The following is a 54,795-nucleotide window of genomic DNA, read 5'->3' on the forward strand; positions in this document are numbered from 1 at the left end:
CCACCGCCCAGGCCGCCGCTCCCGCGAAGAAGCGCGGATCCGGCCTGTTCCAGGGCCTGCAGAAGGTCGGTCGCAGCCTGCAGCTGCCGATCGCCGTTCTGCCGGCCGCGGGTATCTTGCTCCGTCTCGGCCAGCCCGATGTCTTCGGTGCCGAAGGTCTCGGCTGGGACAAGGTCGCCTCCGTGTTCGCCACGGCCGGTGACGCGGTCTTCGCCAACATGCCGCTGCTGTTCTGCGTCGGCATCGCGATCGGTTTCGCGAAGAAGGCGGACGGCTCGACCGCACTCGCCGCGCTCGTCGGCTTCCTGGTCTACAAGAACGTCCTGACGGCGTTCCCGACCTCCGAGGCCGTCATCAACACGACCGCGAACAAGGGTGTCGACGTCGCCGCGACGTACAACGACCCCAAGGTCTTCGGCGGCATCATCATGGGCCTGCTCGGCGCCGTCGTCTGGCAGCGGTACCACCGCACCAAGCTGGTCGACTGGCTCGGCTTCTTCAACGGCCGTCGGCTCGTCCCGATCCTCATGGCCTTCGTCGGCACCATCATGGGTGTTCTCTTCGGTCTCCTCTGGGAGCCCATCGGTGGCGTGATCACCGACTTCGGCAACTGGATGACCGGCCTCGGTGCCCTGGGTTCGGGCATCTTCGGCGCCATCAACCGCGGCCTCCTCCCCGTGGGCATGCACCAGTTCGTGAACACCGTCGCCTGGCAGGAGATCGGCACCTTCACCGACTCCACCGGCGCCGTCTGGCACGGCGACCTGCCGCGCTTCTTCCACGGCGACCCGTCCGCCGGTCAGTTCATGTCGGGCTTCTTCCCGATCATGATGTTCGCGCTGCCGGCCGTCGCCCTGGCGATCACCCACACCGCTCGCCCCGAGCGCCGCAAGGTCGTCGGCGGCATGATGTTCTCGCTCGCCCTGACCTCGTTCGTCACGGGCATCACCGAGCCCATCGAGTTCGCGTTCATGTTCCTGGCGCCCCTGCTGTACGTGATCCACGCGGTGCTCACCGCCGCGTCGATGGTGATCACCTCGGCCCTCGGCGTGCACCACGGCTTCACCTTCTCCGCCGGCGCCCTGGACTACTTCCTGAACTGGACGTACGCCTCCAAGCCGTGGCTGATCATTCCGATCGGTCTCGTCTTCGCGGCGATCTACTACGTGGTCTTCCGCTTCGCGATCACCAAGTTCAACCTCGCCACCCCGGGCCGCGAGCCCGAGGAGGAGATCGAGGACCTCACCAAGGCGTGAGCCTCGCCCGAACGGCGGAAGGCCCCGGAACCAGGACGGTTCCGGGGCCTTCCCCGTCTTCGCGTACGCGGCCTCAGATCTCGTAGACCGCGCCCGGTCGCGCCAGCTCCGACGGTCCCGCGTACACCTCGCGCGCGTCCCGCAGGTTCAGCTCACCGTCCGTCCACGGCGGGATGTGCGTGAGGACGAGGCGCCCCACCCCCGCCCGGGTCGCCTGCGCGCCGGCCTCCCGGCCGTTGAGGTGGAGGTCCGGGACGTCCTCCTTGCCGTGGGTGAAGGAGGCCTCGCAGAGGAAGAGGTCGGTGCCCTCGGCGAGGTCGTTCAGCGCGTCGCAGACCCCGGTGTCCCCCGAGTACGTCAGCGCGCGGCCCCCGTGCTCGACCCGGATGCCGAACGCCTCGACCGGATGGCACACCTTCTCCGTACGGACCGAGAACGGGCCGATCTCGAAGCTGCCCGACGTCAGCGTGCGGAAGTCGAAGACCTCGCTCATCGAGGAGGGCGAGGGCGTGTCGGCGTACGCCGTGGTCAGCCGCTGCTCGGCACCCTCCGGCGCGTAGACCGGGATCGCGTCGCAGCGCCCGCCCTCGTGCCGGTAGTAGCGGGCGACGAAGTACCCGCACATGTCGATGCAGTGGTCCGCGTGCAGATGGCTGAGGAAGATCGCGTCGAGGTCGTACAGACCGATGTGGCGCTGCAGCTCGCCCAGGGCGCCGTTGCCCATGTCGAGGAGCAGCCGGAAGCCGTCGGCCTCGACGAGGTAGCTCGAACAGGCCGATTCCGCGGACGGGAACGACCCCGAGCAGCCGACGACGGTGAGCTTCATGGAGCGAGAACCTCCGTGGACGGGTGCGGGAAGCGCGCTGAGGGAGGGGAGGCTGTGCGGTCTGTCGAGCGTAAGGCGCACCCGGGCCCGCCGCTCCTTCGTGGTGGCCCGTTGTGGGCGAACTCACGGGCTCTGTCACCGGTTCGGATGGATGGTGGGGCGCGGCGGCGGGGTGGGGCGCGCACCGGTACCTTCTTGGGGTATGGACACGTCGTGGTGGCCCGCGCTGGCCGCGGTCGTGGTGATCGCGCTGGTGGTGGCGGTCGCCGACGGGCGGAAGCGGTCGGGGCGGCGGCCTTCGGGCCGGACGCGGCCGCCGGCGCGGCCGACGAGGCCGGGGCGTGGGCCTGCGGCGCCGGGGCGTGCGCCCGCGCGAGGGGGGCGTGCGCCGAGGGCGGCCGAGATCTGGTGGGCGGAGGTGCCCTTCGAGGACGGGCCGGGGTCGAAGGACCGGCCCTGTCTGGTGCTTCTCGTACGGGGGGACAGCGCGCTCGTCGCCAAGATCACCAGCAAGTACCACGACGAGCGGCCGGGGGTCATCGCGCTGCCGCCGGGTTCGGTGGGGGACGCGCAGGGCCGGCCGAGCTTCCTGGAGACGGACGAGCTGCGGGAGGTGCCGGTGTCGGACTTCCGGCGGAGAGTGGGAGAGGCGGACCCGGTCCTGTGGGACCAGGTCCGCCATCTGGCGCGGTAGCGCGGAGGGGGCGAGTCGCCTCGGGGCCCTAGGCCCAGAGCTGGCCCTGGACCGCCGCGATCGCTTCCTCGGTGGTCTTGGCCGTGTAGAGGCCGGTCGAGAGGTACTTCCAGCCGCCGTCGGCGACGACGAAGGCGATGTCGGCGGTTTCGCCCGCCTTGACCGCCTTGTTGCCGACGCCGATGGCCGCGTGCAGGGCGGCGCCGGTGGAGACGCCCGCGAAGATGCCCTCCTGCTGGAGGAGTTCGCGGGTGCGGGTGACCGCGTCGGCGGAGCCGACCGAGAAGCGGGTGGTGAGGACGGAGGCGTCGTACAGCTCGGGGACGAAGCCCTCGTCGAGGTTGCGCAGGCCGTAGACGAGGTCGTCGTAGCGCGGCTCGGCGGCGACGATCTTGACGTCGGGCTTGTGCTCGCGCAGGTAGCGGCCGACGCCCATGAGGGTCCCGGTGGTGCCGAGGCCGGCCACGAAGTGGGTGATGGAGGGGAGGTCGGCGAGGATCTCCGGGCCGGTGGTGGCGTAGTGCGCGCCGGCGTTGTCGGGGTTGCCGTACTGGTAGAGCATCACCCAGGAGGGGTTCTCCGCGGAGAGCTCCTTGGCGACGCGTACGGCGGTGTTCGAGCCGCCCGCCGCGGGGGACGAGATGATCTCGGCTCCCCACATGGCGAGCAGCTGGCGGCGCTCCTCGCTGGTGTTCTCGGGCATGACGCAGACGATGCGGTAGCCCTTGAGCTTGGCGGCCATGGCCAGCGAGATGCCGGTGTTGCCGCTGGTCGGCTCCAGGATGGTGCAGCCGGGGGTGAGGCGGCCGTCCTTCTCCGCCTGCTCGATCATGTGGAGCGCGGGGCGGTCCTTGACCGAGCCGGTGGGGTTGCGGTCCTCCAGCTTCGCCCAGATGCGGACGTCGTCCGAGGGCGAGAGCCGGGGGAGGCGGACCAGCGGCGTGTTGCCGACCGCGGCCAGCGAGGAGTCGTAACGCATGTGGATCAGACCATGCCGCCGGCGACGGCCGGCAGGATCGTGACGTTGTCGCCGTCGGTGAGCTTGGTGTCGATGCCGTCCAGGAAGCGGACGTCCTCGTCGTTGAGGTAGACGTTGACGAAGCGGCGGAGCTTGCCGCCGTCGACGATGCGGGCCTCGATCCCGGTGTGGCGCGTCTCCAGGTCGGCGAAGAGCTCGGAGAGGGTGGCACCGCTGCCCTGGACGGCCTTCTCGCCGTCGGTGTAGGTGCGGAGGATGGTCGGGATGCGGACCTCGATGGCCATGGCGTGGGCTCCTGTCGGAAGTGGCGTGTTGGGCGCGCTTCTGTGGCCCCGCGCGGAGGGGGTCGTGCGGTGAGGGCGCTCGGCCGGTCGCTCAGAGCGCAGCGCGTGAGGTACAGATCGCGCTGGCGAGGCGGCACAGGTCGACGTGCAGGCGTGCCACGAGCAGGGTGGTGCTCGGAGTCTCTTCGCTCACGTCGTGGGAAACCATGAGCTCATCGTATCGATTCCCGGTCCGGGTTTCGGAATGTGATCTCACATGGTGGATGATTTCTGACCGCCTGCCGGAACGGACTGGAAGAGGACGGTGGGGCTCCCCGTCCTCGGATGCGGGATGACCTCGGCGTCCACCCCGTAGACCGCCTCCAGGAGCGCGGGCGTGAGGACCTCGGCCGGTGTGCCGCCGGTGACGAGCCGTCCGCGCTCCAGCACGTAGAGGCGGTCGCAGTACGCCCCCGCGAGGTTGAGGTCGTGGAGGGCGAGCAGGTTGGTGGTGCCTAGGGTGCGGACGAGGGCCAGGACGTCGAGCTGGTGCCGGATGTCGAGATGGTTGGTCGGCTCGTCGAGGACGAGGAGGTCCGGATCCTGGACGAGGGCGCGGGCGACGAGGGCGCGTTGGCGTTCGCCGCCGGAGAGGGTGGGGTACGGGCGGTCGGCGAGGTCCGCGAGGCCGACGCGGGCGAGGGCGGCGGCCACGCGCGCGTGGTCGTCGCCGGTGTCGCCCTCCCAGAACCGCTTGTGCGGGGAGCGGCCGAGGGCGACGAGTTCACGGACGGTGAGTTCGAACTCGGTGGCGCTGTCCTGGGGGACGGTGGCGACGCGGCGGGCGCGGGCCTTGGGGCCGAGGGCGTGGAGGTCGTCGCCGTCGAGCGCGGCGTGGCCCGCGGTGGGGGTGAGGGTGCCGTAGACGCAGCGCAGGAGGGTGGTCTTGCCGCTGCCGTTGGGCCCGATGAGGCCGACGGTCTCGCCGGGCCGGACGGTGAGGTCGACGGAGCGCAGGCGCTCCCCGTAGGAGAGTCCGCACAGCCGGAGCTCGGTCACGGGGCTGCTCCTTCGGGGCGGCGGCGCATCAGCCAGAGGAAGAACGGGCCGCCGGTGAGGGCGGTGAGGACGCCGACGGGGATGTCCTGGGGGGCGGCGACGGTCCGGGCGCCGAGGTCGGCGAGGACGAGGGCGAGCGCCCCGCCGAGCGCGGCGACCGGGAGGAGCCGGCGGTGCGGGGCGCCGACGGCGAGCCGGGCGGCGTGCGGGGCCATGAGGCCGACGAAGCCGACGGCTCCGCTTGCCGCGACCATGACGGCCGTGACGAGGGAGGCGAGGACGAAGACCCCGGCGCGGAAGCGGGCGGTGTCGAGGCCGAGGACGGTGGCGCCCTCCTCGCCGGTGAGGAGCAGGTCGAGGGGGCGGGCGAGGGCGAGGAGGAGGCCGGTGCCGAGGACGAGGACGGTGGCGGGGAGCGCGAGGGTGTCCCAGCGGGCGCTGCCGAGGCCGCCGAGCGACCAGTACAGCGCCTCCTGGAACTGCTCGGGCCGTCCGGCGACGACGAGGAGCAGGGTGGCGAGGGCGGAGAGGATGTACGAGACGGCGACTCCGGCGAGGACGAGCCGGGCGCCGGTCATGGTCCCGCCGCGGCGCGCGAGCCCGTAGACGAGGACGAGGGCGAGCAGGGCGCCGGCGAAGGCTCCGGTGGGCAGGGCGACGGTGGTGGTCACCCCTCCCCCGATGCCGACGACGAGGACCAGGACGGCTCCGGCGGAGGCTCCGGAGGAGATCCCGAGGAGGAAGGGGTCGGCGAGCCGGTTGCGCACGAGGGCCTGGAGGACGGCGCCGACGACGGCGAGCCCGGCGCCGACGACGAGGCCGAGGAGGACCCGGGGCAGCCGGACATCGAGCACGATCGTCCGGTACGGCGAGGGGCCGGCCCGCCCGGTCAGGACGTCGAATACCTGGCCGGGCGGGATGCGGACGGAGCCGAGGGCGAGCGCGGCGAGGCAGGCGCCTGCGAGGGCGAGGAGCAGCCCGGTGACGACGAGGGCGTAGCGGACGGGGCGCGCGGGGGCCCGGTCCCGTCCGTCCGGCCCGGAAGGGGTCGGGGCCGGACGGACGGTGGTGGCGGGGGTGGTCATCGTGCGGCGGGGTGGAGCTGGGCGGCGAGCTTGTCGACGGCGGCGGGGACGCGGACGCCGAGGACGGTGTCGGAGAGGGGGAGGACGGCGAAGCGGCGGTTCCTGATCGCGGGGACGTCCTTGAGGGCGGGGTCGTCGAGGAGCCGCTTCTTCTTCTGGGCGACGGTGGTGGTGCCGTAGTCGTAGATGACGATCACGTCGGGGCGCCGGTCGAGGACCTGTTCCCAGGTGGCGTCGCCGAAGGTCTTGTCGAGGTCGGCGAAGACGTTGCGGCCGCCGGCGCGGGTGATGAGCTCGTTGCCGATGCCCTTGCCGCCGGCGGTGAAGGCGGTCTTGTCGCCGCTGTCGTAGACGAAGACGGAGACCGGGGTGACGCCCTTGAGGCGCTTCTCGGTGGCGGCGACGGTGGTCTTCGCGCCGCGGATCCAGGTCTCGGCGCGGTCGGGGACGCCGAAGGTGCGGCCGGTCTCGCGGACTTCGCGGTAGAGGTCGTCGAGGGAGGTCGAACCGGAGGGGCAGTACTCGGTGTTGAGGCGGGTGGCGATGCCGGAGCGCTTCAGGTCGTCCCGGCCGCGGCCGGCCTTCGCGTCGAAGGCGGAGGCGTAACCGCCGTACACGAAGTCGGGGTTCGCGGCGAGGAGGGCCTCCTTGGAGGGGTACTCCTTCGCGAGGACGGGGACGGTGTCGTAGGCCTTCTTGTACGCGGGGAGGATCGCGTCGTCGAGGTAGGCGGTGCCGGCCAGCGACTTCTCCAGGCCGAGGGCCAGCATGACCTCGGTGACGTGCTGGTTCATGGTGACGGCGCGCCGGGGCGGGGCCTGGTAGGTGGTCGTCACACCGCAGTTGGTGACGGTGTACGGGAATCCCGGCGCGGGCTTCGCGTCCGGGGCGCCCGCCTCGGGGGCGGCGCAGCCGGCGAGCAGGGTGACGAGGGCGGCGGCGGGCAGCAGGGCACGGCGGGGCCGGGTCATGACGGGGTGCCTCCTCCGGGGATTTCCACGTCCCCGATCGGTGGTGGGAGGCGGCAGGTCAGTTCCTGGCTTCCGCCTCCCCGGTGGGGAGGCGGTCACAGTGGCGGGACCGTGCCGGATTCGCACCGGCTTCCTGGGTCCTGCCGCCCTTGGGTCCGGGCCAGTGTCTCACTCGGGCCAGGACGACTCGCGGATGGTGGTCACGAAGTCGCCGGGGACGAAGCCGGGCACGAAGTGGCGCAGGACGTCGGCCTTGACGTTGCCGAAGGTGGTGTCGGGCCTGGGGGCGATGCCCTCGGCGAAGGCGGCGAGGATCTGCCGCTTGAAGTCGGGGCGGGGGTGGGCGGCGACGATCGCGGCGCGGTCCTCGGGGGTGACGGCGGCGGGGTCGTCGTGGCCGATGCCGAGGACGTCGTACTCGACCCCGGCGGTGACGAGGGCGACCTCGGGCTCCATGAACGCGGGGATGCCGGGGGTGGTGTGGAGGGCGATCGCGGTCCAGACGCGGCGGACGGCGTCCTCGTCGGCCTGGGCGCGGAGGAAGGCGGCGGGGCGGGTGGCGTCGGTGTGCACGGGGGCGTTCGCGCTGGCGGCAGGGGGGTTCGCGCGGTCCTCGCCCCGCGGGGCGGCGCTCACCCGCTGCCCGTGTGGGCAATCGTCCCGCTGGGGCGGGACGCCTGCCCACGACGCGGCCGACCCGGCGGCGGATCACAGCGCCCCCACGCTGGCGCGGCGGGCGGGGATGAGCGCCCGGCATCTGGCGCGGCTGTTCCGGGAGCAGGTCGGGGCGACGCCGGCGGGGTACGTGGAGCGGGTGCTGCTGGAGGGCGGGGCGAGCGTGACGGGGGCGGCGGCGCGGAGCGGGCTCGGGAGCGACGAGAGCCTGCGGAGGGCGTTCGCCCGGCACTTCGGGGTGACGCCCTCCGCCTCTCTGGCCAGGTTCCGGACGACGTCCGCCTCGTAGGCGACGCGCCGCCGGCCGGTCCGTCCTACGCGTAGGCCTCGACGACCTCGACCTCTTCCTCCGTCACGACGCCCTCGACGATGGAGTAGGAGCGGAACTGGAAGGGGCCCGCGTCGTCGGTGTCGGCGGTGGAGACCAGGACGTAGTGGGCCTGGGGCTCGTTCGCGTAGGTGATGTCGGTGCGGGACGGGTAGGCCTCGGTCGCGGTGTGCGAGTGGTAGACGATGACGGGCTCCTCGTCCCGGTCGTCCATCTCGCGGTAGAGCTTGAGCAGGTCCGCGGAGTCGAACTCGTAGAACGTGGGCGAGCGGGCGGCGTTCAGCATCGGGATGAACCGCTCGGGGCGCCCGCTGCCGACCGGTCCCGCGACCACGCCGCAGGCCTCGTCGGGGTGGTCCGCTCGGGAGTGCTCCACGATCTGGTCGTACAGGGCCCGGGTGATGGTCAGCATGCCGACAGGATAAGCAGACGGGCCGTTCCGTACCGAGAAGTGGTACGGAACGGCCCGGATGCTGAGACGTCGCAGGTCGGAGCGTCAGGCGCGCTTCACGAAGGCCGCGCCCTGGGGGTTGCGGGCCTTGAGGACCAGGTACGAGACGGCGAGGATCAGGCCCCAGACCGGCGCGCCGTAGAGCGCGACCCGGTTGTCCTTGTCCATGCCCATGGTCACGATGACCATGCCGATGAAGGCGAGCGAGAGGACGCTGAACCAGATGCCGCCCGGCGCCTTGAAGGAGGAGTGGGGCAGCTCGCCGCGGTCGGCCTTGAGGCGGTAGCGGATCTGGCAGATCAGGATGACGATCCAGGCCCACATGCCGGAGATGGTGGCGAAGGAGACGACGTAGTTGAACGCCTCGCCGGGCCACTGGTAGTTGATCCAGACGCCGACCATCATCAGCGCGGCCGAGACGGTGGTGCCGACCAGCGGGGTGCCGGACCGGGTGAGCCGGGTGAAGACCTTCGGGCCCTGGCCGTTGAGCGCGAGGTCGCGCAGCATGCGGCCGGTGGAGTACATGCCCGAGTTGCAGGAGGACAGGGCCGCGGTCAGGACGACGAAGTTGACGATGGCGGCGCCGACGCCGAGGCCCATCTTCTCGAAGGCCGCGACGAACGGGGAGACGCCGGGCTTGAACTCGGTCCACGGGACGACCGAGAGGATCATGATCAGCGCGCCGACGTAGAAGACGGCGATGCGCCACGGCACGGTGTTGATCGCCTTCGGCAGGACCGTCTTCGGGTCCTTCGACTCGCCCGCGGTGACGCCGACCAGCTCGACGGCGAGGAACGCGAACATGACCATCTGGAGGGTCATCAGGGTGGAGAAGATGCCGTCCTTGCCGGCGAAGAAGCCGCCGAGGTCCCACAGGTGGGTGACGGAGGCGGTGTCGCCGGCGTCGGAGAAGCCGAGGGTGAGGATGCCGGCGCAGATCAGGATCATGCCGACGATCGCGGTGACCTTGACCATGGAGAACCAGAACTCCAGCTCACCGAAGAGCTTCACGGAGATCAGGTTGGCGCCGTAGAGGATCACGGTGAAGACGAGGGCGGACAGCCACTGCGGGATGTCCCACCAGTACGTCATGTAGGTGGCCGCGGCGGTGACCTCGGTGATGCCGGTGACGACCCAGAAGAGCCAGTACGTCCAGCCGGTCACGAAGCCCGCGAACGGGCCGATGAACTCACGCGCGTACTCCGAGAAGGAGCCCGACACCGGGCGGTACATGAGGAGCTCGCCGAGCGCCCGCATGATGAAGAAGATGACGAGGCCCGCGAGGGCGTACGCGAGGATCAGACTGGGTCCCGCGATGGAGATGCCCTTGCCCGCCCCCAGGAAGAGCCCGGTGCCGATGGCACCGCCGATCGCGATCATCTGGATCTGCCGGGCGCCGAGTGCCCGGTGGTAACCCTCGCCCGAGGCGGAGTCCGCGGCCTCATTGCCGTCGTGCTGCTTGTCGACCTGCACTGAGGTCATGGTGGTGCGCCTTTCTCCATGCTGATCCGCGCGACTGCGAGTGCGTCTGCTGCGGATCAGATCCTGATCCCCCCGGATGTGGATGGAGTGCTACCGGCGGTCAGCCGGCCCCAGCGCCCTCGGGAACAGGGGTGGCGTGCCCGAGTGGTCGTGAAGATTTATCACGGGGTGGGGGGTGATCTACGGAGTTGCGTGTGGCGCGCACCACAAAAAAATACGGACAAAGGACACACAAGATGGCCGAGCGGACGCTCTGATAACGCATTCGTTATCCGGATTTGAGCGTCCGCTGAGCGAACAGGCCTTCGGTCAGGCCATCAGGGTCGCGACGAGGGACTCCTGGAGCGCCCCCAGCCAGAGGTACGCCATCACCATCGGCTTGCGCGGATCGGAGTCGGGCAGCCGGTACAGCTGCTCGCTGTCCTCGTCGTCCGTGACCTCCAGGCGCGTCCCGATCGTCAGCCGGAGGTCGTTGAGCGCGCCGAGCCAGGCCCGGGACTCGTCCGGGGTGAGCTTCAGGACCGCGCCGCCCTCCCCCGCCGCCTCGGCGGAGAGGGAGTCCAGGGCGCGGACGACCACGAGGGCGTCCTCGCGCTTGCGGGCCCGCAGGTCGTTCTCGGTGTAGCGGCGGAAGTCGGAGGCGGCCGCCCGCAGCTCCTCGCTGTCGTCCCCGTACGCGTCGGGGAAGAGGCGCCGCAGGGCGGGGTCGGACGGCGGCTCGCTCGGCCCCTCGGCGAAGAGCGCGGCCAGCGGGTCCGCGTCGGCGGCGGGCTCGTCGCCCGGGCCGATCAGCTCCATGAGCTGGACGGCGAGCGAGCGGAGGATGGAGATCTCGACGTCGTCGAGCGCGACGGCCGCGCCGCCGCCGGGGAGCGGCTCGAAGTGGCCGGCCATCAGAAGCGGTCCTGGGAGAGCGTCGCCCACAGGCCGTAGCCGTGCATCGCCTGCACGTCCCGTTCCATCTCCTCGCGGGTGCCGGCGGAGACCACCGCGCGGCCCTTGTGGTGAACGTCGAGCATCAGCTTGTGCGCCTTGTCCTTGGAGTATCCGAAGTACATCTGGAAGACGTACTCGACATAGCTCATCAGGTTGACCGGATCGTTGTGCACGAGGGTCACCCAGGGCACGTCGGGTTCGACGACCGCGGAGACCTCCTCGGCCGATTCCGTACGTTCGATCTCAATAGGCGCGACGCTCACTCACACCATGTTGTCACCCCTGGGGGCCTGTCGCGCAAACGGGCACACCCGCCCCACCCGCCGACCCCCCTATTCGTCACTTTGACGATTTCTGCGCTAGCATCGCTGACATGAACGCTGCGGACCTTGGGCTGCCGGTGGACGTGCCGTCGACCGCGCTCTTCACCGATCAGTACGAGCTGACCATGCTCCAGGCGGCCCTCGCGGCCGGCACCGCCGACCGGCGCTCCGTCTTCGAGGTCTTCACCCGGCGGCTGCCCGAGGGACGGCGCTACGGCGTCCTCGCGGGCGTCGGCCGGGTCCTCGACGCCGTCGAGAACTTCCGGTTCGACCCCGCCGTCCTGGGCTTCCTGCGGGAGCGGGCCATCGTCGACGAGCCCACCCTGGAGTGGCTCGCCCGCTACCGCTTCTCCGGCGACATCTGGGGCTACCCCGAGGGCGAGGTGTACTTCCCCGGCTCGCCCGTGCTGCGCGTCGAGGGCTCCTTCGCCGAGTGCGTGCTCCTGGAGACGGTGATCCTCTCCATCCTCAACCACGACTCGGCCATCGCGGCCGCGGCCTCCCGCATGTCGGCCGCGGCCGGCGGACGGCGCCTCATCGAGATGGGCGCCCGCCGCACCCACGAGCTCGCGGCCGTCGCCGCCTCCCGCGCCGCCTACGTCGGCGGCTTCGACTCCACCTCGGACCTCGCGGCCGGCTTCCGCTACGGCATCCCGACCGTCGGCACCTCCGCCCACGCCTTCACCCTGCTCCACGACAGCGAGCGGGACGCCTTCCGGGCCCAGGTGGAGACCCTGGGCCGGGGCACGACCCTGCTCGTCGACACGTACGACGTGGCCGAGGCCGTCCGGACCGCCGTCGAGGTCGCCGGACCCGAGCTGGGAGCCGTACGGATCGACTCCGGCGACCTGCTGCTGGTCGCGCACCGGGTGCGGGCGCAGCTCGACGAGCTGGGTGCCCGGGACACCAGGATCGTGGTCACCTCGGACCTCGACGAGTACGCCATCGCCTCGCTCGCCGCGGCCCCGGTCGACGCGTACGGGGTGGGCACGCAGCTGGTCACCGGCAGCGGCCACCCGACCTGCTCGATGGTCTACAAGCTGGTCGCCCGGGCCGCCTCGGCCGATCCGAAGGCGCCGCTGGTGCCGGTGGCCAAGAAGTCGGTGGGCGGCAAGGCCTCCGTCGGCGGGCGCAAGTGGGCGGCCCGCAGGCCCGACGCGGACGGGGTCGCCGAGGCGGAGGTCGTCGGCACCGGCCCGGTCCCGCCGGAGCTCGCCGACCACCAGCTGCTCGTCGAGCTGGTCAAGGGCGGCGACGTGGTGGCCCGGGAACCGCTGGAGGCCGGCAGGGCCCGGCACATCGCGGCCCGGGCGGGGCTGCCGATGTCGGCGATCCAGCTGTCGCGGGGCGAGCCCGTGCTGCCGACCGAGTACGTGTAGGAGTCCTCGGGGACGCCCCCTCCCGAACGGAGGGGGAAGTCTCTAGGCTCGAGCATCTCCCTTCCGACGCGCTAAGGACACCCGCCATGCACCGCGCATTGATCGTTGTGGACGTTCAGAACGACTTCTGCGAGGGCGGCAGCCTCGCGGTGACCGGGGGCGCGGACGTCGCCGCCGCGATCACCGACCTGGTCGGCCAGACGGCGGGCAGCTCCTACCGGCACGTCGTCGCCACCCGCGACCACCACGTCGACCCGGGCGGGCACTTCGCCCCGGCGGGCGAGGAGCCGGACTACGTGTCCTCCTGGCCGGTGCACTGCGTGGCCGGCACGGAGGGCGTCGGCTTCCACCCGAACTTCGCGCCCGCCGTCGCCAGCGGGGCGATCGACGCCGTCTTCGACAAGGGCGCGTACTCCGCGGCGTACAGCGGCTTCGAGGGGTTCGACGAGAACGGGCTGACCCTCGCGGACTGGCTGCGCTCGCGGGACGTCACCGAGGTCGACGTGGTCGGCATCGCCACCGACCACTGCGTCCGGGCCACGGCCCTGGACGCGGCCCGCGAGGGCTTCCGGACCCACGTCCTGCTCGACCTGACGGCCGGCGTGGCCGAGGCGACCACCGACCGGGCCCTGGAGGAGCTCCGGGCGGCGGGCGTGACGCTGACGGGCAAGCCGGTCGTGGCCTAGGCGCGGGTCCCCGGACGGCCTCCCTACGCCGCCGGCTCCTTCGGGAGGGACCGCACGGGGTGCCAGAGCTCCTGGGCGGCGCCCGGTGTGGATCTCCACAGCAGGCCGTCCGGGTGGTGCAGGACGGCCGTGATCTCGTCCGGGGTGGGCGGCTCGCTGTTGCCGCGGAGGTACACCGCGCGCAGCCCCAGGTTCCGCAGCCGGGTCAGGGCGCGGGCACGGTTGGCGGCGTGGACCAGGAAGCGGACGGTGGCGCCGTCCCCGGCCGGGCTGGGCAGCCCTATGGCGACGACCACGCTGCCTCCCGGCAGCTTGCAGAACCCTCCATTGGGCATGCGGAACCACTCCCCCGTGGATCAGATGTCAATAAGACTTGCGTCAGACGCACCTAAACACGATCGGCCGCCGCCCGCTAGGGGGCGACGGCCGATCATGATCTGACCTGCGGTTTTACGAACTACTTGGTCGAGGGACCGACCTGAACCGTGATCGTCTGGCCATCCTTCGGCTCCTTGACGACCTGGATCTTGGTGTTGGTGTCAGTTACCTGGACACCGGCGCGCGGGTTCTCGGCGAACCAGTACACGCCCTTGCGGTCGTCGAAGGTCGGGTTGCCGGCCTGCGACGGGACCCACGTGGCGACGTCCTTGTTGTGGAGCTGGAAGCCGTCCGTGCGGGCGATGGTGAAGGGCGAGTCGTAGGCCTGGACGCGGTTGCGCATCAGCTCACCGTTGCGCCACTTCAGCGGGCTCGGGTGCGAGTCGATCGGGAGGACCAGACCGGCGCCCGGGTGCTGGGAGGTGTTGTTGTCCTTCTGGGACAGGTCCCACTTCCAGATCAGCAGACCGTTCTGGTACGCGTAGTGCTCGACCCAGCCGGACTTGTCACCCGTGAAACCGAAGTTGTACGGGCCGGTCTTGAGGGTGGTGTCGTACGAGACGTACTGGCGGTTCTCCGCGATGTAGTACTGCTCGTACTCCTTCGTGAAGCCCTTGCCGACCCGCGAGAAGCCCTTGGCGACCCAGCCGTTGTCGCCGTTCTCGGCGCCGTCGGCGAAGACGGAGGCACCGTCGGCGGTCAGGTTGATGGCGTCGGCGGTGAAGCCCTTGCCGCCCGCGCCGCCGTCCGTCTGGTAGCGGAAGCGGAGGTCGAACTTCTTGCCCGCGTAGGCGCCCAGGTTGTAGACGAGCTTCTTGCGGGTGTCGGAGACACCGGTCAGCGCCGGGGAGCCGGCCGCGTCGCGCGGGAGGGCCACGCCGTCGGCGGTGCCGTCCAGGGCCGTCCAGTTGGCGCCGCCGTCGGTCGACACCTCGGTGTAGAGGTAGTCGTACTCGGCCTCGATGTCGTACCAGCCCTGGAGCTCCAGGGAGGCGGACGTCTTGCCCGTGAGGTCGACGGAGCGGGTCAGGGTGTTCTTGAGGTCGTCACCCATGTTGCTCCACCACTGCGACGCACCCTCGGCGGGGGCGACGATGTCGGTGGTGACCTGCTTCTTCGGCAGCTCGACGACGAGCGCCTGCGGGTTCTTGGTGTTGTACTCCGAGACGCCCAGCTTGTGGGTGGTCTTGGTGCCGCGCTGCCAGTCGTTGACCTTGGCGTAGTTCAGCCAGCCGAGCTGGAGCTTGTCCCAGGCGCTCATGTCGCCGGGCAGGTCGCCGATGGCGTCCTTGCCCTGGCCGAGCCAGGAGCCGGAGGACATGAGGGTCCAGAACCCGGTGGAGTTCTCGCCGCCCGCGGTGTCGTAGTGGTCCGGCAGACCGAGGTCGTGGCCGTACTCGTGGGCGAAGACGCCGAGGCCGCCGTTCTCCGGCTGCATCGTGTAGTCGCCGACCCAGATGCCGGTGTTGCCGATCGGGGTGCCGCCGGACTTGTTGTTCGACGGTCCGGTCTTGCCCGCGTCGGTGCCGTAGGCGTACCAGCGGTGGGCCCACAGGGCGTTCTTGCCCTCGGCGCCGCCGCCGGCCGACTCGTCCTCGCCCGCGTGCACGAGCTGGAAGTGGTCGATGTAGCCGTCGGGCTCGTTGAAGTTGCCGTCGCCGTCGAAGTCGTAACGGTCCCACTGGTCGTACGTGGCCAGCTGGGCCTTGATCTGGGCGTCGGTCTGGCCCTTGGCCTTCTGGTCGGCGACCCAGGCGTTGAGACCGTCGCGGACGGTGTCCCAGACGTTGGAGCAGTTGGTCTGGCCGCAGTAGTTCGAGCCGTAACGGGCCTCGTTGTACGGGACCTTGACCCAGTCGGAGACCGTGCCGTCGACCGAGTAACGACCGGACGAGGTCCGCTCGTAGTAGGTCTTCAGGGACTGCTTCGGCTGCCCCTTCTTGTCCTTGCCGGTACCGAAGTACAGGTCCTGGAAGTGCTGCTGGTTGTAGTCCGCCTGCCAGGCCGTGGAGTTGTCGTTCTTACGGTCCGGCTGGGCGATGCGGTTGTGCAGCGGGCCGGGCGTGCCGCCGTACTTCGGCTTCAGGTCCGGCGTGTCGTCGTCCTTCCGGTCGACCAGGGTGGTGTTGTCCACCTGGTCGCCGAACTCGACGAGGATCGTGAAGATCTTGTCGGTCTTCTCGCGGCCGAGCTCGACGTACTTCTTCGCGCCGAGCTTGACGACCTGCGATCCGCCCCGGTTCTCGACCTTGGCGTCACCGTTCATGACCCGCTCGAGGGCAGCCTTGCGCTGCAGCTCCTGCTGGTCGCTGTACGGGCCTTCGAGGTCGTGGTCGACCGTCGTCTTGTCGACGGTCTGGATGCCTGCCGGCACGCCCGGACCCTTGTCCTCGGCCCAGGCGGTGGTGAACGTCGAAGCGCTGGCGGCGGTGGCCGCGAGCGCCACGACGACTGCGGACGCTATGGCCCGTCGTCTGTTGGTCACTTGATGTTGTCCTCCCCGGCGCCCGCGCTCTCGGACCGAAGGTGGGGTGTCCGTCCGGCGGGGTCGCGCGTCACAAGTGACGACATTCGACCGGAGTGCCGCGAGAAAAGACAGATCTTGACTTGCACGGGTCAACTGCACTATGCGGGCGACGATTTCCGATAATCGAACATCAAGCGGGCGCACCGTGAAGGAAGATTGACGATTTCGTGACCCCGTGCGCCCCCCGTGCACCGGCGGCGTGGGTTAGGTCACGCTTACCTGCCCCACCGCCCGGGCATCCACCGTCGTAGAGTCGAACCGAAGTCTTGAGGGGCGGTACCCGTCATGCAGCGTCCGAACGCCGCACAGCTCACCTACGGTTCGGCCACCGTCGTGCTCGCGACCGTCGCCCTGCTGTTGCTCTCCGGTACGACGACGACCCTGGGCATCGCGGTGATCTGCGCCGCCGGCCTGCTGCTCGGGGCTCTCGTGGCCGTGACGATGCCGGTGCGCGAGCGGCCCGTCAATACCCCCGTGGACGAGGAGATCCGGGTGCCGGCCGAGCGCGTGGGCGCGGGGGCCGATACCCGGATCGGTTCGTGACGCTTCGTCCCTTCCGGCTCATTCCGGGGCGCTGACGACCACCGTCTTCGCCGCCTTGTCGTGCAGGCCCTGCTTGTAGGGCTTGTCGACCATGATCAGGATGAGGATGAGCAGCGGCCACAGGCAGGCGCAGCAGATGAGTGCCGGCAGCCAGAGCACGACGGCGCGCAGCAGCGACTGGCTCATCGGGGGCGTCGAGCCGTCGTTGAGCATCGCGACCCGCAGCTTCATCAGCTTCTTGCCGATGGTCCGGCCGTTCTTCGCCGTCAGCACGGTGTCGTACCCGACGTAGGCGACGATCGTGATGAGCTGGAAGACCAGCTGGCTGCCGCCGTTGAGGCTGTTGACCGTGTCCCCGAAGTCGTTGCCGTCCTCGGTCGCCCGCCGGTAGATGTCGAACGGGATGCCGATGATCGCGAGCGGCACCGCGACGATCACCCAGTCGATGAACCGCGCGAGGACCCGGCGCCCGGTCTCCGCCAGCGGCGGCATCCCGGTGAGCGGATCGGCCCCGCCGTACCCACCGCCGTAGCCACCGCCGTACGGGGGCGGGGGCGGGGGCATGTTGTCGTACGGGGAGCCGTACGGGTTCCCCGGCGGGGGCGGGCCTCCGGGGGGAGGGCCGCCCGGAGGCGGACCCCCCGGGGGCGGCGCACCTCCCGGCGGCGGGCCTCCCGGCGGCGGCGGGCCTCCCTGGGACGGGCCTCCCTGCGGCGGCTCCGGCGGCGGCTCGGGCGGCCTCTTGCTGAACGGGTCGTCCTCGGGCGGCTGGTCGGGCGGCGGCTGGTCGGTGCTCATGGGGGCAGTGGATCCCGGGCGGGACGGCCCCGCAAGGAATCACCGCCCGTTCGGGGGACGGCGCTCCCCGGGGCCGCCTCAGCGCGCCACGAAGGTGCCCGCCGCCTTGTCGTGCCAGCACTGGCGCCAGGGGCGGTCGAAGAGGCACCACAGGACGTTGACGACACCGATGACCAGGAGCCCCAGCACGCTGTAGACGAACCAGCGGCGGAGCGCCTTCCCGAACGTCGGCGGCTGGTGCGACTCGATGTCCCGCACTTCCAGGCCGCACAGCTTCTTGCCGAGCGTGCGGCCCCACTTGGCGGTGGGCAGTGCCTCGTACAGGATCCCGATGACGAACAGCGAGGCGAGCGCGATGCCGAACTGCACGGAGGTCGTCGAGTCGAGCAGCCAGACCTGGACGGTGGTTCCGGACTGCCGGGCCTCCTCGATCTTGCCCTCGATGTGGTCGACCGCGGCGGTCACGAAGGGCACGGAGGCCGCGCCGACCAGAGCGCCCAGGACGACGCCGTCGATCAGCCGGGCGACCAGGCGCCGGCCGAGTCCCGCGGGACGGGCGGAGGCCTGCTCGCGGGCCGCCTGCTGGAAGACGTCCTCGACGGGCGGCTTCCACGGGACGACGGGCGGCTGCTGCTCCTGCGGTTGGGGCTGGGGCTGGGCCTGCTGCTGGGCCCACGAGGGGGTGGACGGCGCCGCCGGTACGGGGACGGGTGCGGGGGCGGGGGCGGGGGTCTGGACGGGTGCGGGGGCGGGTGCCGGCGCCGGGGCTGCCGCGGCGGGGGCCGGCCGGGGCTGGGGCTGCGGCTGCGGCACCGGCTGGGGTGCCGGGGAGGGGGCGGGCGTCGGGATCGGGGTGACGGGCATGCCTCCGAGGCGCGCGGCTCCCCCGGCCACCCGGGGGTCGGCGACGGGCGCCGGGGCGGCGGCCCGGGCCTCGTCCGGCTCGCTGCCGCCCGCGACCGGCCAGTCGGCCGGGGTGCGCGGATCGGGCGTGCGCGGCGCGCCCCAGGAGACCTTCTGGTCGCGGTCCCCGCCGAATCCGGTCTGCCGGGCGGAGTCCGCCTGCCAGGCCGACGCGGGCTCCGGAGCGAGCGGCTCCTCGTCGAAGAAGACCGGCCCGGTCTCCTCCACCGTGGGTACGGGGGCGGGTGCCTGCGCCTGGGCGGGCAGGTGCGCGGCGGCGTGCACGGGGGGCGCGACGGACCGCTGTGCGGGCGCCGGGTCAGGCACCGGTGCCGGCGTCGGCTCCGCGAGGGGGGTCGGGTCCGCGAAGGGCGCCCGCTCCGGGAAGGATGCCGGCGTCTCCACGGACCGCGCCGCCTCCACCGCCTGTGCGGGTGCCGCCACCGGAGCCGGTGCCGGGCCGGAGGCGAGGATCGGGCCCGCCGGGATCGCCGAGGCGGGCGGACCGGGCGGAACCTCGTCCCCCGCCGGGGCGGGCCGGCTCGTGCCGGGCACCCACGCGCCCCCGTTCCAGTACCGGATGTATCCGGGAATGGACGGGTCCGGGTAGTACCCCGCCTGCGGTACCTCTCCGCCGCCTCCAGGAGGAGTAGCCACTGCCCCGACTCCGTTCAGTCACAACGCCTTTGATCCGCACGGCCGCTCGCCGGGCGTGCCGCGCCCAAGGAGGACAGTAACGAAGAACGTCCCCGAGGGGACGAGGAGCCCGCGAGAAAGCCCGCCTTCGGGGGGACACGTACCGGAATCGATCACTCCCCGTGATGTTCGGGCCGAGACATCCCGTCCGCCGGACCGCTCGGAACACCTCCCCGGAATCCCCGGGAGAAAACTTCCCGAAAAAAACTTCCCGAAGTCGCGTCATGAACTGCGTCCACCCCGCTCTCTCCAGATGAAGGCCCGTCCGGGACCCGACCGCGAGAAGGAGCAGGACATGCAGAACACCGACCACACCACCCTCGAGCGCGAGCTGGAACTGAAGCTGGTGCTCTCCCCCGAGCGCTCCGTCCCCGTGCCCGCCCGGCTCGCCTACCGGACCGGCGATCCGTACGCCGTCCACGTCACCTTCCACGTCGGCACCGACCACCCGGTGCACTGGACCTTCGCGCGCGAGCTGCTCGTCGAGGGCGTCTTCCGGGCCTGCGGCCACGGGGACGTCCGGATCTGGCCCACGAAGGTCGACGGCAGCAACGTCATCCTGATGGCCCTCTCCTCCCCCGACGGCGACGCCCTGCTCGAAGCGCCGTCCGCGCAGGTGTCCGCCTGGCTGGAGCGGACCCTGCGCGCGGTGCCGCCGGGCACCGAGTCCGAGCGGCTCGGCATCGACGACGGGCTCGCCGAGCTCCTGGCGACCACGGTGGCCGCCGACGAGCTGTGGGTGCGCGACCCGTGGCCGTCGGACGAGTCCCAGGACGGCGAGCTGTGACCCCCGTACGACCGGGGACGGCGTCAGAAGAGCTTTCCGGGGTTGAGCAGTCCGAGCGGGTCGAAGGTGGCCTTGATGCCGCGCTGGAGCTCCAGACCGACCGGCCCCAGCTCCCGCGCCAGCCACTCCTTCTTGAGGACGCCCACGCCGTGCTCGCCGGTGATCGTGCCGCCCAGCGCGAGCCCGAGCGCCATGATCTCGTCGAAGGACTCCCGCGCCCGCCGCGACTCGTCCTCGTCGGTGTGGTCGAAGCAGACGACGGGGTGGGTGTTGCCGTCGCCCGCGTGCGCGCAGACGCCGATGGTCAGGTGGTACTTCTCCGCGATCGCCGCCGTGCCGTCGAGCATCTCGGCGAGCCGCGTCCGCGGCACGCACACGTCGTCGATCATCGTCGCGGACTTGATCGTCTCCAGGGCCGTGAGGGCGAGCCGCCGCGCCTGGAGGAGCAGTTCGGACTCGGCGGCGTCCGCGGCCGGGACGACCTCGGTGGCACCCGCCGCGCCGCACAGCTCCCCGACGGCGGCCAGGTCGGCGGCGGGGTCCGGGGTGTCGAAGGCGCACAGGAGCAGCGCCTCGGTGGAGTCCGGCAGACCCATGCGGGCCAGCTTGTTGACCGCCTGGACGGTGGTGCGGTCCATGAGTTCGAGCAGTGACGGGGTGTGGCCCCGCTCCATGATCGCGCAGACGGCCTCGCAGGCGGCGGCCGCGGACGGGAACTCTGCGGCGAGCGCGAGCTGCGCGGGCGGCTGCGGCCGGAGCGCGAGGACGGCCCCGACGACGATGCCGAGGCTGCCCTCGGAGCCGACGAAGAGCCGGGTCAGGTCGTATCCGGCGACGCCCTTCGCCGTGCGCCGGCCGGTGCGCAGGAGCCGCCCGTCGGCGAGCACCACGTCGAGGCCGAGGACGTACTCGGCGGTGACCCCGTACTTGACGCAGCACAGGCCGCCGGAGGCGGTGCCGATGTTCCCGCCGATCGTGCAGGTCTCCCAGCTGGACGGGTCCGGCGGGTAGTACAGGCCGTGTTCGGCGACGGCACGGGACAGGACGGCGTTGACGACGCCCGGTTCGACGACGGCGATCCGGTCGACCGGGTTGATCTCCAGGATGCGGTCCATCTTCACGAGGGAGAGCACGATGCAGCCGTCGGAGGCGTTGGCGCCCCCCGACAGGCCCGTGCGGGCGCCCTGCGGGACCACGGGGACGCGGAGTTCGGTCGCGGTCCGCATGACGTGCTGGACCTGCTCGACCGTGCGCGGCAGCACGACGGCCGCGGGGGTGCCGGCCGCGCAGAAACTCGCCATGTCGCGCGCGTAGGAGTCGGTCACGTCCGGGTCGGTGAGGACCGCGTCGTCGGGGAGCCCGGTGCGCAGCCGGGCCACGAGGTCGTGCCGCTGAAGATCGTCCATGCGTCCAGCGTGGCACCCGCCGCCATCGGTGTGAACCCGCCGGAGCGGGCCCTTCGTGTGCTCTTCGTACAGCCGGGGGCGGGCGCACAGTGAGCGCCATGAAGACCGAGAACGTGTCGAGGACGGTCCTCGTCGCCGGGGTGGGCGCGGTGCTCGCGGCGGCGGCGCTGCTGTACGTGCCCGAGCTCGTCGGACAGGGCCCGCCGCCCCCGCCCGGGCCCGCGGAGCGGGCGGTGATCGCGGCCCGGGCGGGCGCCCCGGCCTCGCTTCCGGACCTGGCCGCGCTGATCGCCGACCGGGAGCAGTGGGTCCGGGCCCACCCGGACGACGAGGCGTCCTGGGCGGAGCTGGGCGCGGCGTACACGGAGCGGGGCAGCCGGCTCGGGGACGTACGGGACTATCCGCGGGCCGAGCGGGCGCTGCGCCGCTCGCTCGCCGAACGGCCCGCCGCGCGCGGGAACCCGGAGGCGGAGCTCGGGCTCGGGGCGCTCGCGGGGGCGCGGGGCGACTGGGCGACGGCCCGGGAGTGGGGCGAGCGGGTACGGAAGGCGGATCCGCGCCGGTGGCCGGTCTACCCGGTCCTGATCGACGCCTACAACGGGCTCGGGCAGTACCAGGCCGCCCAGAAGGCGCTGGAGAGCCTGGAGAAGCTGCACGCGGGCCCGGTGGTACGGGCCAGGGCCGCGCAGGCCTATCGCGACCGCGGCTGGCGCGAGGACGCCGACGCGGCGGCCCTGGACGCGGTGGCGCTCGCGGAGAGCGCCCCGGAGAAGGCGGCGGCCCTGGCACGGGCCGGGGACCTGGCCTGGGAGCGGGGCGAGGCGGAGGAGGCCCTCGGGCAGTACGGGGCGGCGCTGCGGCTCGTCGCGGACCACGGGCCCTCGCTCGCGGGCCGGGCGCGGACGCTCGCGGCCCTCGGCCGCACGGAGGAGGCGGTGGGCGCGTGGCGGGCGGCCCTGGCCCGGCTGCCGCTGCCGGAGTACCTCCTGGAGGCGGGCGAACTGGACGAGTCGCTGGGCCGGGACGGGGACGCTCGGGCCCTGTACGAACGGCTGCGGACGGGCACCTGGACGGGGGCGGAGGTGCCGCTCGGGCTCCTCGACGCGGACCACGGCGACGCGGCCGCCGCGGTCGCCCGGATGCGGGCGGAGTGGGCGCGGGGCCACCGCTCGGTGCGGGTGGCGGACGCGCTGGCGTGGGCGCTGCACCGCGCGGGCGCGTCGAAGGAGGCGCTGGGCTACGCGAAGCGGGCCACGGAGGAGGGCCTGCGGAGCGCGCTCTTCCTGTACCACCGGGGCGAGATCGAACGGGCCCTGGACCTGCCGGGCCCGGCCCGGCGCCACCTGGAGGAGGCGCTGCGGATCAACCCCGAGTTCTCACCGCTGGACGCCCGGCGGGCGGAGCGGTCGCTGGCGGCGCTGGGGGAACTGCCGGACGAACTCCCACCGGAGCTCCGCCGGGAGCCTGCGGCGAAGGCCGGGGGCCCGACCGGAACCACGCGTCCCGGCCCACCCCCCGCGTGAGCCGGAACGCCGGTCCGGCCCGGGCAGGCCGGAACGGTGCCCGTGCCGGCGCCACAGGCTGCCGGGCCTGAACCCGCACCCCGGTGACGGCCACGGGTGTGCGGGTCCAGGCCCGGAACGCGGAGGCGCCGCGAGAAGGCGCCGTCCCGTGTGCCCACCCGTCCCGCGCCAGCGGGACGATCGCCCACACGGGCGGCGGGCGGCGGCTACAGGTTGCCGCGCTTCTCCTGTTCGCGCTCGATCGCTTCGAACAGCGCCTTGAAGTTGCCCTTCCCGAAGCCCATCGACCCGTGCCGCTCGATCATCTCGAAGAAGACGGTCGGGCGGTCCTGGACCGGCTTCGTGAAGATCTGCAGCAGGTACCCGTCCTCGTCGCGGTCGACGAGGATCTTCAGCTCGCGCAGGGTCTCGACGGGCACGCGCGTCTCGCCGGCCCACTCGCCGAGGGTGTCGTAGTACGAGTCGGGGGTGTCGAGGAAGGAGACACCGGCGGCCCGCATCGCGCGCACGGTGGCGACGATGTCGTTGGTGGCGAGGGCGATGTGCTGGACGCCGGCGCCGCCGTAGAACTCCAGGTACTCGTCGATCTGCGACTTCTTCTTCGCGATCGCCGGCTCGTTGATCGGGAACTTCACCTTGAGGGTGCCGTCCGCGACGACCTTCGACATGAGCGCCGAGTACTCGGTCGCGATGTCGTCGCCCACGAACTCCTTCATGTTCGTGAAGCCCATGACCTTGTTGTAGAAGCCGACCCAGTCGTTCATCTTTCCGAGCTCGACGTTGCCGACGCAGTGGTCGATGGCCTGGAAGGTGCGCTTGGCCGGCGGCTCGACGATCGGGTTCGCGGAGACGAAGCCCGGCAGGTACGGGCCGTCGTAGCCGGAGCGCTCGACGAGGGTGTGGCGGGTCTTGCCGTACGTGGCGATGGCGGCGAGGACGACGGTGCCGTGCTCGTCCTTCAGCTCGTACGGCTCGGTGACGCCGGTGGCGCCGTGCTCGACGGCGTAGGCGTACGCGGCGCGGGCGTCCGGCACCTCGATCGCCAGGTCGACGACGCCGTCGCCGTGCTCGGCGACGTGCTCGGCGAGGAAGCGGCCCCGGTCGGTCGTGGCCTTGATGACCGAGGTGAACACGAACCGTGCCGCACCGTTGGTGAGGACGTAACTGGCGGTCTCGCGGCTGCCGTTCTCCGGTCCGGAGTAGGCGACCAGCTTCATGCCGAAGGCCGTGGAGTAGTAGTGCGCGGCCTGCTTGGCGTTGCCGACGGCGAAGACGACCGCGTCCATTCCCTTGACCGGGAAGGGATCGGCCTCACGCGCGGTGGAAGGGGTGTGATCGATGGTCTCAGTCATGGCAGCAATGTCCCGCCGTTCGGCAAGGTGCGCAAGAGTTCGCTGATCCGCTGGTCAAGCTGTACAGCGACGGACGAGTATGGCCGTGCGACTTGTACATCCTGACCATGGGGAGGCCGCTGTGGCGATCGATCATTTGGACGGGCGGCTGATCGCGCTGCTCGCGCGCGAGCCGCGCATCGGGGTCCTGGAGGCCTCGCGGCGGCTGGGGGTGGCGCGCGGCACGGTGCAGGCGCGGCTCGACCGGCTCCAGGCGAGCGGGGTGATCCGCGGGTTCGGGCCGCAGGTGGACCCGGCGGCGCTCGGCTATCCGGTGACGGCCTTCGCGACCCTGGAGATCAAGCAGGGGCAGGGCGCGGACGTGCGGGGCCATCTGGCGACGGTGCCGGAGGTGCTGGAGCTGCACACCACGACGGGCCACGGCGACATGCTCTGCCGGCTCGTGGCGCGTTCGAACGCCGACCTCCAGCGGGTGATCGACAAGGTGGTGGCCTTCGAGGGGATCGTGCGGGCGTCCACGGCGATCGTGATGGAGAACCCGGTGCCGCTGCGGATCATCCCGCTGGTGGAGCAGGCGGCGCAGGAGTAGCCGGGCGGAGCCGGGGCGTACAAAGAGAGCTCTGCAAAGAAGTAGTTGCAAAGAAACCCTTGCAACTACTTCTTTGCAACTCTACGGTGAAGCCATGCCCGAGCCCGAAGCCCCGCACCAGCAGCCCGAGGACCCGTCGCAGCAGTCCGAGGACCCGTCGCAGCAGTCCGGCGGCCACGAGAGCCAGAGCCGCACGCTCGACCCGCGCTCCCTGCGGGCGATCGCGCACCCCCTGCGCATCCAGCTGCTGCGCGCCCTGCGCCGCTACGGCCCCGCCACCGCCTCCCAGCTCGCCGAGCGGCTCGGCGAGTCCAGCGGCGCCACCAGCTACCACCTGCGCCAGCTCGCCGCCCACGGCTTCATCGTGGACGACCCGACGCGCGGCAAGGGCCGGGAGCGCTGGTGGAAGGCCGTCCACCGGGGAACGATCTTCGACGAGACGCTCCACAGGAACCCCGACCCCGAGGTCCAGGGCGCCCTCGACGTCGTCATGCACGAGATCGCGACCATCCACACCCAGGAGCTGTCGACCTGGGTCGCCACCCGCCACACCTGGGGCGAGGAGTGGTACGGCGCCTCGGACTTCAGCGACTTCAGGCTGAACGTCCCGCCCGCGCGGCTGCGTGAGCTCAACCAGAAGATCCACGCGCTGATCGACGAGTACAGCGAGACCTCCGACCCCGACGCGCCGGGCGCCGCCCGCGTACGGATGCACCTGCACGCGTTCCCGCAGCACGACTGACGGAAGGAACCCGCACCATGCATGCCGACATCCACCTCCAGCTGCACACGCTGACCTCCGACGAGCTCCGGCGCGACGCCGCCACCGCCCGGCCGCGGCCGGCCGCCCGCGTCCCCGCGCTCCGCGCCCGCATGGGCTGGAAGCTCGTCGAACTGGGCCTGCGCATGGCCACCCCCGCCCACGGTCCCGCCCCACTGGCCGCATGACCGTGCCGGGGGGACACGCCATGAGGACCGCAGGGCACGACCGCGTCCCGCTCGGGACCGTCCTGACCGCCAACGCCATATCCGTCACCGGCAATTCGCTCACGCTCATCGGCGTCCCGTGGTTCGCCCTGGAGACCACGGGCAGCCCCGGCAAGGCCGGACTCGTCGCCTTCTGCGCGGCCGTCCCCGTCGTCCTCGCCGCGATCGCCGGCGGCCCCGTCATCGACCGCCTCGGGCGCCGCCGGGTCAGCATCGCCTCCGACCTGGTCTGCGGGCTCGCGCTCGCCGCGATCCCGCTGCTGCACCAGACGGGCGCCCTCAGGTTCTGGATGCTGTGCGCCCTGATGGCCGTCACGGGCCTGTTCCACGCGCCCGGCGAGACGGCCCGGCACGTCCTCGTCCCCGACCTGGCCGGGCGGGCCGGGACCTCGCTCACCCGGGCGGCCAGCCTCTACGACGCGGTGGCGCGCGGGGCCAGGATGACGGGCGCCGCGGTCGCCGGACTGCTCGTCGCGTTCATGGGCCCCGGCACGGTGCTGTACCTCGACGCGGTCACCTTCGCCGCCTCCGCGCTCCTCGTCACCGCGGGCCTGCGCGGGGTGCCGTCGGCGGAGCCGCAGCGCGACGGGCCCCGCCTCTCCCCCGCCCGCTACCGCGCCGACCTGCGCGAGGGATACGCCTTCCTGTTCCGCGCCCGGCTGCTGCTCGCCGTCACCGTCATGGTGATGGTGACCAACGGCCTGAACCAGAGCTGGAGTTCGGTGCTGCTGCCGGTCCACGCCAAGGAGGACCTCGGCGGCCCCGCCGTACAGGGCCTGCTCGTCTCCGTCTTCGCCGGCTGCGCCCTGGCCGGCGCCCTGCTCTACGGGGCGGTCGGGGAACGCTTCCCGCGCCGGGCCGTGTTCACGGTGGGCTTCCTGCTCTGCGGCGCCCCGCCGTACGTCGTCGCCGCGCTCACCGACACCACCGCGCCGCTGCTCGTGACGATGGTGGCGGCGGGCTTCGGCGCCGGAGTCCTCAACCCGATCCTGACCACGGTCATCTACGAGCAGGTGCCCGACGCGCTCCGCAGCCGGGTCGCGGGCGCGAGTACCGCGGGCGTGCTGCTCACGACCCCGCTGGGCGGACTGGCGGCGGGACTCCTGGTCGAGCGCGCCGGACTGACGGCGACGCTGCTCGGGATCGGCGGGCTCTACTTCCTCGCGACGCTCTCGCCGATGGTCTTCCCGGCCTGGCGGGGCATGGACAAGGCACCGGCCGGCGCCTCCCCGGGCAGGTCCGCCGAGGACGTCAGCAGGACGGGACCTTCGACTCCTGCCCCTGCTCCAGGGCCCGCAGGGACGCCACCGCGTCGCTGAGCGCGGTGACGGGCACGAGCCGCAGCCCCTTCGGCTGCTCGGCCCTGGCGTCCGCGCACTCGTCCTTCGGCACGAGGAAGACGGTGGCCCCGTCCCGCGCGGCGGCCTGCGTCTTGAGGGAGACCCCGCCGACCGCGCCGACCGCGCCGTCCGGCTGGATCGTGCCCGTACCGGCGACGATCCGGCCGCCGGTGAGGTCTCCGCCGTTCCCGTCCCCGTCGAGCTTGTCGACGATGCCGAGGGAGAAGAGCAGCCCGGCGCTCGGCCCGCCGACATCGGCGAGGTGCAGGGTCACCTTCACCTTCTCGGGGTCCTTCTTCAGGTACCCGAGCGCGGCGAGGGTGGCCGCGTCCTGCGACTCCTTCATCTGGCCGAGGTTGCGCTTCTCGATCTCCGCGTCGGACTTCCCCGGGGGGTAGACGGAGTCGTGCGGCAGGACGGCCCGGTCGGTACGGAACCAGGCGTCGGTCACGTCCGCGAGGTCCACGTCCGTGGACGGGCCGGTCGCGAGGATCGTCGTCATCCGCAGCTCGCCCTTCGTGTCCCGGACGGGGGCGCCGGTGATGGTGATGATCTCCAGCCCCTGGTCCTTGCCGAGCACGTCGGCGGTCGTGCCGGGCTGGGCGATCGCGTACGGCAGCGGTGCGAGCCCGACGACGGCGAAGAGCGCGGCGACGGGCAGCGCGCACAGCGCGAGGGCACGGGGACGGGAGAGGCTGGAGAACACGCCCCCAATCTACTGGGACGCGCCCCGGGGCGGGGCCGGGGCACGGGGACCGCGGCACCCGCGCCCAGGGAGCCCTCGCCGATCACGCCGCGAGCCCGGCACGATCCGAAGGAGACGGCCTAGAGCCGCCGGTCGAAGAAGGACCGCACACCGTGCCGTACGACGGCCGTCGCCCTCCGGGTGTCCCCGGCCCCCACCAGCGCCGCCCGCGCACCCGCGTCGACGAGCCCGGCGGCCTGGAGCTGCGGGACGAGGTGCGCGTAGTCGCTGAAGATCCAGTGGCCGGCCCGGCGCAGCAGGACGCGGCGGGCGCGGACCCCGGCCCAGGAGCTCTCGATGCGGGCGGCGTCCTCGAAGCCGTCCGTGCGGAGCATGAGCAGGGGCCGGGCGAGACCCGCCACGAGCTCCGGATCGAGGTCGAGATAGCCCTCCAGATTGACCCCGGCGGTGATCCGGTCGTCGCCCGCCAGCGCGTGCACGGCGGCGGTGCCGCCCGCGGAGTGCCCGTACACGCCGATCCGGCGCAGGTCCGTCACCGGGGCGAGGGGAAGGTCCCCGAGCCGGTCGACGACGAGGCGGAGGTCCGCCACCCGGGTGTCGATCATGGTGCGGAAGGTCGCCGGGTCCGGCGGCCCGGTGAGAACGGTCCAGCGCATCCCGCCGGGCAGCTCCACCTGGCTGGCGTCGCCCGGGTGGTCGACGAGGACCACGATCCGGCCGTGGCTCGCGAGGTCCTCGGCGAGGGTCGTACCGAGGGTGCGGGAGTCACCGCCGCCCGGGGTGGAGAGGAGCACCGGGCGGCGGCCCGGCAGCGGCGGCGCGTCCCTGTGCCCGTGCGTGAGGACCGCCCCCCAGTCGACGCCTCCCGCGGGCAGGCCGGGACGCACCAGGGGCGCCAGCTCCGCGAACACCTTCGCCTCGGCGGGGGTGAGCTGCGGGACGCGCGGGAAGCCGCGGACGGTACGGGCCGGGTACAGGACGCTGATCATCACCTCCCGGGCGCCGGGCACCCAGGGGTCGGGGCGGGAGGGGTCGGTCAGGACGAAGGTGCGGAGGCCGACGGGGTGGGGGCCGGTGGGCGCGGGCAGCCGGAGCGCGGCCGCGCCCTGCGCGGGCGGCCCCTGCGCGGCCCCGGCGGAGGAGGCGCCGAGCAGGACGGCGGCGGCTCCGAGGAGGGCGCCCCTGGCGACGGTGCGGCGGCTGGGAGCGGGGTGCGATGTCATGCACGGCATCCTTGGCCGGGACGGGGAGTCGGGCGAAGGTTCAGGCCGTGCCCGAAAGGCTGGCGTTTCGGAGGGGGCCGGGTTGCTGCGCATCCACTTCACGGCGGAGGACTTCACCCGCGTCCGGTTCGCGCCCCGGCCGTCGCCCGTTCCCGAGCTGCACGCCGCCCTGATGATGCTGGGCGCCCCGCACGAGGGGCTGCTCTTCGGACGCTGGCGGGGCAGGCTGCTGCGCGCCCTGCCGGCGGCGGCCGGGCCGCTCGCGGACCTGGCGCCCGGCGGGACGGCCCCGTCCTTCCTCGACGTCCTCGGCGAGACGCGGGAGGAGGGCCTCGCGCTCATCCGGTCGACGCGGCCGGAGTCCGTACGGTCCGAGCTGGAGCGGGTGTACGCGGGACACGGCACCGTGCCGGGATGGCTCCGGGGCCTGCACGGCGGCGGCCCGGACGCCTGGCGGGTGGTGGAACGGGCCCAGCGGGCGGCGTACGAGACGGTCCTCGCGCCGGTGTGGGAACTGGTCCAGGACCTGCACCGGGCGGAGTTCACCCGGCACGCGCTGACGGTCGCGGAGCAGGGGCTCGGCGCGGCCCTCACCACCCTGGCACCGGGGCTCCAGCTCCGGGACGGCGTCTGGGAGTGGCCGGGCGCTCCCCGCGACGTCCGCCTCGCCGGGCGGGGCCTGGTCCTCCTCCCCACCTACCACTGGCGCGGCGGCCCGCTGGTCCAGGACCTCCCGGAGCGCCCGGTGGTCCTCGCGTACCCGGCGGGCGGGGGCCTGCCGCCCGCGCCGCCGGCGGCTCCCGGGGAGGACGCCCTCGCGGGGGTCCTGGGCCGGACCCGGGCGCAGCTCCTCCGGGCCCTGACGGAACCCCTCACGACGACCGAACTGGCCCGGCGGCTGGGCGTCAGCGCGGCGACGGCCTCGGCCCACGCGCAGGCGCTCCGCGCGGCGGGCCTCCTGACGACGACCCGCACGGGCCGCTCGGTCCACCACGCGGCGACACCCTTGGCGACACTGCTGCCCTAGCGACGCCCACCCGCCGTTGTGGGCATGCGTTCCGCCGGGGCGGAACGGGTGGGCACAACGGAACGGCGCCCTTGCCGGCGCCGGAGGCTGCTGAGCCTGAACCGGCACCGACTGTGCGCCGCCGCTCGTGGTGCGGGTCCAGGCGCGGAACGCGGAGGCGCCGCGAGAAGGCGCCGTCCCGTGTGCCCACCCTCCCCCAAGCTCTCGGCTTCGCTCGAGCAGGGGGGACCCCCATCGCCCCAGCGGGACGATGGCCCACACGGGCGTGGGCGGACGGTCCCCGCGGCACGGGGCCCCTTCTAGCGCAGCGCGTCCGCGACCTCCCGCGCCGCGTCCACCACCCGCGGACCCACCCGCTCCGGTACCGCGTCCGCGAGCATGACGACGCCGACGCTGCCCTCGACGCCGGTCACGCCGACCAGCGGGGCCGCCGCGCCGCTCGCGCCGGCCTCCAGCTCGCCGTGCGTGAGGGTGAAGCCGGGTTCGGTCAGTCCGCCCTGCCGGGCCGCGAGGATCGCCCGGCCGGCAGCGCCCCGGTCGAGCGGGTGGCGGAAGCCGGCCCGGTAGGCGACGTGGTAGTCGGTCCAGGTCGGTTCGACGACCGCGACCGCGAGCGCCTCCGCCCCGTCGACGAGGGTCAGGTGGGCGGTCGCCCCGATGTCCTCCGCGAGCGAGCGCAGCGCGGGCAGCGCGGCCTCCCGTACGAGCGGGTGGACCTGCCGGCCCAGCCGCAGCACGCCGAGGCCGACGCGGGCGCGCCCGCCCAGGTCGCGGCGGACGAGGGCGTGCTGCTCGAGCGTGGCGAGGAGCCGGTAGACCACGGTCCGGTTGACACCGAGTTTGTTGGACAACTCGGTGACCGTCAGACCGTGGTCGGTGTCGGCGAGCAGTTTGAGGACTCTGAGTCCCCGGTCGAGCGTCTGGGAGGTCTCCGCGGTCACGACGCCCTCTCCTTCGGAGTGAGTGGCGGCGGCTCTCACGGAGTTGCGGCGCCGGTCCCGCGGCGACGCACGTCAGAGGCCGCCGGCAGGAAGGGGTACACCGGCTGCGCTCCGCGGCGGCGCTGCCACGGGGCGATTGCTTGTGAGCCGGGACAGTAGCGTCGCGCTCCGCTCAGCGGAAGACCTCGTCCAGAATCCGGGCGCCGGCGACCGTATAGAGCCGGTTCGGGACCTTCGTCGGTCGGACGAGGGACTTTGGCGGACAAGATCGGGTATTTCGTGCCCGTAGCGTGGAGACGGCCGGAGGCCGACCGTGGGGGCCGGTCTCCGTGCCCGCTCCCGCCCCCGCGGGACGCCCGAGGCCCGTACGCACCACGCGTACGGGCCTCGCTTCTTCCGTCCGGGGGGCTAGCGCATGCGCGTGGCCCACTCCTGGACCTTCTTGATCCGTTCGCGGATCTGGCCCGCCGTCGCCTCGGCGCTCGGCGGCCCGCCGCAGACCCGCCGCAGCTCGGTGTGGATGACGCCGTGGGGCTTGCCGCTCTGGTGAACGTACGCACCGACCATCGTGTTGAGCTGTTTCCTCAGCTCAAGGAGTTCCTTGTGGGAAACGACGGGACGGCGCTCGGCGGGAAGCTCCAGGAGGTCGGCCTCGTCGTCCGGCTTCTTGCGGCTGTGCGCGATCTGCCGGGCCTGGCGCTTCTGGAGGAGCAGCTGGACCTGGTCGGGTTCGAGGAGGCCGGGGATGCCGAGGTAGTCCTGCTCCTCGGCGCTGCCGGGGTGGGCCTGCATGCCGAACTCGGCGCTGTTGTAGAGGACGCGGTCGAAGACGGCGTCGGACTCCAGCGCCTCGAAGGGCAGCATGTCCTGCTCGCCGGTGTCCTCGTCCTGCTGGCGCTCGGCTTCGGCCATCTCCTTCTCGGACTCGGCGTACGGGTCCTCGTCCTCGCCCGCCTTCTTCGGCCGGTCGAGGACGTGGTCGCGCTCGACCTCCATCTCGTTGGCGAAACCGAGGAGGCTGGGGATGGTCGGAAGGAACACGGACGCGGTCTCGCCGCGCCTGCGGGATCGCACGAAGCGGCCGACGGCCTGGGCGAAGAAGAGGGGGGTGGAGATGGTCGTCGCGTACACGCCGACGGAGAGGCGGGGGACGTCGACGCCCTCGGACACCATGCGGACGGCGACCATCCAGCGGTCGGTGTTCTCGCTGAACTCGTCGATGCGGTTCGAGGCGCCGGTGTCGTCGGAAAGGACGACGGTGGCCTTGGTGCCGGTGATCTCGCGGATCAGCTTGGCGTAGGAGCGGGCCGAGTCCTGGTCGGAGGCGATGACGAGGCCGCCGGCGTCCGGGATGGACTTCCGGACCTCGGTGAGGCGCTGGTCGGCGGCGCGCAGGACGTTCGGCATCCAGTCGCCCTTGGCGTCCAGCGCGGTGCGCCAGGCCTGCGAGATCGCGTCCTTGGTCATCGGCTCGCCGAGGCGGGCGGCGATCTCGTCGCCGGCCTTGGTGCGCCAGCGCATGTTGCCGCTGTAGGAGAGGAAGATGACCGGCCGGACGACGCCGTCGCCGAGGGCGTTGCCGTAGCCGTAGGTGTAGTCGGCCGAGGACCGCCGGATGCCGTCGTTCCCCTCCTCGTACGTGACGAAGGGGATCGGGTTGGTGTCGGAGCGGAAGGGGGTGCCGGTGAGGGCGAGGCGCCGGGTGGCGGGCTCGAAGGCCTCCAGGCAGGCCTCGCCCCACGACTTGGAGTCTCCGGCGTGGTGGATCTCGTCGAGGATGACGAGGGTCTTGCGCTGTTCGGAACGGTTGCGGTGCAGCATGGGCCGTACGCCGACGCCGGCGTACGTGATGGCGACGCCGTCGTACTCCTTGCTGAGCGGGCCCGCGCTGTAGTCGGGGTCCAGCTTGATCCCTATCCGCGCCGCCGCGGCCGCCCACTGCTTCTTGAGGTGCTCGGTGGGGGCGACCACGGTGATCTGCTGCACGACGTGGTGGTGCAGCAGCCATGAGGCGAGGGTCAGGGCGAAGGTGGTCTTGCCGGCGCCGGGCGTGGCGACCGCGAGGAAGTCACGGGGCTGCTCCTGGATGTACTTCTCCATCGCGCCCTGCTGCCAGGCGCGCAGCTTGCCGGCGGTACCCCACGGGGCCCGTCCTGGGAAGGCGGGAGAAAGGTGATGGGAGGAGGTGGCGGTGGTAGTCACGATCTCCGGGTTCGACGCTCGTCACGGAAGGACAGTCCAGATATGACAACCGGGCCACCTTACCGGTGCGGGCGTCGCGACCCGCCCCGCGCGAAGGCGTGGCGGGTGCGCTTGAGACGGTCCTCACAGCTCCCGGAGGCGGCGCGCGATGTCCGCGATGTCCGCCAGTGTGCCGTCGGCCACGCCGATGACCAGGTCGTATGCCCGTTCGAGGTCGACGTCGGCGAGATCGACTCCGTTGACGGCGAGGAAGGTGGCCGCGGAGAGCCAGGCCGCCCGCTTGTTCCCGTCGACGAAGGGGTGGTTCGTGGCGACGGCATGCAGCAGCGCGGCGGCCTGCTCGTACACGTCCCCGTACGCGCTCTCCCCGAACATCCGGGCCCGCGGCCGGTGCACCGCGGACGCCAGGAGCCCGGGCGCCCTCAGCTCGGGCACGCCGTCGCCGGTGAAGGCGATCCGGGCGACCTCGCCGGCCTCGTCCACGGTGAGGAAACGCGTGGTGGTGTTCATGCGCCGAGCCTCCTCAGGAGGGAGTCGTGCCGCCGGGCGAGGCGCAGGGCCTCTCGGCGTACGAGCTCGGCCTCGGCGGCCAGGAGGCGCCCGCAGGCCTCGGCCGCCAGCTCCTCCGGGGTGACGCCCCGGGCGTCGGCGAGGTCGGCGAACCCGTCACCGACCGGAAGGGTCATCTCACGCATAGACGGAGGGTAGGGGGACGGCGACACCGGCAGCGACGGATTTACGCCGCGCCGGCCCGGTTCGCGTGCAGCCGCGTCGCGACCCAGCCCCCCGCCGCCGCCACCCCCGCCATCGGCAGGAAGACGGCCGCGAAGGCGGCCGGGTGGGAGCCGGTGGCGCCGCCCGCGTCCATCGCGTGGCCGACCGCGCCGCCGCCGAGCGCCGCGAAGGCCGCGCCGCCGGCCGCGAGCAGCAGGACGTTGGAGAGGCCGTCGGAGATCTGGAGGGCGGCCGAGTTGGCACCCACCTCCTCCGGGGCGGAGAGCTTCATGAGGAGCACGCTCGTCGAGGAGATGACGGCGCCCATGCCGAGGCAGCCGAAGGCCCAGGCGACGGCGACGACCCACACCGGTACCGACGCGATCAGCACGCTGGGCGCGGCGGCGATGGCGAGCCCGACGAGGATCATGCCGAGGACGGTGAGCCGTTCCCGGTACGGCTCCGTCCACGGCCGGGCCTGGATCCAGGAGCCGAGCGCCCAGGTGAGGCCGCCGACGGCGAGGGAGAGCCCGGCCAGGGTGGGGCTGAGGCCGCGCTGGGAGACCAGCATCAGGGGGACGAAGGACTCGGCGGCGATGAAGGACCCGGCGGCGATGCCGCGGAGCAGGATGACGGAGGGCAGGCCGCGGGCGGCCCGGTAGGTGCCGCGCGGCAGCAGGCCGCGGACGGCGGGCACGAGGAGCGCGAGACCGGCGGCGGCGGGCAGCAGGGAGAGCCAGCGCAGTTCCTGTCCGGCGTACTGGAGGAGCGCGGCGCCGGCGGAGATGCCGAGGGCCAGCATGATCCGGCGCCGGTCCCAGGGCGCGAGGGGCGCGGCCGGGTCGGCGGGGCCGGAGGCGGTGCGGCGGATCGCGGGGAGGGCGAGGGCCAGTGGGAAGACGACGAGGGCGGGGATGCCCACGAAGACCCAGCGCCAGCCGAGGTGCTCGGTGACGGTGCCGGAGGCGAGCGGGCCGACGACGGAGGGGACGACCCAGGCGGCGGCGAAGGCGGCCATGATCGCGGGCCTGAGGTGTTCGGAGTAGGCGCGGCTGACGATCACGTACAGGGCGACGATGACCAGACCGCCGCCGAGGCCCTGGACGGCCCGGCCGAGGATGAACTGCCACATGGCGCCGGCGGTGCCGGAGAGCAGCAGTCCGGCGGCGAAGGCGCTGATGCCGGCGGTGAGGGGGGCGAGCGGACCGCTCCGGTCGGACCACTGTCCGGCGAGGACCATGCCGAAGAGGCTGGTGGTGAAGTACGCGGAGAAGGCGAAGGCGTAGAGGGGGATGCCGTCGAGCTCGCGGGCGGCGACGGGCATGGCGGTGCCGACGGCGGTGGCCTCGAAGGCGATGAGCAGGACGACAGAGACGATGCCGATGCTGAGCGCCCGGTGCTCCGGGTCGAGGACGGACCCCTTGGTGTCGCCGGGTGCGGCAGGGGGTCCGGGTAGGGCGGCGACGTCGGCGTCGCGGGGTTCGAGGGCGCTCATTCCCCCAGAGTAAGAGGTGATCCGGGGGTTGGCTCCTGTCAGGAGGAGGGTTCGGACTCAGCCCTTCGTCGTAGGCCCACGAACGGAGTGTTGCGGCCGTGTGGCAGTCGTATGGCGTGCCCCCGGAAACCCTTGAGCCCCTCCCGGCACCCGCCTAGCGTCGTACTCGTCACCACCCGACCGTGTGCCCGAGTGGTTGAGGGGCTCGCCTGCAAAGCGAGTTACGTGGGTTCAATTCCCGCCACGGTCTCTACTGGTTCCGGAGAGCTTCCTTACGGAACCTTCACATCCGCCTGCGGGCTGTGCCACAGTCCGCGCATGAACGATCACGGCAGACGCAGACTGGGCGTCGTCCTCGGCGTGGGCCTCGCCTGCGGCCTTCTGCCCGGCATCACCCTGAGCGGCACGGAGACGATGGACATCGTCCTCTCCGTCCTGATGGCGAGCGTCGTCATGACGGTCCTCACCCAGGTGATCTTCATAGGCCCGTCGGGCCGCGTCCCGCCCTCCGCCCTCCTGGTCTTCGGACTGGCGGGCTTCGTCCAGGACGCCCTGATCTGGTGGCTGCTCTCCTGGCTGGGCCCGAAGATCGCCTCCCTGCACGTCGACGGCCTGGCGACGATCCTCCTCGCGGCCCTGATCACCCGCGCGACGCTCCTGCTGCTGTCCCAACTGGGCCCGGCGGCGGAGACGGCGGAGGACTGAGCGTCCCCTGCCGCCCCCCGCGTCCTCAGGGGACCAGCTTCTCCGGCACCGTGACCCTCTCGGCGCACCCGAGCAGCCCCCGGGTGCTCTCCGCGAGCGCCTTCAGCAGCTGATCCGTGGACACGGACCGGGTCGTGCGGTCCGTGTCGGCCACGGAGACCTGGAGCGGCAGCTCCTCGCCCTGTCCGGCCCGGGTGCCGGGGACCGTGCACGGCATGATCAGGGAGCGGCCGTCGAGCTCCTCGCGGCGGTCGAGATAGACCCCCTTCGCCACCTCGCGGAAGTCGCGCGCGTGCTTTCCCCCGGTCACGAAGGCCACGTCGTACCTCGACCAGCCGGCCGTGGCATTGACCCAGGCTTCCTTCCCGTCGGCCCGGCCCTCGATCTGGCAGGGACGGAAGGTCGTCCGCGCGAGCTCGTCCGTGTCGGGATTCCAGCCCTGCGCCTCCACGAGCATCCGCTGCTTCATCTCGGCGAGCGAGCGGTCGTGCGGCTGGAAACCCTCCCCGAGGTCGGCCCGGAGCGCCTCGACGTTCCGCTCCCCGAACACCTTCCCGCAGTTCTTCAGGGCGGCCGGGGTCACGGCCCCCGTGCGCTCCTTCCCCCCGCCGTCCCCGTCGTCGGAGCACCCGCTCAGGGCCAGGGCCGCTGCCAGGGCGCCGGCGGCGATCCCCGGGAGCCTCCGCGTCTTGCTCACTGTCCGCCTCACTTGTTCGCGGTTAGGTCGTCGACGCTCTTCGCGCCGGTGTTGTACGAGTACTCGATCTCGCGGATCAGTTCCTGCCGCTCGGACCGGGTCAGCCCCTGCATCTCCGCCACGTTGAGAGCGGGCACGACCACCGCGCGACGGCCTTGCTGGCGGGCGTCCACGACGGCGGAGTCCGCGTCGTCGTCGTTCTTGTACTCGTTGTCCTTGAGGTACTGCAGGGTGTCCGAGGCGTAGTCCGTGCTGACCGCGGACCCGACGGTCTCCATGATGATCGGGACCGCGGTCGTCGCCACGAGTCCCGCGGCGGGCCCGAGCACCACGGCGGAGCCGACACCGACCACCGCGGCGACACCGCCGCTGACGGCGGACTTCCGCCACTCGGCCTGCTTCTCCATCTCCAGGTTCTTGGCCTCCTCCTGGTCCTTGAACTCCAGGGAGATGGCGTCGATCCGCGACTCGTCGAGGATGCCGTGCAGCTTGGTCGAGTTGTGGAGGAAGGTGAGCTGGGAGTCCTTGTCCCCCTCCAGCGCCTTGAGACCGCCGGCCTCGAAGACCTGCTGCGCGGCGGAGAGCGTCTTGTACCCCTGCTCGTCGCCCGCGACGGCGTTCATGAACCGGAGGCTGGCGCCCTCGCCGAAGTCCGTGCGCGAGCTTCCGTCGCTGCTCGCGCCGAAGAGCTTGTCCCGGCCGAGGGCGTCGCCGGAATCGCCGAAGTTGTACGTGGAGTAGTTCAGGTCGTCGATGTAGGCGGCGCCCATCCGGCCCAGGCTGTCCATCAGCGGCTTGTGCTGCCCGCGGAGCTCGGTGTTCGTCCCGTACGAGTCGATCACCTGCTTCATGATCTCGGCGGACTTCTCGTCACGGTGCAGCTGCGGGTTGGGGTCGTCCCAGCCGTGGCCCGTGGTCGCCGCCTCCAGGGCGTGGCCGAGGGCGTCCGGCATGTACTCCGCGGTCTTCTTCCAGTCGTCCGGGTTGTGGCCCTCGACGTCGGGGAAGAACTCGTAGTCCTTGTTCTGGAAGTAGTCCAGGTAGCCCTTCTGCGCCCCGTCCTTCTTCGGGTCCAGGTCCACCGTCCCGCCGACGCTGCCGTCCTTGTTGTAGGCCGTGGGCTCCTTGGAGAAGTACTCCTTCGCCGCCTCCGGGCTGTGCCCGAGCGCCTCCAGCATCGAGTTCATCGGGTCGAAGCCGGAGCCGTTGACGCCGGACGGGTTGTACTGGTTCTTCAGCCAGCCGCCGCCGAGCGGCTTGCTGTCGGCGAACATGTACGGGTCCTTCGCGTGGAGCTGGGTGACGTGCTCCGCGATCGGGACCAGGAACTTGGGGTCGTAGTCGCCGTAGCGCATGATGCCGCCGAGCAACTGGTAGCCGTACGCCGGGTTGTTGTCGTACTTGACCAGCGGGATGCGTTCCGTGCCGAGCTTGCGCATGTCCGTGGACCACTTGTCGGTCCAGGCGTCGCCGCCCTGCGTCGCCGTCGCCAGGTTGAGGCCCAGGTTCTTCTGCAGGTCCTGGACATCGGCGAGGCGCTCCTTGTCGACCTTCGCGTAGTCGTACGTGTCGGTCGACAGCTGCCCGAAGAACTCCAGGGCCCCCTTCGGGCCCATGCCGTCGTAGAAGGCCCGGGAGAACTCCTTGGAGCCGCTGTTGTCCTTGAGCAGCTCGTTGAGGCGCATCAGCTCCTCGTGCGAGATGTCCCGGCCCTTCTTGGCGAGGTCGACGGCCCGCTGCGCCTCCTCGGCGTCGAGACTCGTGTACTTCGGGCCGCTGAAGTTGTTCCGGTCGCCGGTGTTGTTGGCCCGGAGCGCGTTGGAGCAGGCCACGTCGGCCTCGGTGCAGACCTCCAGGATCGCCTTGATGCGCTCCTCCATCGCCCGGATGTCGGCGCGCTCCTTGCGGACCAGGTCCTGGAAGTCGGGGTCGTGGCGGGCGCCGGGGTCCTTGATCTCGGAGAGCGGCTCCCGGGCGGCGACGGTGCCGTCGGCCTTGACGTAGAAGCCCTTGGCGGGGGCCTCCGTCTCGGCGATCGCCTTGAGGTCGTCCTGGGCCTTCTTGAAGGCCCGGTGGCCGTCGGCCAGGACCTTGTGGATGCCGTCGGCGGCCTTCGCCGCGTCGCCGAACTCCTTCGCCGTCTTGTCCACGAACGGCTTTGTGACCTCGGCGTTCACCCCGCGCCAGTAGTCGTCCCTGGCCTTCGCGGCCATGGTGGACTGGGCGTCCTGGGTGAGCGTGTCGAGCTTGCCCTTCAGGGCGGACCATTCGTCGGCGGCCGTCTTCATCCTGTCGAGCGCGGCCTGCATGACGTTCTGATAGGTCAGCACAGCGGATCCCCCGGCCTACTTGAAGTACTGGTCGATCTGGGAGGCCGCGAGGGCCGCCGCGATGTCCTGCTCTTCCTTCGCGTGCGAGGCCGCGCTGTAGTCGAGGTGGTTCGAGATGTTCGCGCAGGCGTCGAGCAGCGTCTTCAGCTGGGAGTCCCAGGTCTCCTGCACGGCCGCCATGGCCGAACCGGTGAGGAAGTCGTGGCCCTTCAGCTGGGTGGCCGCCTCGGTCGTGCTCGTACGGGCGTGGTTGCCGTCCTTGGCGAGCCGGCCGTGCAGCGCGTACGCGGCGCTGCCGATGGCGCCGAGCTTGTCCTGGTCGACGCCGAGGTCGGCGTTTCCCCCGCCGCCGCCCCCGGGCTCGGGCGCGACCTGGTTGAGCCTCATGCTCACGTTGGCCGTCGACGTGGACCGTACGGACGCCCACTCCTCTTCGAACGACATGCTCTCCCCCGTGGCGACTGTCCTGCGGTGATCGTTCCGGCTTCGCCTCAGCAAGTTCCTTGCCGGGCGAGGCATCGCGATCGTAGCCCGCCGGTCATCTCCGAGCACCCGTTCGGGCAGTCCGGACAGAGAATCTCCCCTCATTTCCCAGGCGCTCGGGTGCCAGGCGCTCCGCTTCACCTTCGCAACTCGGACAGCCCGGGCGTTCCGGCCCGGGAGCGGCCCCCCGCTCCCGCCTCGATAGGCTCTCCCGGCGCCCCGTCACCACAGGGGCGCCGGAACGACGGGGGGACGTACACGTGGAGCAGTCGCGCACGCGGGAGGTGCCGGCGCGCCGGATCGGCCCGTACCGGCTGATCACCCGCCTCGACCCGCACGGCCCCGCCGTCCCCTGCCGTCGGTTCGTCGCCCGTACGCGGGACGGCGAGCGCACGGTGCTGCTCAGCGCCCCGCTGCCCGGGGCCGACCCGGCCCGCTTCGCCACGGAGGCGGACGCGGCCCGGCGGCTCCTCGGCGCGTGGGTCGCGCCGGTGACGGACCTGGCCGCGCCCGGCGAGAGCCCCTGGTACGCGACCCCGTACGTGCCCGCCCTCCCCCTCCCCGTCGCCCTCGCCGTCCACGGCGGGCCGCTGCCGGAGGCGACCGTGCGGGCCGTCGGCACCGCCCTCGCCGAAGCCCTCGCCGGAGCGCACGCGCAGGGCCTCACGCACGCCGGAGTCTCCCCCGCCGCCGTCCTGCTCACCGCCGACGGCCCCCGGCTGAGCTGCTTCGGGGCGGTACGGGCGGCCGGCGCCGACGGGGAGGCGCGCACCGGCCTGCCGGGCCTCGAACCGGGCGCGCTCGCCCCCGAGCAGGCGTCCGGCGGCCGGCCCCGCCCGCCGGGCGACGTCTTCGCGCTCGGCGCGGTCCTCGCGTACGCCGCGACCGGCCACACCGTGCCCGAGCGGGACGAACTCCCCTCCGCGCTGCGCCCGGTGGTCTCCTCCTGCCTGGCCCGCGACCCGGCGGACCGCCCCACCGCCGCCGACCTGACGGCGGCCCTCGCACCGCCCACCCCGCACCGGACCGTCCTGAACTCGGCCGGCTCCCTGCTCACGCCCGGCTGGCTGCCGGGCCGGGTGGTGGCCGCGCTGGCCCGCCAGTCGTCGGAACTGCTCGCGGCCGAACTCCCCGTCGACACGGCCCCCGACCCCTCTCCCCGGACCTGACCTGATGCTGTCGCCCCTGACCCACGACGATCCGGCCACCGTCGCCACGTACCGTCTCCTCGCCCGCCTCGGCTCCGGCGGCATGGGCACGGTCTACCTGGCGCGCACGCCCGGCGGCCGTACCGTCGCCCTGAAGACCGTGCACGCCCGCCTCGCGACGGACCCCGCGTTCCGTTCCCGGTTCCGTCTCGAGACGGACGCGGCGCGGATCATCGGCGCGCGGCACGGCGCGGCCGTCGTCGACGCCGACCCGCTGGCCGAGACGCCGTGGCTGGCCACGGAGTACGTCCTCGGCCCGCCGCTCGACGACGCCGTCGACCTCGGCGGCCCGCTGCCGGAACCGACCGTCCGTGCCCTCGGCGCGGCCCTCGCCGGAGCCCTCGCCCAGCTGCACTCCTCGGACGTGGTGCACCGCGACCTGAAGCCCTCGAACGTCCTGGTCACCGCGTACGGCCCGAAGATCATCGACTTCGGCATCGCGCGCGCGGCCGGCGACGACCACCTCACCCGTACGGGAGCGGCGGCGGGCACGCCCGCGTTCATGTCGCCGGAGCAGGCGAGCGGCGCGGAACACACCCCGGCGGGCGACGTGTTCGCCCTGGCCGGCGTCCTGGTGTTCGCGGCCACGGGCCACGGCCCCTTCGGCAAGGGCTCCCCGGCCGACCTCCTCTACCGGGTGCGCTACGCCGAACCCGACCTCGGCGGCGTACCGGAGCCGCTGCTGCCGCTCCTCACGGCGTGCCTCGCGAAGGACCCGTCGGCCCGCCCGACGACGCACACCCTGGTGGACCGCCTCCACGACGGCCACGGCGAGTTCGCGGACCATCTGCCGCCGCTGCTCCTCGCCGACATCGCCCGCCGGGCGACCGACGTATGGCTCCACACCCCGCACCGCCTCCCGGCCCCGGCGGAATCCGCGACGACGGCGACGGTCCCGAGCACCCCGCCCTCCCGCCGCCGCGCCCTCACCCTGGCCGGCGGCTCCCTCCTGGGCGTGGCGGGCGCGGGCGCGGGGGTGTGGGCCTGGCTGGGCTCACGCGACAGCACCACCGGCACCCCACCGACGGCCGGGCCCACGGCGATCCCGGCGACGACGGCTTCGGACGGGGCGCCGGCGGCGCTGTGGCGGGGGGAGTCGCTGGACCGCGAGGAGAGCGTCACGCCGCTCCTCGCGGGCGATGTCGTGGGCTTCGCGGAGACGGTGTCCTTCCGGGCGTTCGACACGCGCGAGGGCAAGCCGCTCTGGGAGGACATCACCGTGTTCGAGCCCCAGCAGATCACCACCGACGGCGGGTTCTTCTACGCCTCCGACGGCCCCACCGAGGGCGGGGGCGTCCTACAGATCCGTACGCTCTCTCCCCGCACCGGCAAGGAGGCGGCACCGACCATCGAGATCAAGGGCTTCGACGGATCCCAGTTCGGCACGCAGCTCCTCACCGCCGCCGGCGGACGCCTCATCACCGCCTCGAGGGCCGGACGGTACACGGATCCCATGGAGGACCGCGAACTCGGCTGGCACCTCGTCGCCGTCGACCTGCGTACGCGCCGGGAGATCTGGCGCCAGCCCTACGCGTGGGGCAACGTCCGCCCCTGGCTGTCCCGGATCGTCGGCGACCGGCTGGTACTCGGCAAGAACAGCGACGACCTCGAGTCCTTCGACGTCCAGGCGAGAGATCTGCGCACGGGGCGCCGGCTGTGGCGGCGGAGCGTCCCGCTCAAGGAGTCCATGTCCTTCAAGCCCGGCCAGCTCGTCACCGACGCCCAACACCTCTACCTGGGCGGTGACCGCCTCCGGGCGCTGCGCCTAGGCGACGGCGGAGTGGCCTGGGAGTACGGCAGGGGCTCCGCCTTCGGCATCCCCGCCGTGTCGGACGGCCTCGTCCACGCGAACGAGGCCGGCCGCGGGCTCGTGGCCGTCACCGCCGACAAGGGGGAGAAGCGGTGGGAGGAAGGGTCCTCCGGCCGCAGCCTCACCCCTGAGCTCCTCGCGGTCCCCGTCGTCGGCGAGAAGTACGTGTACGCGCCCGTCCAGGGCGGGCTGAGCGCGGTCGACCGCGAGACCCACCGCTCGGCCTGGGTCTTCCCTGCGGAAGCCAGCCGGTACGTCGTCGACTCCTCGCGGACCCGGATCATCGGGGCGGGAGCGTCGTCCGTCGTGGCCTTCCCCTTCGCCTGAGCGATTCCCCCTCCCTCCGGACCTCCGATCCACCCCCGACCCGAAAGCAGCCCGTGACCCCTCAGCCCCTCGCCGCCGGCGACCCGCTCCGGCTCGGCCCGTACCGGCTCCTCGGCGTCCTCGGCGAGGGCGGCATGGGCAAGGTGTACGTGGGCCGGGACCGCGCCGGAACCACCGCCGCCGTCAAGGTCCTCCGGCCCGAGCTCGCCCACGACCGGCACCTCGCGCAGCGTTTCGTCCGCGAGGCGGACATGGCGCGGGCCGTCACGAGCAAGGGTGTGGCCCGGGTCCTCGGCGCGCAGACCGAGGGCGGACGGCCGTGGATCGCCGCCGAGTTCCTCGCCGGGCCGACGCTCGACGAGGCCGTCCGCGCGTACGGCCCGATGGACGTGCCGACGGTCCGTGCCCTCGCCGCCAGGCTCGCCCGCACCCTGCACGACATCCACGGGGCGGGCCTGGTCCACCGCGACCTCAAGCCCGCGAACATCGTGCTCACCTCGACCGGCCCGCGGATCATCGACTTCGGCATCGCGCGCCCCGAGCACGGCCTGACCCTCACCACCACGGGCCAGATCCCGGTCACCCCGGGGTACGGGGCACCGGAGCAGGTGCTCGGGCAGCGCGTCGGGCCGGCCTCGGACGTCTTCTCGCTCGGCGCGGTCCTCGCGTACGCGGCGAGCGGACGGCGCACCTTCGACGGGGGCCATGTGGCGGCGGTCCAGTACGAGGTGGTGCACGGCACGCCGGACCTGAGCCTGGTGCCGCCGGAACTCCAGACCCTCATCGGCCCGTGCCTCTCGAAGGACCCGGCGTTCCGCCCGGCCCCGCCGCAGGTCGCCGAGGCCTTCGACCCGCCCAGGGGCGCGGACCGGGCGTGGCGCAAGGGTCCGCTGGCGGAGGACATCAGGCGGCGGGAGGAGGCGACGAAGCGCCTGGCGGCTCCCGAGGACACGGCCGTACCCGCCTTCGCGCCGACGCGGCGCCGCTTCCTCACCCTGACGGCGGCCGGCGTGGCCGTGCTCGGCGCGGGCGGCGGCGCCGGGGCCTGGTGGCTGAACCGGCCAGGCGAGTCGCCGACCGCCGGTGTGCCGGCGGCCGTGGCGACTCCGGAGGCGGCCTTCGTCTCCTTCATCGACAGCAAGCCGGGCGAAGTCCCGAAGGCCTTGTGGGGCCCCCTCGACGTGACCGCCCCGAACGGTCGACTCCCGCTGCCCGTGCGCGATGTGCTGGTCGTGCAGGGCACGAACGGCGACCTGCTGGCGCTGTCCGTCACGGACGGCACGGTGCGGTGGCGGGCCAAGGACATCGACGCGGCCGCCGGGTACGTCTCCGTCGCCGACCGGCTCGTCGTCGGTACCGACGGGAACGGCGTCCTGCACGCGTTCGTCGCCTCCACCGGCTCACCCGTGTGGCAGACACAGTCCGACGTCGACGACGTCCTCGCCGCCGACGACACCCACGTCTACCTGGTGACGAAGGCCAACGAGCTGCGCGCCGTCGACGCCTGGACGCTCGCCACCGCGTGGACACGCCCGATGACGTCCCCGCGCTCCCCGGACGGCCCCGCGAAGGCGGTGTCGAGCGGGAAGCGGCTCGTGATCCACGGCCGGGACGGTCACGTCGAGGTTCTCGACACCACGACGGCCGAGACCGTGTGCACGCTCAAGGGCCAGGGCACCCGGGGTCAGGCACCCTCGATCAGCGGCAACACCTTCTACGTCGGCGGCCCCGGCCTGATGGCCCGTCGTCTCGACGACGGTGGCTTCCTGTGGAAGGAGGAGAGCAGGAGCTACGGCGACCCGGAGCAGGGCTGGTCCAGCCCTGTCGCCGACGGCGCCTTCGTCCTCGCCGTCGACGGCTACGTGGCCTACCGGCTCGGCACGGTCGCCGACACCGGCCGCTCCAGCACGGAGTGGTCGGTGGTCATGGGCGAGATGGGCACGACGACCGGAACCCTCACCGCGCCCGCGGTGGAGGGCGGGACGGTCTGGCTGCCCGAGCCGGACGACAGCGCCGTCCGGGTGATGAACAGGAACGGCGACGAGAGGCTGTTCACCGTGACGATGCAGCGCGAAGGCCCCTACCAGCTCGTCAGCGACGCCCACCGCGTCTTCATCGCACGCGGCGGACGGATCGCGGCCATGCCGGTCTTCGCCGACTAGGGTCTACGTCACCTTCTCCGGCACGCCCTCGACCAGCCCGGTGTCCGTACACCCCAGCTCGGCGGCGACGTGCCGGGCCGCCGCGTTCGCCAGGGTGATCTGCTCGTCCCTGATGCCGGGGTGGTCGGCCTCGTTCTCGTCCGCCCGCTCCAGCTTTGCGTCGAGGACGATCGCGTGGGCCGGTGCCGTGAGGCGGCACGTGAAGGAGACCGAGGCGAAGAGGTCGGACGAGGTCGCACGCCGGCCGGTGGCGTAGACCGTCGCGAGGTCCTTGACCGCGTCGGTCCCGGGGACGGCCAGAGCCTCCCGGAAACCGATGCTGAGGACGTTCTTCTCGTCCCCGGCCGTCTCCAGCGCGCAGAAGGGGACGCCTCGTCAGCCGGGCGCTCTTGCCCGCGATGGCTTCGAGGGCGCGGCGGCGTCCGGCTGCTTGGCGAAGCCGCCGCAGACCTCCGAGGTGCCTGCCCCGGGGAGGCGGCCTCGTCGCCTCCGGCTGAACAGCCGGTCGCCGCCAGCGCGAGGGCGGCGACCGGGATCAGGTTCCTGTGGAGGGCGATGCTCAGGGAGCAGCCTCTTAAGGAGCGGAGGACGGGTTCGGAACGGAGACGGGAATCCCGGCAGCTAGACCGTCGTCCTGACAGCCCAGCTCCCCGGAAACCTTCCGAGCCAGCGTGTTGGCGAGTGTGATGAGTCGAGTGCGCTGCTCCAGATCCGTTTCCGGGACACCCGCAGGGCCGCGCACCTTCAACTCGACGACGATGTCGTGTGCAGGCGCCTTCAAGCCGCAGGAGAAATAGAGGAAACCGAGCCCTGACGAGGAGAAGGCCTGCAACCCCGAGGCGTAGGAGGTAACCCGCTTCGCGTGGTTTGGATGCAGTCCCGGAGCCTTCCGCGCAGGGGTGAGCTCGACCATCAGGTCCTTCTGACCGTCTCCCTCGGCCGGCCAGAGCCAGCAGTACCGGACCGACTCCGGTCGGTAGTCGGCAGCCCACTGCTCACGCGAAGCCTTCCGCAGGTCATCGATGGCCTCCTTCGGCTTAGCTGATCCCTCGTCGAAACGGTCACCGCCCATGACGGCCTTAAAAGCAGCCATGGATGCAGCGTCGTTACCGAACGCACTCCCGCAAGCCTCCGACGCTGACACGCCGCCGGTTTCGTCGGTACCAGACCCACCGTCGCCGTCTGAGCAACTCGTGAGGAGGGCGGCGACGGCGAAAGCCGTACCGATTCGTCGCAGGGCAGACCGCATGTCAGTCCTTCTCGTACGGGTCGGGGAGGTTGTTGTCCCGAGCATGCAGGCGCGAGGTTCGAACGTATTCGACAAGGTGCTCATCAAGGTAGTTGGATTGCTCGTCGGTCCAGCCGGGGGCTGTCGCGTAGGCGATGCCCGGCCTGAGCGAGGACTCCTTGCCGTCGTTCAGCGCCTGCTGCTTCAGCTCGTCGGACTTCTTCTTGAGCTCCTCGTCCTTCTCGTACTTCTCCGCCACGTCGTCGGTTTCCATACCGATGAAGGTCGTCACCGCACCGCCCACCGTCTCGGCAGCCAGAGGCACAAGTACACCGCCCGCGCCTCCGGTCAGGGCAACGACACCACCAGCCGCGACCGCGCCAACCCCGAACTTGACCCATTCCGTGGTTTTGCCGACGGCCTTCTTGTGCTCCTCGGAGTCCTTTTCGTAGTCCTTGTCGATCTGCGCCATGCGGGACTCGTCCATGATTCCCTGCGCCTCCGACCCAATCCGCAGGGTCGTGCGAGTGTCTGTCAGGTCCATTTCGTTGAAGGTCGACCCTGGCTTCGGTCCCACGTGATCGAGAACGCTCGTCGTGTACAGCGACTCGGCCGCCGAGAGCGTGGAGTGGCCGGTCTCGCTCTGCGACACGATGCCCATGAAGTTGACGGCGTCGCCGCGGTTCCAGAGCAGCCCTGTATCAAACTCGGACCCGAACCGGGAATGCCCCTTCGCGTCATTGGCGCCGAAGGGAGAGTTCTTCTTCTCCTCCATCGCCCCGTCACTGTCCGTCTCCAGGGAGCGGTTCAACTCGTCGATGTAGGCGGCGCCCATCTTGCCGAGGCTGTCGTCGATGCCCGGCTGCTTGTGCATGTACTTCGGGTCGTCGCCGTACCGCTCGACGACCTTCTGCATGACCTCGGCGTTCTCCTTGGTCCGTACGTCCTTGAGGCCCTCGGGGTCCGCGTCGTACGGGTGGCCGGTGGTCGCGGACTCCAGGGCGTGGCCGAGCGCGTTGTAGCCGGGCTCCTTGGTCAGGTCACCCTTGTCGTTGATCGAGTCCGGCCACTCACGGTCCTTGGTGAAGTAGTCGAACGGATCGATCTTCTTGTCGTCCTTGGTGTTCTCGGGCGTGAGATCGATGCTGCTGTTGAAGAAGTCCGTCGACGCCTTCGGGTTGTGCCCGAGTCCCTCCATGAAGCCGACCATCGGGTCGTTGCCCAGGTCGCCGCCCATCCAGTTGAGGTGGCTGGGGCCGCCCAGCTGGTGCCAGGCCCGGTCGGCGGGCAGCCGGCCGTCGCCCGTCATCTTCCGCTCGGTGACGACGAGCCCGTTGCCGTAGTCCTTCAGGAACTTGTCGTCGTAGTCGCCGACGCGCATCAGGTTGCTCATGACCTGGAAGCCGTACGGGCTGGTGCCGCGCGTCTGGATCGGCTCGCCGCCGGCCTTGATGACGTCGGCCTTCCACTGCTCCATCTCGGGGCTCGTGGAATGGGTCGCGGTGGCGAGCGTCAGACTCCAGTTCGTCTGGAGTTCCTTGAGCTTGTCGCGGTGGTCGACACCGAGCCGCGAGCCGTCGCTCGGGTCGCCCATGTCGGCCCAGTACTCCATGGAGCCCTTCGGTCCGACCTCCAGGGCGAACTTCTCGGCGAAGTACGGGTCCTTCTGGTTGGCCTTGAAGAGGGCGTTGAGCTTGTCGATCTCCTCCGGGGTGGCGTCGTCGCCCTTCTTGTACAGCTCGTAGGCGGCGTGCGCGTCCTCGGCGTCCTGCGCCTTCGAGGCGGCCGCGAGAGAGTCGTAGTTCGTGCCGGAGAAGTTCATCTTGTCGCTGCCGACGAGTCCGCGCAGGGCGCGGGAGGCGACGTCGTCGGCGTTGTTCGCCCGGTCGATCGCGGCCTTGATCGCTGCACGTTCCGCATCGAAGTCGGCCGGCTGAGGCTTGGGGCCGTCGTAGTCCTTGGACCTGCTGTCGGGACGGATGAGGTAGCCGACGACGCCTTCCTGGTCGATGCGCATGCCCTTGCCAGGAGCCTCCGCAACCAGCTTCTCCAGTTCGGCCTTCGCCGCCTGGAACTCGCTCTCGGCGTCCCGCAGGATGTTGCGGATGCTGCTCGCCTCGGTGAGGGCGTCGCCGAACTCCTTGGCCGTCTTCCGGACGAACGCCTGCGTCACACCGGCGTTCTCGCCCTTCCAGTCGGCCTTGTCGGCCTTGCCCTGGAGACCGGTCTCCGCCTTCTCCTTGGTCTTCTCCAGCTTGGTCACCGTCTCCGACCAGACGGTGACGGCCTCCTTGAGGCCGCTCAGGTGCGCGTGGAGGACCTGGTCGAACTTCAGCATCTGTTTCCCTCGTCAGCCGCCGTTGCCGGCTCAGGCTCAGTTGAAGTGCTTGTCGATCTCTGACATGGAGAAGTTCGTGACCAGCACTTCTTCATGGTTGGCGTGGCTGATGACCGTGTCTTCGAGGTGGTTGTGGATGTGTGCGCAGGCGCTGAGGAGCGCCTCGGCCTGGCCGCGCCAGGTGTCCCACATCGTCCACATCGCGGAGCCGGTCAGGAACCCGTCGCCGTCCAGGCCCTTGGCCGCGGTGTCGGTCTGGGCGCCCGCGTGGAAGGCGTCGCGCTCGAACCAGTGGAAGAGCTCCTGGGCCTCGTTGCCGATGGCCTTGAGGTCGGCGGAGGTCACCTTGTAGTCACTGGCCCCGCCGCTGCCACCGGGGTCCGTGGGCACGCTGTTGAGCCTCATCGCCGCGCTCTGGCTGCGGGCTTGGCTCCACTCCTCGTCGAACGACATCTACTTCCCCATGAGTGAGTTACGGACGGCGGGCGGCGGAAGGTTCCGGCTCAGCTCCGCCGCGAGCGAAGGACGGTGACGGCGATGGCGGCGCCGACGAGCACGGCGGCGCCGATCCCGAGGCCGATCCAGAGGCCGGTGTTGCCACCGTCCTCGGAGACGGAGGCCTGGGGGGCGGGGGCCGGGGCGGGGGTGGACTGCGACGGGGCCGGGTCCGCCGCACCGGAAGTGGAGGCGGAGGCGGACGGAGTCGCGGTCGAGGCCTCGGTGAGGTCGTCGATGGGCCGGACGCCGGCCGGACCGGGGTCGCCGGGCGTCTTCAGCGTACGAAGCGGGCGGATGGCTCCGTAACCGACGAAGTCACTGCGCTTCCCGCCGTCCTTGGGCTTGGCGGCGGTGTCGAGCATGACCTTCAGGACCTGGTTGTTGGTCCAGTCGGGGTGCTTGGACCAGAGGAGCGCGGCGGCGGCGGAGGCGAGGGCGGTGGCGTCACTGGTACCGGTGGACTTGCACATGCCGGTGCCACCACCGCAGGCGTGCACCATGTCCTTGCCGGGGGCCACCACGTCGACCTGAGGGCCGTGCTGGGACGTCGAGACGTGCTTCGCCTTGTTGTCGACGGCGCCGACACCGACGACGCCGGGGGTCGCTCCCGGGTACTCGACCCCGTTGCCTCTGTCTCCGCTGTTCCCGACGGAGGCGAAGACGAGAGACCCCTTGTCCAGCGCGTACTTCACCGCGTCGGTGAGTGTCTGCGAGCCCGCGGTGGCTCCCAGCGAGACGTTGATGACCTTGGCGCCGGAGTCGGCCGCGTACCTGATCGCCTGAGGAACGACGCGGTTGAACTCCTCGTCGCTCTCCGCCATGCTGCCGTCGCCCTCGTCGAGGCCGGGGACGCGTACGGGAAGGATCTTCGCTCCAGGAGCCAGCCCGAAGGCCCCGTTCCCCCCGTCCCTCGCTCCGGTGCCCGCGATCAGGCCGGCCATGCCCGTACCGTGACCGAGGTAGTCGGTGAACTCGTCGCCGGACTCGTCCGGAGCGAAGTCCTTGCCCTTGAGCACCTGGCCGCGGAGATCCGGGTTGCTCCTCTCCACACCGGAGTCGATCACCGCGACGGTGACGCCCTTACCGGTACTGAGCTGCCAGATCTCCTCCGCGCCCATGGCGTCGAGGTGCCACTGCTGGGCACGGAAGTTCTCCGCGTGAGCGGGGACGGAAGCGATGCCCACCAGCAGCATCCCCAAGGCGGCCGAGGCGGTGACTCGGGCACGGCTCCGACGAATACTGCTGGTACGCATCTGCTTCCTCGCGCTGATCAGTCGATGACGGGCGGGGCCACGCGGCGGTTGCCCTGCTGCCAGGTCTCCTCGTCCTCGACCAGGTAGTCGGGACGCTCTCCGTTCTGCTCCTCGCGCTCGTCCGGCTTCGCGGCGTTTCCGCCGCGCACCAGGCCGGAGCCGCCGGACGTGAAGGGCTTCCCGCCGCCCGCGGCACCGGCGCGCTGCGCCTTGCCGCCGACGACGCCGCCGGTCTCGCCGGCGAGGCGCCGGCCGCCGGTGATGCCGCTCTGGCCGGTCGCGCCGCCCATGGAGCCGCCCATGCCGTGGGCTCCGCCCATGCCGCGGCCCATGCCGGTCCGGTTCTGTCCGGCGTTCTCGTTGCCGACGACGGTGCTGCGCGGGATGCCGGTCTGCGGCCGGCCCGTGGTGCTGGGAACCTGGCGACCGCCGCTGATGCCCTCACGGGGCATGCCGGGAACGTTGCGCAGGCCGCCGGTCAGCGGGCCGCGGGGGTTGCCGGTGCCGCCGGTCAGCGGGCCGCGCGGATTGCCGGTGCCGCCGGTGACGGGGGAGGTGGGACCCAGGGGGCCCGGGCCGCCCTTCGGGGACAGCGGCGGCATGCCGGGCGTCACAAGCGGAGGCAGACCGCCGTCCGGCTTGGTGACCGGCGGCGGACCGCCCGGGAGCTGCGTCGTCGGCGCGGTGACGTCCGGCTTCGGCGGGGTCTTCACGCTGTCGATGCCGAGGTCCACGGGGACGTCCGGCCGGACCTCGGGTCGGATGACGTGGGTCGGCCCGGTGGGGTCGCCCTTGGGCGGGACCGTGGTCGGGTCGGGCGTGGTCCGGGTGTCCGGCTGCGAGGGCGTGGTGTGCGTCCCCGTACCCGTACCCGTGCTCGTGGAACGCTGACCGCCACCCTGCGAGGAGGACCCGATGTAACCGGAGCCGTCCCGGACTTCCTTCGCGTCGGGGACGAACGCCCCCGGCGGCGGCGGGAACGTGGGCGGCACCTCGTTGTTCATGCGGGAGGTCGACCACTGGTAGGCGGACGAGAGGCGGTACATCTGGTCCGCCGCCGCCTGCTGGTTCTCCCTCTCCTTCGCCTCGATGGCCGCCAGCTCCTCGCTGGGGGACATCTCGCTCCGGGCGTTGCGGGCGATGGTCTGAGAGTCGGGGTCGTTGTGGGCCTTCAGCGCCGCTTGCAGGTTCTCCTTGGCGGACGCGTGGGAGGTGTAGCGCGGCATGGCGCTCTGCGCCGAGGCGATGGCGGAGGCGTTGTCCTCCATCGCGACGGATCCGCGCTCGGCGTAGTTCGAGAGGTGCGTGGTCGAGTTCGCCACGTTGGTGGCCCACTCGACGAAGGCCTTCTCGGCCTCGCCCTCCCAGTCCATGTTCCTCATGCTGGCGCGCAGGTCCTCGGCGATCTTGGCCATCTGCGACGAGACGCTCTTCAGCCGACTCGCCGCGTCGCCCACGTAATAGCTGCTCGCCTCGTCCAGCCACGCCAGCATCTGCTCGTGCTTCATGCCGGCGAAGTTGGTTCCGCCGCCTCCGCCGCCCTCTGCAGGCCTCATCGTTCGCCTCTTCCCCGTGTCCCCGAAATTCCGTCCGCGCCGGCCTACTTGAAGGAGCCGTCGCCCTCGGTCGCCGTGTCGCCCTGACTGCCCGGAACGGTGCGGCCCGCTTCCTTGTCCGCCTTCTCCTTGGCGTCGAACGTCCGCTGGTGGATCTGGATCATCTTGCGCTTGATGTCGTCGTCCATCCCCTCCATGCCGTTCTTGGAGGCGACGACCGCGATCCCGAGTCCTTCCAGGCAGTCGTGGAGCAGGCCGGAAAGCTGCACCAGCTGGCCCAGGACCTCGTTGTAGGCCGAGTAGGCGCCCTGCGCCTCGGCCCAGGCCGCTCCGCCGCCGCCGAACTGCGTGCGCGTGACCGGGTCCGACTTCAGCTTCGGAGCGCTCGCGTCGGAGCCCTGGAGCTGGGTGATGAGCTCCTCGACGCCCTGCTTGAACTTCTGCATGGAGTCGGCGCTGTACTTGACGGCCTGCGTCCGCATCCCGGACGACATCCCATCCAACTCTGCTCGCATGCCGCGACCTCCCCCGTGAACCACCATGCCGTGTACCGCACAAGTCTAGAAGTTCACTGTAGTCAGGAACGACAACAGTGCGCACCTCCCAGTTGCACAAGCAACGGACATCACATGGTTACGAATTGGGCACGGCGACCGCCGCCTGGGGGCGGATCGGGAGGCGGTTGACCGGGCGGCCCGTCGCCGCCCGTACCGCTGAGGCCACTGCGGCGGGTGAGGTGACGACCGGGATCGCGCTCGCCGCCTTCGCGCCGAAGGGGGCGACCACATCGCGTTCCTCGACGAGTTTCACGATGCGAATGTCCGGGGCATCCAGGGATGTCGGGAGTGCGTACCCCGTGAAGTCGGGGTGCCGGACCAGTCCACGGGCCGTGCGGAGGTTCTCCGTGAGGGCCGCGCCGACGCCCTGGGTGACGCCCGCCTCGATGCGGGCGGCGAGCTGGGCGGGGTTCAGGATGCGGCCCACGTCCTGCGCGACGGCCATCTCCACCACGCGCACCGCGCCGAGTTCGATGTCCACGTCCACGACCGCGCGGATCGCGCAGAAGGCGAGGCCGACGAAGGCGTCGCCCTGGCCGGACTCGTCCAGGGGCTCGGTGGGGTGCGGACGGCACTGGGCGGTCGCCCAGAGTTCCTTGCCGTCCATCGCCTCCGTGACCGTGGTCGACAGGACGCCGTCGTACGAGGTGATCTTGCCGTCGGTGATCTGGAGCAGCTCCGTCGACATGCCGAACTTGTGCGCCAGCGGCTGGAGAAGCTGGGTGCGGACCATCTTCGCGGCGCGTTCGACGGCGCCTCCGGAGACCCAGGTGTGGCGGCCGTGCGCGGCGGGGCCGGCCGGCGGCTGGTCGGTGTCGACGGGGGCCACGTGGACCTCGTCGATGCCGAGGGTCTCCTGGACGATCTGCCGCGCGAGGGTCGAGAAGCCCGAGCCCGTGTCCACGGCCGAGCAGATGACCGTGGCCACCCCGTCCAGGACGCGCACGGTCGCCGTCGACACCTCGTCGGCGCCCTCCGCCCCCAGCATGTGCACCATGCCGAGCGCGTAGCCCACGCCGCGCCGCACCGCCCCGGGTTCGCCCGCGCCCTCGGGGCCGCCGGGCAGCAGCCAGTCGCCCTCGGGGGTGTCCTTCGGGAGCAGCGGCAGGGGGAAGTCCCTGACGGCGGAGAGCAGTTCGGCCACGGGGGCCGGGCAGGTCACCGTCTGGCCCGTGGGCAGGATGTCGCCCGTCGCCATGACGTTCCGCATGCGCAGCTCGGCCGGGTCCACGCCCAGCTTCGCGGCCAGCTTGTCCATCTGGGCCTCGTACGCGGCGCAGACCTGCATCGCGCCCTCGCCCCGCACATGGCCGGAGGGGGGGTTGTTGGTGCGGACCGCCCAGCCTTCCACGAAGGCGTGCGGCACCACGTACGGGCCGCAGGCGAAGGCCACGGCCGCCGCGAGCGACTCCGACGACGAGTCCGCGTACGCGCCCGCGTCGAGCAGGATCTGCGCCTCCACCTTCACCAGGCGCCCCTCCGCGTCCGCGTGGTGGCGGTAGCGCAGCAGGGTGGGGTGGCGGTGGGCGTGGCCGAGGAACGACTCCTCGCGCGTGGCGGTGAGTTTGACCGGGCAGCCGGTGCGCAGGGCGAGCAGGCCGAGCGGGATCTGGAAGCCGGGGTCCTCGCGGTCGCCGGTGGCGCCGGGGACTCCGGTGACGACCAGTTTGACCTGCCCGGGCGGCAGCCCGAAGCAGGCGGCGGCCAGGTCGCGGTCGGTGTGCGGGTCGGTGGAGGCCGTGTAGATCTCCACGCCTCCGTCGGGGCGCGGCACGGCGAGGCCTGCCTCGGCTCCGATCGGCGCCGGGTCCTGGCGGCCGATCCGGTAGAGGCCCTCGACGACGATCTCGCCCGTCGCCTCCGGGTCGCCGAAGCGCAGCGGGATGTGCCGGATCAGGTTCCCGTCGGGGTGCAGCGCCTCGGCCTCGAACGCCTTCTCCGGGTCCGTCACCGGGTCGAGCACCTCGTACTCGACGTCGATCGCCGCCGCGGCGAGCCGGGCCGTGTCCGGGTGGTCGGGGGCGACGGCCGCGAGGGGCTCGCCGGGGTGCCGGACCAGTTGGGAGGGGTACTCGCGCCCGGCGGCGGCGCGCCGCCCGGTGGGGCGCCCGCG

At 71.9% G+C, this 54,795-nt stretch carries 51 protein-coding genes, 1 tRNA gene, 1 pseudogene and 1 riboswitch (1 of these 54 running past the window's edge); of the genes and pseudogenes, 18 read left to right on the forward strand and 35 right to left on the reverse strand.

From position 1 onward, the window contains the following. A protein-coding gene (locus tag ACFV2S_RS04885) for a PTS transporter subunit EIIC (protein WP_385554264.1) crosses the window boundary here: on the forward strand, positions 1 to 1,256 show its 3' portion. Its footprint begins 10 nt before the window's first position; 1,256 of the gene's 1,266 nt are visible here — the last part of the coding sequence; its start codon lies beyond the left edge, outside the window; its stop codon occupies positions 1,254 to 1,256. 73 nt (positions 1,257 to 1,329) lie between these two features. Here ACFV2S_RS04885 and ACFV2S_RS04890 read toward each other — a convergent pair whose 3' ends face one another. Further along, entirely contained in the window at positions 1,330 to 2,082 is a 753-nt protein-coding gene (locus ACFV2S_RS04890; protein ID WP_385554266.1) for an MBL fold metallo-hydrolase, read from the reverse strand. A gap of 202 nt (positions 2,083 to 2,284) precedes the next feature. On the opposite strand from ACFV2S_RS04890, the gene ACFV2S_RS04895 reads away from it, so the two are divergent. Next, entirely contained in the window at positions 2,285 to 2,776 is a 492-nt protein-coding gene (locus ACFV2S_RS04895; RefSeq protein WP_385554268.1) for a type II toxin-antitoxin system PemK/MazF family toxin, read from the forward strand. Positions 2,777 to 2,804: 28 nt separating this feature from the next. Here ACFV2S_RS04895 and ACFV2S_RS04900 read toward each other — a convergent pair whose 3' ends face one another. The 7 genes and pseudogenes from ACFV2S_RS04900 to ACFV2S_RS04930 form a co-directional block, all read right to left on the reverse strand. After that, positions 2,805 to 3,755 (reverse strand): PLP-dependent cysteine synthase family protein, encoded by a 951-nt coding sequence (locus ACFV2S_RS04900; RefSeq protein ID WP_383786262.1) that lies wholly within the window; start codon positions 3,753 to 3,755, stop codon positions 2,805 to 2,807. Between the two features lie 5 nt (positions 3,756 to 3,760). Then, complete coding sequence (locus ACFV2S_RS04905) at positions 3,761 to 4,039, reverse strand: MoaD/ThiS family protein (protein WP_383786265.1); 279 nt, start codon at positions 4,037 to 4,039, stop codon at positions 3,761 to 3,763. A gap of 91 nt (positions 4,040 to 4,130) precedes the next feature. Then, a complete protein-coding gene (locus ACFV2S_RS04910) occupies positions 4,131 to 4,247 on the reverse strand; it encodes a putative leader peptide (protein WP_323809276.1) in 117 nt (38 codons plus the stop codon). A 44-nt stretch (positions 4,248 to 4,291) separates the two neighbouring features. Continuing rightward, positions 4,292 to 5,077 (reverse strand): ABC transporter ATP-binding protein, encoded by a 786-nt coding sequence (locus tag ACFV2S_RS04915; protein ID WP_385554271.1) that lies wholly within the window; start codon positions 5,075 to 5,077, stop codon positions 4,292 to 4,294. After that, positions 5,074 to 6,162 carry a FecCD family ABC transporter permease gene (locus ACFV2S_RS04920; RefSeq protein WP_385554273.1) on the reverse strand — a complete coding sequence of 363 codons (1,089 nt, stop codon included), beginning with the start codon at positions 6,160 to 6,162 and terminating at the stop codon, positions 5,074 to 5,076. The genes ACFV2S_RS04915 and ACFV2S_RS04920 overlap by 4 nt, the downstream gene beginning before the upstream one ends. Then, entirely contained in the window at positions 6,159 to 7,133 is a 975-nt protein-coding gene (locus ACFV2S_RS04925) for an ABC transporter substrate-binding protein (protein WP_385554275.1), read from the reverse strand. The genes ACFV2S_RS04920 and ACFV2S_RS04925 overlap by 4 nt, the downstream gene beginning before the upstream one ends. A gap of 59 nt (positions 7,134 to 7,192) precedes the next feature. Beyond that, a riboswitch (cobalamin riboswitch) is annotated at positions 7,193 to 7,269 on the reverse strand. 32 nt (positions 7,270 to 7,301) lie between these two features. Beyond that, a pseudogene (locus ACFV2S_RS04930) lies at positions 7,302 to 7,676 on the reverse strand (diguanylate cyclase); the annotation flags it as partial. 199 nt (positions 7,677 to 7,875) lie between these two features. Here ACFV2S_RS04930 and ACFV2S_RS04935 point away from each other — a divergent pair. Beyond that, complete coding sequence (locus tag ACFV2S_RS04935; protein ID WP_385554277.1) at positions 7,876 to 8,097, forward strand: helix-turn-helix domain-containing protein; 222 nt, start codon at positions 7,876 to 7,878, stop codon at positions 8,095 to 8,097. Between the two features lie 25 nt (positions 8,098 to 8,122). On the opposite strand, the gene ACFV2S_RS04940 is transcribed toward ACFV2S_RS04935, so the two are convergent. The 4 genes from ACFV2S_RS04940 to clpS all read right to left on the reverse strand — a co-directional run bounded on the left by ACFV2S_RS04940 (position 8,123) and on the right by clpS (position 11,268). Continuing rightward, the gene (locus tag ACFV2S_RS04940) at positions 8,123 to 8,548 is read right to left on the reverse strand and encodes a Mov34/MPN/PAD-1 family protein (RefSeq protein ID WP_385554279.1); all 426 of its coding nucleotides are present in this window, start codon (positions 8,546 to 8,548) and stop codon (positions 8,123 to 8,125) included. An 84-nt stretch (positions 8,549 to 8,632) separates the two neighbouring features. Next, positions 8,633 to 10,069: an amino acid permease gene (locus tag ACFV2S_RS04945; protein ID WP_385554281.1), complete on the reverse strand. Its 1,437-nt coding sequence runs from the start codon at positions 10,067 to 10,069 to the stop codon at positions 8,633 to 8,635. 309 nt (positions 10,070 to 10,378) lie between these two features. Then, the gene (locus tag ACFV2S_RS04950) at positions 10,379 to 10,963 is read right to left on the reverse strand and encodes a DUF2017 domain-containing protein (RefSeq protein ID WP_382855321.1); all 585 of its coding nucleotides are present in this window, start codon (positions 10,961 to 10,963) and stop codon (positions 10,379 to 10,381) included. Next, positions 10,963 to 11,268 (reverse strand): ATP-dependent Clp protease adapter ClpS, encoded by a 306-nt coding sequence (gene clpS, locus ACFV2S_RS04955; RefSeq protein ID WP_383786286.1) that lies wholly within the window; start codon positions 11,266 to 11,268, stop codon positions 10,963 to 10,965. Before clpS ends, ACFV2S_RS04950 begins: the two co-directional genes overlap by 1 nt. A 110-nt stretch (positions 11,269 to 11,378) precedes the next feature. Here clpS and ACFV2S_RS04960 point away from each other — a divergent pair, with 110 nt between their 5' ends. Both ACFV2S_RS04960 and ACFV2S_RS04965 read left to right on the forward strand, forming a co-directional pair. Further along, a complete protein-coding gene (locus tag ACFV2S_RS04960) occupies positions 11,379 to 12,707 on the forward strand; it encodes a nicotinate phosphoribosyltransferase (RefSeq protein WP_385554284.1) in 1,329 nt (442 codons plus the stop codon). A gap of 86 nt (positions 12,708 to 12,793) precedes the next feature. Then, positions 12,794 to 13,393 carry a nicotinamidase gene (locus ACFV2S_RS04965; RefSeq protein ID WP_385554286.1) on the forward strand — a complete coding sequence of 200 codons (600 nt, stop codon included), beginning with the start codon at positions 12,794 to 12,796 and terminating at the stop codon, positions 13,391 to 13,393. 23 nt (positions 13,394 to 13,416) lie between these two features. Here the strand turns inward: ACFV2S_RS04965 and ACFV2S_RS04970 are convergent, their stop codons facing one another. Then, a complete protein-coding gene (locus ACFV2S_RS04970) occupies positions 13,417 to 13,728 on the reverse strand; it encodes a hypothetical protein (protein ID WP_385554288.1) in 312 nt (103 codons plus the stop codon). Positions 13,729 to 13,850: 122 nt separating this feature from the next. Beyond that, positions 13,851 to 16,256, reverse strand: a complete 2,406-nt coding sequence (locus tag ACFV2S_RS04975) for an immune inhibitor A domain-containing protein (protein WP_385554290.1) — start codon at positions 16,254 to 16,256, stop codon at positions 13,851 to 13,853. A 327-nt stretch (positions 16,257 to 16,583) separates the two neighbouring features. Here ACFV2S_RS04975 and ACFV2S_RS04980 point away from each other — a divergent pair, with 327 nt between their 5' ends. Beyond that, positions 16,584 to 16,841, forward strand: a complete 258-nt coding sequence (locus tag ACFV2S_RS04980; RefSeq protein ID WP_382855303.1) for a hypothetical protein — start codon at positions 16,584 to 16,586, stop codon at positions 16,839 to 16,841. 18 nt (positions 16,842 to 16,859) lie between these two features. Here ACFV2S_RS04980 and ACFV2S_RS04985 read toward each other — a convergent pair whose 3' ends face one another. Beyond that, the gene (locus ACFV2S_RS04985) at positions 16,860 to 17,639 is read right to left on the reverse strand and encodes an RDD family protein (RefSeq protein ID WP_385554292.1); all 780 of its coding nucleotides are present in this window, start codon (positions 17,637 to 17,639) and stop codon (positions 16,860 to 16,862) included. 78 nt (positions 17,640 to 17,717) lie between these two features. Next, positions 17,718 to 19,199, reverse strand: a complete 1,482-nt coding sequence (locus ACFV2S_RS04990) for an RDD family protein (RefSeq protein ID WP_385554294.1) — start codon at positions 19,197 to 19,199, stop codon at positions 17,718 to 17,720. 334 nt (positions 19,200 to 19,533) lie between these two features. Here ACFV2S_RS04990 and ACFV2S_RS04995 point away from each other — a divergent pair, with 334 nt between their 5' ends. Beyond that, positions 19,534 to 20,025 carry an SsgA family sporulation/cell division regulator gene (locus ACFV2S_RS04995; RefSeq protein WP_385554296.1) on the forward strand — a complete coding sequence of 164 codons (492 nt, stop codon included), beginning with the start codon at positions 19,534 to 19,536 and terminating at the stop codon, positions 20,023 to 20,025. Positions 20,026 to 20,048: 23 nt separating this feature from the next. On the opposite strand, the gene ACFV2S_RS05000 is transcribed toward ACFV2S_RS04995, so the two are convergent. Then, on the reverse strand, positions 20,049 to 21,431 hold the full coding sequence (locus ACFV2S_RS05000) for an FAD-binding oxidoreductase (RefSeq protein ID WP_383801367.1): 1,383 nt from the start codon (positions 21,429 to 21,431) through the stop codon (positions 20,049 to 20,051). 98 nt (positions 21,432 to 21,529) lie between these two features. On the opposite strand from ACFV2S_RS05000, the gene ACFV2S_RS05005 reads away from it, so the two are divergent. Then, a complete protein-coding gene (locus ACFV2S_RS05005; RefSeq protein ID WP_385554298.1) occupies positions 21,530 to 22,954 on the forward strand; it encodes a tetratricopeptide repeat protein in 1,425 nt (474 codons plus the stop codon). 206 nt (positions 22,955 to 23,160) lie between these two features. On the opposite strand, the gene hppD is transcribed toward ACFV2S_RS05005, so the two are convergent. Continuing rightward, positions 23,161 to 24,306: a 4-hydroxyphenylpyruvate dioxygenase gene (gene hppD / locus ACFV2S_RS05010; protein ID WP_383800089.1), complete on the reverse strand. Its 1,146-nt coding sequence runs from the start codon at positions 24,304 to 24,306 to the stop codon at positions 23,161 to 23,163. A gap of 121 nt (positions 24,307 to 24,427) precedes the next feature. Here hppD and ACFV2S_RS05015 point away from each other — a divergent pair, with 121 nt between their 5' ends. From ACFV2S_RS05015 to ACFV2S_RS05030, 4 genes are all read left to right on the forward strand, one after another. Then, positions 24,428 to 24,895 carry an Lrp/AsnC family transcriptional regulator gene (locus ACFV2S_RS05015; protein WP_123452764.1) on the forward strand — a complete coding sequence of 156 codons (468 nt, stop codon included), beginning with the start codon at positions 24,428 to 24,430 and terminating at the stop codon, positions 24,893 to 24,895. A gap of 94 nt (positions 24,896 to 24,989) precedes the next feature. Further along, positions 24,990 to 25,637, forward strand: coding sequence for an ArsR/SmtB family transcription factor (locus ACFV2S_RS05020; protein ID WP_385554301.1), 648 nt, complete (start codon positions 24,990 to 24,992; stop codon positions 25,635 to 25,637). A gap of 17 nt (positions 25,638 to 25,654) precedes the next feature. Further along, entirely contained in the window at positions 25,655 to 25,843 is a 189-nt protein-coding gene (locus tag ACFV2S_RS05025; protein ID WP_385554303.1) for a hypothetical protein, read from the forward strand. Between the two features lie 20 nt (positions 25,844 to 25,863). Continuing rightward, positions 25,864 to 27,201, forward strand: coding sequence for an MFS transporter (locus ACFV2S_RS05030; protein WP_385554305.1), 1,338 nt, complete (start codon positions 25,864 to 25,866; stop codon positions 27,199 to 27,201). Here ACFV2S_RS05030 and ACFV2S_RS05035 read toward each other — a convergent pair. Both ACFV2S_RS05035 and ACFV2S_RS05040 read right to left on the reverse strand, forming a co-directional pair. Further along, entirely contained in the window at positions 27,134 to 27,928 is a 795-nt protein-coding gene (locus tag ACFV2S_RS05035; protein ID WP_385554309.1) for a S16 family serine protease, read from the reverse strand. The genes ACFV2S_RS05030 and ACFV2S_RS05035 overlap by 68 nt on opposite strands. Positions 27,929 to 28,047: 119 nt before the next feature. After that, positions 28,048 to 29,151 carry an alpha/beta hydrolase family protein gene (locus ACFV2S_RS05040; protein ID WP_385554311.1) on the reverse strand — a complete coding sequence of 368 codons (1,104 nt, stop codon included), beginning with the start codon at positions 29,149 to 29,151 and terminating at the stop codon, positions 28,048 to 28,050. Between the two features lie 82 nt (positions 29,152 to 29,233). On the opposite strand from ACFV2S_RS05040, the gene ACFV2S_RS05045 reads away from it, so the two are divergent. After that, complete coding sequence (locus ACFV2S_RS05045) at positions 29,234 to 30,178, forward strand: helix-turn-helix domain-containing protein (RefSeq protein WP_385554313.1); 945 nt, start codon at positions 29,234 to 29,236, stop codon at positions 30,176 to 30,178. Between the two features lie 299 nt (positions 30,179 to 30,477). Here ACFV2S_RS05045 and ACFV2S_RS05050 read toward each other — a convergent pair whose 3' ends face one another. The 5 genes from ACFV2S_RS05050 to ACFV2S_RS05070 all read right to left on the reverse strand — a co-directional run bounded on the left by ACFV2S_RS05050 (position 30,478) and on the right by ACFV2S_RS05070 (position 35,530). Beyond that, complete coding sequence (locus ACFV2S_RS05050; RefSeq protein ID WP_041129456.1) at positions 30,478 to 31,119, reverse strand: IclR family transcriptional regulator; 642 nt, start codon at positions 31,117 to 31,119, stop codon at positions 30,478 to 30,480. A 408-nt stretch (positions 31,120 to 31,527) separates the two neighbouring features. After that, positions 31,528 to 33,321 carry a DEAD/DEAH box helicase gene (locus ACFV2S_RS05055; protein ID WP_385554318.1) on the reverse strand — a complete coding sequence of 598 codons (1,794 nt, stop codon included), beginning with the start codon at positions 33,319 to 33,321 and terminating at the stop codon, positions 31,528 to 31,530. A 123-nt stretch (positions 33,322 to 33,444) separates the two neighbouring features. After that, positions 33,445 to 33,831 carry a type II toxin-antitoxin system death-on-curing family toxin gene (locus ACFV2S_RS05060; protein ID WP_385554319.1) on the reverse strand — a complete coding sequence of 129 codons (387 nt, stop codon included), beginning with the start codon at positions 33,829 to 33,831 and terminating at the stop codon, positions 33,445 to 33,447. Then, the gene (locus ACFV2S_RS05065; protein ID WP_385554321.1) at positions 33,828 to 34,016 is read right to left on the reverse strand and encodes a hypothetical protein; all 189 of its coding nucleotides are present in this window, start codon (positions 34,014 to 34,016) and stop codon (positions 33,828 to 33,830) included. Before ACFV2S_RS05065 ends, ACFV2S_RS05060 begins: the two co-directional genes overlap by 4 nt. 41 nt (positions 34,017 to 34,057) lie before the next feature. Then, the gene (locus ACFV2S_RS05070; protein ID WP_385554323.1) at positions 34,058 to 35,530 is read right to left on the reverse strand and encodes an MFS transporter; all 1,473 of its coding nucleotides are present in this window, start codon (positions 35,528 to 35,530) and stop codon (positions 34,058 to 34,060) included. A 178-nt stretch (positions 35,531 to 35,708) separates the two neighbouring features. On the opposite strand from ACFV2S_RS05070, the gene ACFV2S_RS05075 reads away from it, so the two are divergent. Both ACFV2S_RS05075 and ACFV2S_RS05080 read left to right on the forward strand, forming a co-directional pair. Beyond that, positions 35,709 to 35,780 (forward strand) — tRNA-Cys (locus ACFV2S_RS05075). A 68-nt stretch (positions 35,781 to 35,848) separates the two neighbouring features. After that, positions 35,849 to 36,235 carry a hypothetical protein gene (locus ACFV2S_RS05080; RefSeq protein WP_385554325.1) on the forward strand — a complete coding sequence of 129 codons (387 nt, stop codon included), beginning with the start codon at positions 35,849 to 35,851 and terminating at the stop codon, positions 36,233 to 36,235. A 25-nt stretch (positions 36,236 to 36,260) separates the two neighbouring features. On the opposite strand, the gene ACFV2S_RS05085 is transcribed toward ACFV2S_RS05080, so the two are convergent. From ACFV2S_RS05085 to ACFV2S_RS05095, 3 genes are read right to left on the reverse strand one after another with little or no spacing between them, the layout of a single operon-like run. After that, positions 36,261 to 36,932 carry a hypothetical protein gene (locus tag ACFV2S_RS05085; RefSeq protein WP_385554327.1) on the reverse strand — a complete coding sequence of 224 codons (672 nt, stop codon included), beginning with the start codon at positions 36,930 to 36,932 and terminating at the stop codon, positions 36,261 to 36,263. A gap of 8 nt (positions 36,933 to 36,940) precedes the next feature. After that, a complete protein-coding gene (locus ACFV2S_RS05090; protein WP_385554329.1) occupies positions 36,941 to 39,262 on the reverse strand; it encodes a hypothetical protein in 2,322 nt (773 codons plus the stop codon). A 15-nt stretch (positions 39,263 to 39,277) separates the two neighbouring features. After that, positions 39,278 to 39,706 carry a hypothetical protein gene (locus tag ACFV2S_RS05095; RefSeq protein ID WP_383690270.1) on the reverse strand — a complete coding sequence of 143 codons (429 nt, stop codon included), beginning with the start codon at positions 39,704 to 39,706 and terminating at the stop codon, positions 39,278 to 39,280. A gap of 299 nt (positions 39,707 to 40,005) precedes the next feature. Between ACFV2S_RS05095 and ACFV2S_RS05100 the strand changes: the two genes are divergently transcribed. Genes ACFV2S_RS05100 through ACFV2S_RS05110 form a run of 3 tightly spaced genes read left to right on the forward strand, consistent with a single transcriptional unit; the run spans position 40,006 to position 45,252 of the window. Next, positions 40,006 to 40,914: a serine/threonine protein kinase gene (locus tag ACFV2S_RS05100; RefSeq protein ID WP_385554331.1), complete on the forward strand. Its 909-nt coding sequence runs from the start codon at positions 40,006 to 40,008 to the stop codon at positions 40,912 to 40,914. Between the two features lie 4 nt (positions 40,915 to 40,918). Further along, positions 40,919 to 43,090, forward strand: a complete 2,172-nt coding sequence (locus ACFV2S_RS05105; protein ID WP_385554333.1) for a protein kinase — start codon at positions 40,919 to 40,921, stop codon at positions 43,088 to 43,090. A 53-nt stretch (positions 43,091 to 43,143) separates the two neighbouring features. Continuing rightward, positions 43,144 to 45,252: a protein kinase gene (locus ACFV2S_RS05110; RefSeq protein WP_385554335.1), complete on the forward strand. Its 2,109-nt coding sequence runs from the start codon at positions 43,144 to 43,146 to the stop codon at positions 45,250 to 45,252. A gap of 574 nt (positions 45,253 to 45,826) precedes the next feature. Here ACFV2S_RS05110 and ACFV2S_RS05115 read toward each other — a convergent pair. The 7 genes from ACFV2S_RS05115 to ACFV2S_RS05145 form a co-directional block, all read right to left on the reverse strand. Next, positions 45,827 to 46,345: a hypothetical protein gene (locus ACFV2S_RS05115; protein WP_385554337.1), complete on the reverse strand. Its 519-nt coding sequence runs from the start codon at positions 46,343 to 46,345 to the stop codon at positions 45,827 to 45,829. Between the two features lie 157 nt (positions 46,346 to 46,502). Then, positions 46,503 to 48,818 carry a hypothetical protein gene (locus ACFV2S_RS05120; protein WP_385554339.1) on the reverse strand — a complete coding sequence of 772 codons (2,316 nt, stop codon included), beginning with the start codon at positions 48,816 to 48,818 and terminating at the stop codon, positions 46,503 to 46,505. A 36-nt stretch (positions 48,819 to 48,854) separates the two neighbouring features. Beyond that, positions 48,855 to 49,271, reverse strand: a complete 417-nt coding sequence (locus tag ACFV2S_RS05125; protein WP_385554341.1) for a hypothetical protein — start codon at positions 49,269 to 49,271, stop codon at positions 48,855 to 48,857. A 50-nt stretch (positions 49,272 to 49,321) separates the two neighbouring features. Then, complete coding sequence (gene mycP, locus ACFV2S_RS05130; RefSeq protein ID WP_385554390.1) at positions 49,322 to 50,509, reverse strand: type VII secretion-associated serine protease mycosin; 1,188 nt, start codon at positions 50,507 to 50,509, stop codon at positions 49,322 to 49,324. A gap of 77 nt (positions 50,510 to 50,586) precedes the next feature. Continuing rightward, positions 50,587 to 52,077 (reverse strand): hypothetical protein, encoded by a 1,491-nt coding sequence (locus ACFV2S_RS05135; RefSeq protein ID WP_385554343.1) that lies wholly within the window; start codon positions 52,075 to 52,077, stop codon positions 50,587 to 50,589. Positions 52,078 to 52,169: 92 nt separating this feature from the next. After that, positions 52,170 to 52,640, reverse strand: coding sequence for a hypothetical protein (locus ACFV2S_RS05140; RefSeq protein ID WP_385554345.1), 471 nt, complete (start codon positions 52,638 to 52,640; stop codon positions 52,170 to 52,172). Positions 52,641 to 52,758: 118 nt separating this feature from the next. Then, positions 52,759 to 54,795: xanthine dehydrogenase family protein molybdopterin-binding subunit (locus ACFV2S_RS05145; protein WP_385554347.1), on the reverse strand; the 2,037-nt coding region annotated here is incomplete at its 5' end.

The sequence above is a fragment of the Streptomyces sp. NPDC059695 genome (genome assembly GCF_042733785.1).
Taxonomy (GTDB): Bacteria; Actinomycetota; Actinomycetes; order Streptomycetales; family Streptomycetaceae; genus Streptomyces.

Coding starts and splice junctions, on each gene's coding strand:
- ACFV2S_RS04890 (WP_385554266.1), bottom strand. CDS start 2,082: ATGAAGCTCACCGTCGTCGGCTGCTCGGGGTCGTTCCCGTCCGCGGAA.
- ACFV2S_RS04895 (WP_385554268.1), top strand. CDS start 2,285: ATGGACACGTCGTGGTGGCCCGCGCTGGCCGCGGTCGTGGTGATCGCG.
- ACFV2S_RS04900 (WP_383786262.1), bottom strand. CDS start 3,755: ATGCGTTACGACTCCTCGCTGGCCGCGGTCGGCAACACGCCGCTGGTC.
- ACFV2S_RS04905 (WP_383786265.1), bottom strand. CDS start 4,039: ATGGCCATCGAGGTCCGCATCCCGACCATCCTCCGCACCTACACCGAC.
- ACFV2S_RS04910 (WP_323809276.1), bottom strand. CDS start 4,247: ATGGTTTCCCACGACGTGAGCGAAGAGACTCCGAGCACCACCCTGCTC.
- ACFV2S_RS04920 (WP_385554273.1), bottom strand. CDS start 6,162: ATGACCACCCCCGCCACCACCGTCCGTCCGGCCCCGACCCCTTCCGGG.
- ACFV2S_RS04925 (WP_385554275.1), bottom strand. CDS start 7,133: ATGACCCGGCCCCGCCGTGCCCTGCTGCCCGCCGCCGCCCTCGTCACC.
- ACFV2S_RS04935 (WP_385554277.1), top strand. CDS start 7,876: ATGAGCGCCCGGCATCTGGCGCGGCTGTTCCGGGAGCAGGTCGGGGCG.
- ACFV2S_RS04940 (WP_385554279.1), bottom strand. CDS start 8,548: ATGCTGACCATCACCCGGGCCCTGTACGACCAGATCGTGGAGCACTCC.
- ACFV2S_RS04945 (WP_385554281.1), bottom strand. CDS start 10,069: ATGACCTCAGTGCAGGTCGACAAGCAGCACGACGGCAATGAGGCCGCG.
- ACFV2S_RS04950 (WP_382855321.1), bottom strand. CDS start 10,963: ATGGCCGGCCACTTCGAGCCGCTCCCCGGCGGCGGCGCGGCCGTCGCG.
- ACFV2S_RS04960 (WP_385554284.1), top strand. CDS start 11,379: ATGAACGCTGCGGACCTTGGGCTGCCGGTGGACGTGCCGTCGACCGCG.
- ACFV2S_RS04965 (WP_385554286.1), top strand. CDS start 12,794: ATGCACCGCGCATTGATCGTTGTGGACGTTCAGAACGACTTCTGCGAG.
- ACFV2S_RS04970 (WP_385554288.1), bottom strand. CDS start 13,728: ATGCCCAATGGAGGGTTCTGCAAGCTGCCGGGAGGCAGCGTGGTCGTC.
- ACFV2S_RS04980 (WP_382855303.1), top strand. CDS start 16,584: ATGCAGCGTCCGAACGCCGCACAGCTCACCTACGGTTCGGCCACCGTC.
- ACFV2S_RS04985 (WP_385554292.1), bottom strand. CDS start 17,639: ATGAGCACCGACCAGCCGCCGCCCGACCAGCCGCCCGAGGACGACCCG.
- ACFV2S_RS04995 (WP_385554296.1), top strand. CDS start 19,534: ATGCAGAACACCGACCACACCACCCTCGAGCGCGAGCTGGAACTGAAG.
- ACFV2S_RS05000 (WP_383801367.1), bottom strand. CDS start 21,431: ATGGACGATCTTCAGCGGCACGACCTCGTGGCCCGGCTGCGCACCGGG.
- ACFV2S_RS05005 (WP_385554298.1), top strand. CDS start 21,530: ATGAAGACCGAGAACGTGTCGAGGACGGTCCTCGTCGCCGGGGTGGGC.
- hppD (WP_383800089.1), bottom strand. CDS start 24,306: ATGACTGAGACCATCGATCACACCCCTTCCACCGCGCGTGAGGCCGAT.
- ACFV2S_RS05020 (WP_385554301.1), top strand. CDS start 24,990: ATGCCCGAGCCCGAAGCCCCGCACCAGCAGCCCGAGGACCCGTCGCAG.
- ACFV2S_RS05025 (WP_385554303.1), top strand. CDS start 25,655: ATGCATGCCGACATCCACCTCCAGCTGCACACGCTGACCTCCGACGAG.
- ACFV2S_RS05030 (WP_385554305.1), top strand. CDS start 25,864: ATGAGGACCGCAGGGCACGACCGCGTCCCGCTCGGGACCGTCCTGACC.
- ACFV2S_RS05040 (WP_385554311.1), bottom strand. CDS start 29,151: ATGACATCGCACCCCGCTCCCAGCCGCCGCACCGTCGCCAGGGGCGCC.
- ACFV2S_RS05060 (WP_385554319.1), bottom strand. CDS start 33,831: ATGAACACCACCACGCGTTTCCTCACCGTGGACGAGGCCGGCGAGGTC.
- ACFV2S_RS05065 (WP_385554321.1), bottom strand. CDS start 34,016: ATGCGTGAGATGACCCTTCCGGTCGGTGACGGGTTCGCCGACCTCGCC.
- ACFV2S_RS05070 (WP_385554323.1), bottom strand. CDS start 35,530: ATGAGCGCCCTCGAACCCCGCGACGCCGACGTCGCCGCCCTACCCGGA.
- ACFV2S_RS05080 (WP_385554325.1), top strand. CDS start 35,849: ATGAACGATCACGGCAGACGCAGACTGGGCGTCGTCCTCGGCGTGGGC.
- ACFV2S_RS05095 (WP_383690270.1), bottom strand. CDS start 39,706: ATGTCGTTCGAAGAGGAGTGGGCGTCCGTACGGTCCACGTCGACGGCC.
- ACFV2S_RS05105 (WP_385554333.1), top strand. CDS start 40,919: ATGCTGTCGCCCCTGACCCACGACGATCCGGCCACCGTCGCCACGTAC.
- ACFV2S_RS05115 (WP_385554337.1), bottom strand. CDS start 46,345: ATGGCTGCTTTTAAGGCCGTCATGGGCGGTGACCGTTTCGACGAGGGA.
- ACFV2S_RS05120 (WP_385554339.1), bottom strand. CDS start 48,818: ATGCTGAAGTTCGACCAGGTCCTCCACGCGCACCTGAGCGGCCTCAAG.
- ACFV2S_RS05125 (WP_385554341.1), bottom strand. CDS start 49,271: ATGTCGTTCGACGAGGAGTGGAGCCAAGCCCGCAGCCAGAGCGCGGCG.
- mycP (WP_385554390.1), bottom strand. CDS start 50,509: ATGCTGCTGGTGGGCATCGCTTCCGTCCCCGCTCACGCGGAGAACTTC.
- ACFV2S_RS05135 (WP_385554343.1), bottom strand. CDS start 52,077: ATGAAGCACGAGCAGATGCTGGCGTGGCTGGACGAGGCGAGCAGCTAT.
- ACFV2S_RS05140 (WP_385554345.1), bottom strand. CDS start 52,640: ATGCGAGCAGAGTTGGATGGGATGTCGTCCGGGATGCGGACGCAGGCC.